This is a genomic window from Paenibacillus elgii NBRC 100335 (assembly GCF_004000865.1).
Classification (GTDB): Bacteria; Bacillota; Bacilli; order Paenibacillales; family NBRC-103111; genus Paenibacillus_G; species Paenibacillus_G elgii.
The window spans coordinates 1-57,671 of the sequence record NZ_BIMB01000014.1 but is presented as its reverse complement, the minus strand read 5'-3'; the positions used below and the strand labels follow the sequence as shown (position 1 = coordinate 57,671).

The 57,671-nt window shown below is 54.6% G+C and carries 48 protein-coding genes (1 of these 48 running past the window's edge); 37 read left to right on the top strand and 11 right to left on the bottom strand.

The features are described 5' to 3' along the window. The 5 genes from PEL01S_RS12950 to PEL01S_RS12930 all read left to right on the top strand — a co-directional run. Positions 1–428: the 3' portion of a MetQ/NlpA family ABC transporter substrate-binding protein gene (locus tag PEL01S_RS12950; protein WP_063185076.1), read on the top strand. It extends 424 nt beyond the left edge of the window; only the last 428 of its 852 coding nucleotides appear in the window; the start codon falls outside the window, past its left edge; the stop codon is at positions 426–428. A 141-nt stretch (positions 429–569) separates the two neighbouring features. Beyond that, positions 570–1,760, top strand: coding sequence for a GntR family transcriptional regulator (locus PEL01S_RS12945; protein ID WP_127460569.1), 1,191 nt, complete (start codon positions 570–572; stop codon positions 1,758–1,760). A 222-nt stretch (positions 1,761–1,982) separates the two neighbouring features. Then, a complete protein-coding gene (locus PEL01S_RS12940) occupies positions 1,983–5,186 on the top strand; it encodes an alpha-mannosidase (RefSeq protein ID WP_127460568.1) in 3,204 nt (1,067 codons plus the stop codon). Positions 5,187–5,304: 118 nt separating this feature from the next. After that, positions 5,305–5,529, top strand: coding sequence for a helix-turn-helix domain-containing protein (locus PEL01S_RS12935; protein ID WP_010493958.1), 225 nt, complete (start codon positions 5,305–5,307; stop codon positions 5,527–5,529). A 197-nt stretch (positions 5,530–5,726) separates the two neighbouring features. Further along, positions 5,727–7,148, top strand: a complete 1,422-nt coding sequence (locus PEL01S_RS12930; RefSeq protein ID WP_127460567.1) for a TolB family protein — start codon at positions 5,727–5,729, stop codon at positions 7,146–7,148. An 80-nt stretch (positions 7,149–7,228) separates the two neighbouring features. On the opposite strand, the gene PEL01S_RS12925 is transcribed toward PEL01S_RS12930, so the two are convergent. Then, complete coding sequence (locus PEL01S_RS12925) at positions 7,229–8,902, bottom strand: ribonuclease J (RefSeq protein WP_063185086.1); 1,674 nt, start codon at positions 8,900–8,902, stop codon at positions 7,229–7,231. A 318-nt stretch (positions 8,903–9,220) separates the two neighbouring features. Between PEL01S_RS12925 and PEL01S_RS12920 the strand changes: the two genes are divergently transcribed. Continuing rightward, positions 9,221–10,105 carry an alpha/beta hydrolase family protein gene (locus tag PEL01S_RS12920; RefSeq protein ID WP_127460566.1) on the top strand — a complete coding sequence of 295 codons (885 nt, stop codon included), beginning with the start codon at positions 9,221–9,223 and terminating at the stop codon, positions 10,103–10,105. Positions 10,106–10,143: 38 nt separating this feature from the next. Next, positions 10,144–10,704 (top strand): glycerol-3-phosphate responsive antiterminator, encoded by a 561-nt coding sequence (locus tag PEL01S_RS12915; protein WP_127460612.1) that lies wholly within the window; start codon positions 10,144–10,146, stop codon positions 10,702–10,704. Between the two features lie 21 nt (positions 10,705–10,725). Here PEL01S_RS12915 and PEL01S_RS12910 read toward each other — a convergent pair whose 3' ends face one another. After that, positions 10,726–12,399, bottom strand: coding sequence for a glycerol-3-phosphate dehydrogenase/oxidase (locus PEL01S_RS12910; protein WP_063185089.1), 1,674 nt, complete (start codon positions 12,397–12,399; stop codon positions 10,726–10,728). Positions 12,400–12,773: 374 nt separating this feature from the next. On the opposite strand from PEL01S_RS12910, the gene PEL01S_RS12905 reads away from it, so the two are divergent. The 3 genes from PEL01S_RS12905 (at position 12,774) to PEL01S_RS12895 (ending at position 16,113) form a co-directional block, all read left to right on the top strand. After that, positions 12,774–13,526 carry a YqjF family protein gene (locus tag PEL01S_RS12905; RefSeq protein WP_127460565.1) on the top strand — a complete coding sequence of 251 codons (753 nt, stop codon included), beginning with the start codon at positions 12,774–12,776 and terminating at the stop codon, positions 13,524–13,526. A gap of 239 nt (positions 13,527–13,765) precedes the next feature. Continuing rightward, complete coding sequence (locus tag PEL01S_RS12900) at positions 13,766–14,941, top strand: DNA sulfur modification protein DndB (RefSeq protein WP_127460564.1); 1,176 nt, start codon at positions 13,766–13,768, stop codon at positions 14,939–14,941. Continuing rightward, complete coding sequence (locus PEL01S_RS12895) at positions 14,941–16,113, top strand: DNA sulfur modification protein DndB (protein ID WP_108534335.1); 1,173 nt, start codon at positions 14,941–14,943, stop codon at positions 16,111–16,113. Before PEL01S_RS12900 ends, PEL01S_RS12895 begins: the two co-directional genes overlap by 1 nt. 643 nt (positions 16,114–16,756) lie before the next feature. On the opposite strand, the gene PEL01S_RS12890 is transcribed toward PEL01S_RS12895, so the two are convergent. Beyond that, positions 16,757–17,965, bottom strand: coding sequence for an ROK family transcriptional regulator (locus PEL01S_RS12890; protein ID WP_063185097.1), 1,209 nt, complete (start codon positions 17,963–17,965; stop codon positions 16,757–16,759). Between the two features lie 212 nt (positions 17,966–18,177). On the opposite strand from PEL01S_RS12890, the gene PEL01S_RS12885 reads away from it, so the two are divergent. The 5 genes from PEL01S_RS12885 to PEL01S_RS12865 all read left to right on the top strand — a co-directional run bounded on the left by PEL01S_RS12885 (position 18,178) and on the right by PEL01S_RS12865 (position 22,624). After that, positions 18,178–18,915: a class I SAM-dependent methyltransferase gene (locus PEL01S_RS12885; RefSeq protein ID WP_063185099.1), complete on the top strand. Its 738-nt coding sequence runs from the start codon at positions 18,178–18,180 to the stop codon at positions 18,913–18,915. A gap of 1 nt (position 18,916) precedes the next feature. Further along, positions 18,917–19,912: an MBL fold metallo-hydrolase gene (locus PEL01S_RS12880; protein ID WP_127460563.1), complete on the top strand. Its 996-nt coding sequence runs from the start codon at positions 18,917–18,919 to the stop codon at positions 19,910–19,912. Between the two features lie 211 nt (positions 19,913–20,123). Beyond that, positions 20,124–21,200, top strand: coding sequence for a Ger(x)C family spore germination C-terminal domain-containing protein (locus tag PEL01S_RS12875; protein ID WP_127460562.1), 1,077 nt, complete (start codon positions 20,124–20,126; stop codon positions 21,198–21,200). Between the two features lie 2 nt (positions 21,201–21,202). Next, entirely contained in the window at positions 21,203–21,847 is a 645-nt protein-coding gene (locus PEL01S_RS12870; protein ID WP_127460561.1) for a hypothetical protein, read from the top strand. Positions 21,848–21,988: 141 nt separating this feature from the next. Then, on the top strand, positions 21,989–22,624 hold the full coding sequence (locus PEL01S_RS12865) for a DUF1906 domain-containing protein (protein WP_063185106.1): 636 nt from the start codon (positions 21,989–21,991) through the stop codon (positions 22,622–22,624). A gap of 87 nt (positions 22,625–22,711) precedes the next feature. Here PEL01S_RS12865 and PEL01S_RS12860 read toward each other — a convergent pair whose 3' ends face one another. Beyond that, positions 22,712–23,227: a phosphatidylglycerophosphatase A family protein gene (locus PEL01S_RS12860; protein WP_010493976.1), complete on the bottom strand. Its 516-nt coding sequence runs from the start codon at positions 23,225–23,227 to the stop codon at positions 22,712–22,714. A gap of 10 nt (positions 23,228–23,237) precedes the next feature. Then, on the bottom strand, positions 23,238–24,110 hold the full coding sequence (locus PEL01S_RS12855) for a sensor domain-containing diguanylate cyclase (protein WP_127460560.1): 873 nt from the start codon (positions 24,108–24,110) through the stop codon (positions 23,238–23,240). Between the two features lie 197 nt (positions 24,111–24,307). On the opposite strand from PEL01S_RS12855, the gene PEL01S_RS12850 reads away from it, so the two are divergent. The 3 genes from PEL01S_RS12850 (at position 24,308) to PEL01S_RS12840 (ending at position 26,870) form a co-directional block, all read left to right on the top strand. Next, entirely contained in the window at positions 24,308–25,348 is a 1,041-nt protein-coding gene (locus PEL01S_RS12850; RefSeq protein ID WP_063185112.1) for a GerMN domain-containing protein, read from the top strand. Between the two features lie 150 nt (positions 25,349–25,498). After that, entirely contained in the window at positions 25,499–26,257 is a 759-nt protein-coding gene (rph, locus tag PEL01S_RS12845; RefSeq protein ID WP_127460559.1) for a ribonuclease PH, read from the top strand. Further along, complete coding sequence (locus PEL01S_RS12840) at positions 26,241–26,870, top strand: XTP/dITP diphosphatase (RefSeq protein ID WP_127460558.1); 630 nt, start codon at positions 26,241–26,243, stop codon at positions 26,868–26,870. The genes rph and PEL01S_RS12840 overlap by 17 nt, the downstream gene beginning before the upstream one ends. Positions 26,871–26,886: 16 nt before the next feature. Here the strand turns inward: PEL01S_RS12840 and asnB are convergent, their stop codons facing one another. Then, on the bottom strand, positions 26,887–28,731 hold the full coding sequence (gene asnB, locus PEL01S_RS12835) for an asparagine synthase (glutamine-hydrolyzing) (protein WP_127460557.1): 1,845 nt from the start codon (positions 28,729–28,731) through the stop codon (positions 26,887–26,889). A 312-nt stretch (positions 28,732–29,043) separates the two neighbouring features. Between asnB and PEL01S_RS12830 the strand changes: the two genes are divergently transcribed. The 6 genes from PEL01S_RS12830 (at position 29,044) to ispG (ending at position 35,424) form a co-directional block, all read left to right on the top strand. Then, a complete protein-coding gene (locus PEL01S_RS12830) occupies positions 29,044–29,385 on the top strand; it encodes a hypothetical protein (protein ID WP_036690680.1) in 342 nt (113 codons plus the stop codon). A gap of 238 nt (positions 29,386–29,623) precedes the next feature. Next, complete coding sequence (locus tag PEL01S_RS12825) at positions 29,624–30,532, top strand: hypothetical protein (protein ID WP_108534322.1); 909 nt, start codon at positions 29,624–29,626, stop codon at positions 30,530–30,532. A 171-nt stretch (positions 30,533–30,703) separates the two neighbouring features. Next, complete coding sequence (gene tig / locus PEL01S_RS12820) at positions 30,704–31,993, top strand: trigger factor (RefSeq protein ID WP_127460556.1); 1,290 nt, start codon at positions 30,704–30,706, stop codon at positions 31,991–31,993. 348 nt (positions 31,994–32,341) lie between these two features. Next, entirely contained in the window at positions 32,342–32,932 is a 591-nt protein-coding gene (gene clpP / locus PEL01S_RS12815; RefSeq protein WP_010493986.1) for an ATP-dependent Clp endopeptidase proteolytic subunit ClpP, read from the top strand. Positions 32,933–32,947: 15 nt separating this feature from the next. Then, positions 32,948–34,213, top strand: coding sequence for an ATP-dependent protease ATP-binding subunit ClpX (gene clpX / locus PEL01S_RS12810; RefSeq protein ID WP_010493987.1), 1,266 nt, complete (start codon positions 32,948–32,950; stop codon positions 34,211–34,213). Positions 34,214–34,314: 101 nt separating this feature from the next. Next, a complete protein-coding gene (gene ispG / locus PEL01S_RS12805) occupies positions 34,315–35,424 on the top strand; it encodes a flavodoxin-dependent (E)-4-hydroxy-3-methylbut-2-enyl-diphosphate synthase (RefSeq protein ID WP_127460555.1) in 1,110 nt (369 codons plus the stop codon). Between the two features lie 104 nt (positions 35,425–35,528). Here ispG and PEL01S_RS12800 read toward each other — a convergent pair whose 3' ends face one another. Then, complete coding sequence (locus PEL01S_RS12800; protein WP_163768443.1) at positions 35,529–36,176, bottom strand: hemerythrin domain-containing protein; 648 nt, start codon at positions 36,174–36,176, stop codon at positions 35,529–35,531. Between the two features lie 210 nt (positions 36,177–36,386). Between PEL01S_RS12800 and PEL01S_RS12795 the strand changes: the two genes are divergently transcribed. Both PEL01S_RS12795 and PEL01S_RS12790 read left to right on the top strand, forming a co-directional pair. After that, complete coding sequence (locus PEL01S_RS12795) at positions 36,387–36,590, top strand: hypothetical protein (RefSeq protein WP_063185123.1); 204 nt, start codon at positions 36,387–36,389, stop codon at positions 36,588–36,590. A 195-nt stretch (positions 36,591–36,785) separates the two neighbouring features. Further along, entirely contained in the window at positions 36,786–37,109 is a 324-nt protein-coding gene (locus PEL01S_RS12790) for a DUF2642 domain-containing protein (RefSeq protein WP_108534319.1), read from the top strand. A 119-nt stretch (positions 37,110–37,228) separates the two neighbouring features. On the opposite strand, the gene PEL01S_RS12785 is transcribed toward PEL01S_RS12790, so the two are convergent. Together PEL01S_RS12785 and PEL01S_RS12780 are read right to left on the bottom strand one after the other, a co-directional pair. Then, positions 37,229–38,440, bottom strand: coding sequence for a cytochrome P450 (locus tag PEL01S_RS12785; RefSeq protein WP_127460553.1), 1,212 nt, complete (start codon positions 38,438–38,440; stop codon positions 37,229–37,231). Positions 38,441–38,562: 122 nt separating this feature from the next. Next, positions 38,563–40,530, bottom strand: coding sequence for a ComEA family DNA-binding protein (locus PEL01S_RS12780; protein WP_127460552.1), 1,968 nt, complete (start codon positions 40,528–40,530; stop codon positions 38,563–38,565). 188 nt (positions 40,531–40,718) lie between these two features. Here PEL01S_RS12780 and PEL01S_RS12775 point away from each other — a divergent pair, with 188 nt between their 5' ends. Further along, the gene (locus tag PEL01S_RS12775) at positions 40,719–41,495 is read left to right on the top strand and encodes a divergent polysaccharide deacetylase family protein (RefSeq protein WP_127460551.1); all 777 of its coding nucleotides are present in this window, start codon (positions 40,719–40,721) and stop codon (positions 41,493–41,495) included. Positions 41,496–41,554: 59 nt separating this feature from the next. Here PEL01S_RS12775 and PEL01S_RS12770 read toward each other — a convergent pair whose 3' ends face one another. Continuing rightward, on the bottom strand, positions 41,555–42,295 hold the full coding sequence (locus tag PEL01S_RS12770; RefSeq protein WP_127460550.1) for an N-acetylmuramoyl-L-alanine amidase family protein: 741 nt from the start codon (positions 42,293–42,295) through the stop codon (positions 41,555–41,557). A gap of 179 nt (positions 42,296–42,474) precedes the next feature. Here PEL01S_RS12770 and lonB point away from each other — a divergent pair, with 179 nt between their 5' ends. From lonB to yihA, 3 genes are all read left to right on the top strand, one after another. Beyond that, the gene (gene lonB / locus PEL01S_RS12765; protein WP_174806938.1) at positions 42,475–44,181 is read left to right on the top strand and encodes an ATP-dependent protease LonB; all 1,707 of its coding nucleotides are present in this window, start codon (positions 42,475–42,477) and stop codon (positions 44,179–44,181) included. Between the two features lie 120 nt (positions 44,182–44,301). After that, the gene (gene lon / locus PEL01S_RS12760; RefSeq protein WP_108534313.1) at positions 44,302–46,632 is read left to right on the top strand and encodes an endopeptidase La; all 2,331 of its coding nucleotides are present in this window, start codon (positions 44,302–44,304) and stop codon (positions 46,630–46,632) included. A 239-nt stretch (positions 46,633–46,871) separates the two neighbouring features. Next, complete coding sequence (gene yihA / locus PEL01S_RS12755) at positions 46,872–47,522, top strand: ribosome biogenesis GTP-binding protein YihA/YsxC (RefSeq protein WP_127460548.1); 651 nt, start codon at positions 46,872–46,874, stop codon at positions 47,520–47,522. Between the two features lie 95 nt (positions 47,523–47,617). Here the strand turns inward: yihA and PEL01S_RS12750 are convergent, their stop codons facing one another. Then, a complete protein-coding gene (locus PEL01S_RS12750; protein WP_127460547.1) occupies positions 47,618–49,087 on the bottom strand; it encodes a stalk domain-containing protein in 1,470 nt (489 codons plus the stop codon). A gap of 61 nt (positions 49,088–49,148) precedes the next feature. Between PEL01S_RS12750 and PEL01S_RS12745 the strand changes: the two genes are divergently transcribed. The 7 genes from PEL01S_RS12745 to PEL01S_RS12715 all read left to right on the top strand — a co-directional run. Next, on the top strand, positions 49,149–52,229 hold the full coding sequence (locus tag PEL01S_RS12745; protein ID WP_255320108.1) for an efflux RND transporter permease subunit: 3,081 nt from the start codon (positions 49,149–49,151) through the stop codon (positions 52,227–52,229). A 180-nt stretch (positions 52,230–52,409) separates the two neighbouring features. Further along, positions 52,410–52,997: a hypothetical protein gene (locus PEL01S_RS12740; RefSeq protein WP_063185140.1), complete on the top strand. Its 588-nt coding sequence runs from the start codon at positions 52,410–52,412 to the stop codon at positions 52,995–52,997. A 431-nt stretch (positions 52,998–53,428) separates the two neighbouring features. Then, positions 53,429–53,830 carry an adenosylmethionine decarboxylase gene (speD, locus tag PEL01S_RS12735; RefSeq protein WP_010494003.1) on the top strand — a complete coding sequence of 134 codons (402 nt, stop codon included), beginning with the start codon at positions 53,429–53,431 and terminating at the stop codon, positions 53,828–53,830. Between the two features lie 129 nt (positions 53,831–53,959). Then, the gene (locus tag PEL01S_RS12730) at positions 53,960–54,490 is read left to right on the top strand and encodes a hypothetical protein (RefSeq protein ID WP_063185141.1); all 531 of its coding nucleotides are present in this window, start codon (positions 53,960–53,962) and stop codon (positions 54,488–54,490) included. A 682-nt stretch (positions 54,491–55,172) separates the two neighbouring features. Next, positions 55,173–56,576 carry a glutamyl-tRNA reductase gene (hemA, locus tag PEL01S_RS12725; RefSeq protein ID WP_127460610.1) on the top strand — a complete coding sequence of 468 codons (1,404 nt, stop codon included), beginning with the start codon at positions 55,173–55,175 and terminating at the stop codon, positions 56,574–56,576. A 15-nt stretch (positions 56,577–56,591) separates the two neighbouring features. Next, a complete protein-coding gene (gene ccsA, locus PEL01S_RS12720; RefSeq protein WP_010494006.1) occupies positions 56,592–57,416 on the top strand; it encodes a cytochrome c biogenesis protein CcsA in 825 nt (274 codons plus the stop codon). Between the two features lie 14 nt (positions 57,417–57,430). Then, positions 57,431–57,671, top strand: a 241-nt coding sequence (locus PEL01S_RS12715; protein ID WP_218032547.1) for a precorrin-2 dehydrogenase/sirohydrochlorin ferrochelatase family protein, incomplete at its 3' end; no start/stop codon positions are given.

Sequence of the window (57,671 nt, the reverse complement as noted above, 5' to 3'; positions counted from 1 at the left end):
ACGGCGCAACCGTTGCAATTCCGAGCGATCCGTCCAACGGCGGCCGCGCGCTCGCGCTGCTGGAGAAAAACAACCTGATCAAGCTCAAAGAAGGCGTTGGCGTCAAAGGGACGGTCAGAGACGTCGTCGAAAACAAGAAAAACCTGAAGTTCAAAGAGCTGGAAGCCGCCATGCTGCCGCGTACATTGGGTGAAGTCGATCTGGCGCTCATCAACACGAACTACGCGCTCGAAGCGAAGCTTGTACCGACGAAGGATGCGTTGTTCATCGAATCGAACGATTCCCCGTATGTGAACATTCTTGTATCCCGCCCGGACAACAAAGATTCCGACGCGATGCAGAAGCTGGCTAAAGCCCTCACGTCCGAAGACGTGAAGAAGTTTATCGAAGACAAGTACAAAGGCGCAGTCGTGCCTGCGTTTAAATAAGGGATAGCGGTAAGCTGAGCGGGGCCTTCGGGTCCCGCTTTTTGATTTGTCTGTCATAGGTGCCTCCTCTGATTTGTCACGCATTCGAGGGATTTGATATAATTGACATAATGATATTATCGATAGCAGAGGTCGTGACGCATGCAAAGCGAAAGACAGCCCTTGTACGTGCAAATTCAGGAGCACTTCAAACAGCTCATTTCCTCCGGCAAACTGGCTGACGGGGACCGGATTCCGTCCGAGAAAGAACTGATCGCGAAGTTCAACGTCAGCCGGATTACGGTAGCCAATGCGCTAGCCCAGCTTGCCAAGGACGGCTGGATTTACCGCATTCCCGGACGCGGCAGCTTCGTTGGCAGCGGAGAGGGCGCTTCGATCGGCCCTCAAGCGGGCAGTGTACAGGCCGGGAAGGGAGCACATGGCGCCGCGGCCGGTTCCCCTATCGATCGGCCCGCGGCCGGGGTGCGCAGAATGATCGGTCTTCTCATCCCGTCGATGGCCGATTATTTTGCGCTGCGTCTGGTGCAGGGAATCGTGAACGCACTGAATGATACCGGCTATTATCTGGCCACCGTCCTGACGCACAACTCCAAGGAAAGGGAGCGGGAAGCGATCGTCGAGCTGACCCGCATGGGGGCGGCCGGCTTGATTATTTTCCCGGTCGATGCGGAGACGTATAACGAAGAAATTTTGGCGCTCAAAATCAACAAATTTCCGTTCGTATTAATCGACCGCTACCTGCCCGGGGTGGAGACGAATTTCGTTTGCTCGGATAGCGCGCTTGGCGCCAAATTGGCCGTGTCGCATCTATGGGAGCTCGGGCACCGGAGAATTGCCATCTGCTCGGACTCGCCGCTGCCGACGGTATCCGTAGACGAGCGCATCGCCGGATATATGGAGGCACTGAAAGTGCAAGGAGCGATGATTGATCCTTCGTTAATCTTGACGGACTTTCGGATCAATGACGTCCGGCTGGACGAGCAGCACCCGCTGTACCGGCATTTGCAGAGCCAATCGGCCACGGCTTATATCGCGCTGAACGCGAAGCTCGGCATTCATTTGGCGATTCTGACCCGGCAGCTCGGGCTTCGTGTGCCTGAGGATCTGTCTATCTTGACGTTCGACGACCCTTCTCCGGGGCTGGAAGAGCCCGGGAGGTATACGCACGTTGCCCAATCGGAGGGGGAGATCGGAAGCAAGGCCGCGGAAATTTTGATCCGGCTGCTAGAGCACCCGCAGGGCAAAGACAAGGACAACGTGCAGTACACGAAAATCATCTTAAGACCGGAGCTTGTCGTAAGAGGGTCAACCGGACCCATAAGGCCTTCCTAGCTTTCAGTTAATCCCATGGCATATTGCGTTGTAGGAGCGGAATTTTCCTGGCGTTTGCTGTCTTCCCCATCATGCAGTGTTTGCAAGTCCCCGCCAAGATGCCTGACGGGGGCTTTTTGCCGTGTATGCAATTCAAATTTTATAGCAAATATGCATATTGATAATATATTTGATATATCGTACATTGAAGGTATATCTTAGCGATAGAAAAGGAGAACGGACATGAGATTCGTACAAGAAAAGCTAGAGCGCCGTATTAATGAATTGGCGCACGCCAGATACCGGGATCGGTTCCCGTTGACCAATATTTGCATTGTGGAGCAAGCCGCTTCCCCGCAGGAGGCTCGGCAGCAAGCCGGAACACCGGTATCGGTCGGCATCCGCTGGGGAGGACGCGACCAGACCGCTTGGTTTGTGGGCGCACTGACGTTCCCGGAGGCATGGAAGGATCGGGATGTCATAGGCCTGATTCGGCTTGGCAACACGGGCGGAGGCAATTGCAGCGGCTACGAGGCGCTCGCTTATTTGGATGGGGAGCCGGCGCAGGCGTTGGATCGGAACCATGGAGAGCTGTTTATCCCGGCTGAAGCCGTCAATAAGGGCGGCACGGAGCTGATCATCCAAGCCTGGAGCGGCTTGACGCCGCCGGATGCGGGACATCAGCCGTTCGATCACCGGATCGACGAGCTGGATCTCGCTTGGCTGGACCCGGCTACGGACGACTTGTACTATACTGCGCTGCATGTGCTGCAAGCAGTGCGCTGCCTGGAGGACCGCAGCAGCGAGAAGCACGGCATGCTGTCGGCGCTGGACGATGCGTTCCAATTGCTGGATTGGCGCGCGCCGGGCGCGGACGCTTTTTACGCTGCAACGGAACAGGCTTTGGCGCTGCTCAAGCAGCGGCTGGAAGAGCTGCCGCGCGGGACAAGGCCACAGGTGACGGCGGTCGGACACTGCCATATCGACGTCGCCTGGCTGTGGAGATTGAAGCATACGCGCGAGAAATCCGCCCGCTCTTGGTCGACCGTGCTGCAGCTGATGGACCGTTATCCGGAATATATCTTTTTCCAATCCCAGCCGCAGCTGTACGCTTATTTGAAGGAAGACTATCCGGCCATCTACGAGAAAATCAAACAGCGCGTGGCAGAGAACCGCTGGGAAGCGTCCGGAGCAATGTGGCTGGAGTCGGACTGCAACATTCCTTCCGGCGAATCGCTCGTCCGGCAGCTGCTGTACGGCAAGCGGTTTTTCCGCGAAGAGTTTGGTGTGGACAACCGGATTTTGTGGCTCCCCGACGTGTTCGGCTATAGCTGGGCGCTGCCGCAAATTTTGAAGAAGGCCGGCATCGATTACTTTATGACGACCAAAATCAGCTGGAGCCAGTATAACCGCTTCCCGCACGATACGTTCCATTGGCGGGGCATCGACGGTACGGAGCTGCTGACTCATTTTATTACGACGCCTAACAATGACGGCAGCTGGTACTACACCTACAACGGCAACGTGACCGCGTCCAGCGTGCAGGGGCTGTGGGACAATTACCGGCAAAAGGAACTGAACGACCAACTGCTGCTCGCTTACGGATGGGGCGACGGAGGCGGCGGACCGACGCGCGACATGCTGGAGGCGGTACGGCGCTTCGAGGATATGCCGGCGATGCCTCAGGTGCGTCAAGGCCGGGTGGAGGAGTTTTTCGAAGCGCTCGATGACCGGGTATCCGATCACCCTAGGCTGCCGTTATGGGACGGGGAGCTGTACCTGGAATACCACCGCGGCACGTATACGTCGCAAGCCTACAACAAACGGATGAACCGCCGGATGGAGGCGCTGCTGCACCAAGCGGAATTCGTCAACAGCCTTGCGATGCTGCTGAACGGCGGGCATACGTATCCGGTTGAAGCGCTGCGGAAGAGCTGGATCATTACGCTCCGCAACCAGTTCCACGACATTATCCCGGGCTCCTCGATCGGCGAAGTATACGAGGACAGCCGGGAAGAGTACGCGGAAGCGGAGCAATTGGCGGTCGCGGCGTTGGAGCAAGGCACCCGGGCGCTCGCAGGCGATCGCGGGCAAGACGAAGCCGCGGCGGAGGAGGCTGTTGGTTATCGGGTGATCAACCCGTTAGGCTGGGAACGGTCGGCGCTTGTGGAAATTCCTTCGGACGCCCTCCCTGCGTCTGCCGAGCAGTTCGCATGGTTCTCGCCAAGCGGCGAAGCGCTGGAAAGCCAGCTTGTTCGCGGCGCCGACGGACAGCCCGTCTCGATGCTTGTTCATACGCCGAACGTTCCGGCATTAGGCTATACGACCATCGTCGGCAAAAGCACGGACAGCGCTGCGGCGGCAAACAGCGACGTATGGAGCATCGGCGACCGGCTGCTGGAGACGCCTTTTTACCGGATTGAGCTGAACGGCAGCGGCCAGATCGTATCTCTGTACGATAAGCGGAACGCGCGGGAAGTGCTCAAGCCGGGCGAAGCGGCCAACGTGCTGCAGGTGTTCGAGGATAAGCCGATGGCGCACGATGCTTGGGATATCGACATCTACTATCAAGAGAAGAGCTGGACTGTCGATGAGCTGACCGAAGCGGTTGTGGAGGAGCAGGGACCGCTGCGTGCCGTGCTTAAGCTCGTATGGCACTATCACCGCTCCGTCATCGAGCAGAAAATGACGCTGTACCGCGACCATCCGCGCATCGATTTTTGCACCCGGGTCGACTGGCGCGAGAAGCAGCACCTGCTCAAGGCGGCGTTCCCGGTCGATGTACGGTCGACGAAGGCGACGTACGAGATCCAATTCGGCAACGTCGAACGGCCGACGCACTGGAACACGAGCTGGGATTGGGCGCGGTTCGAATCGGTGGCGCAGCGCTGGGTCGATCTGTCTGAAGGGGGCTACGGCGTCAGCCTGCTGAACGATTGCAAGTACGGCCACGATATCCGCAATCATGTGCTGCGTCTCAGTCTCATTAAGTCGGCGGTATCGCCCGATCCGGAAGCCGATCAGGGGCTGCACGAATTTACTTATTCGCTTTATCCGCATAAAAACGGTTGGCTGGAGGCGGACACGCATCGTCAGGCATGCGAGCTCAACCTACCGCTGCTTCCGGTGCAGTTGGCCGGAACGGCTCATGCGGACGGCCTTCCTGAGCAGTTGGGACTGTTCCGCGTCGATGGCTCCCATGTCATGATCGATACCGTCAAAAAAGCCGAAGACGACGAGACATTCATCGTCCGTTTGTACGAGTATGGCGGTATTCGGGGAGACGTCCGGTTTTGCGCGGATGCGCGGATCGGGGAGTTCGTCTCCGTGGAAGAGACGAACCTGATGGAGGAGCAGCCGCAAGCGGTGGAGCACGGTCCGTATGAGGTCAGGCTGTTCATGAAACCGTACGAAATCAAGACGCTCCGGGTCGCTCTGAAAGCTTAGCGCGAAGCCCATTTTTAAGTGCGAACGCACCAGCAAGTGCTGCCTTTCATAAACTGAATTTGACTGTATCCCTTGACCTTGTAATGAAACCAAAACCCGGGCAAGGAGGGGTGACACTTTGAAAGGCAGCGATCACAAAAGTAAATTTTTGCTCACCAATCGCGAACGTGAGGTCTTTGAACTGCTGGTGCAGGACAAAACGACAAAAGATATCGCACAGCAGCTGTTTATTAGTGAAAAGACAGTGCGGAACCATATTTCCAACGTCATGCAAAAGTTAAATGTCAAAGGCCGTTCGCAAGCCGTTGTCGAGCTGATCAAGCTTGGGGAACTGCAGATTTGAAGCCTTCGCGAAGCAACCACACCAGCCTTCTTTTTCCGCTTTCCTTCCGGGGAAGCGCGGGAAGAGGGCTATTTGGTTTTCGGTAGATCTAACGCCATAAAAACGTGCCAAAATTTACATGAACTTGGAGAGGCATATGGCCGATATATACAGAGGTATTTGAATCAAGCCCACGTGAAATCGAAAGGAAGCAACTTATGCAAAGCAGATTTTTCAGCCATACAACGAAATGGTTCATGATCATGGCATTCTTGGCCGCAGCCATAGGCTGCGAGAAGTCAACGGAGGATAAGCCGGAGGCGCCGCAGAATAACGCAAGCCATCAGCAGGAAGATCGTAAACCAAATGCGGAAGCATTGCAGGCCCAAGCGCAAACCCAAGCTCCATCTCCATCCCAACTGACGTCCGACACGCAATCCAAGCCTCAGCCTGAGCCGCAGCAGACTGGGTCGGCGCAAGATATCCGTAACCTTTCTTCTCTCATTCCGGTCGGCAAATCACTCTCGCTTCTGAGTAACGGTCAGAAAGCCATCGCCCGTGGAGATCTCAACAAAGACGGAATGGACGATCTGGCCATCATCGTAGAAGATCCCAAGGATTCCATGACGGAAAGGGATTTGATTTTATTCTTTGGAAACGCTGCGGGAGCTTACGAACAGTCGATCTACGCCAAAGAAGCCATTACGTGTAAAGACTGTGGGGGTGTCTTCGGAGAGCCGTTAGAGGAGCTTTTCATCAAAAATAATACGCTCCTCTTTACCTTTCATGGAGGGTCAAGCGATCGGTGGTATTCGAAGTATCGCTTTCAATACCGGGATCGGGACTGGGTTCTGATAGGCTATACGGGCGGAAGCTATCATACAATGGACGTTTATCAGGGAGAGGAAGAAGACATCAATCTGCTGACAGGAGATTTTATCCTCAAAAAGAGCGACAAAAACGATCCGGCCGGCAAGCTGATTGAAACGGAAAAGGGGAAGCGGCCCAAGCGCAAGCTGGTCAAGCTAAGCGAGTTCAAAGGGAAGATCTACGATGAGGCGGTCATCGAACGTGTGGAGGCAGATAAAGGCAATCGCGATATAACCCCGTCACCCGACAGGCAATTTGTCTTTTTTACCAAGGAGAAGAACGAAACGAATTTTATCTGGAATATCGATGAGGCGCAGCCCAAGGAAATCAGAGGGATTGCTTCCAGAGTCGGTGATGCCATTTGGTCGCCGAACAGTAAATGGTTGATGGTCGATTCGGGTACTTCACCAATCCGTACGGGGCAGCTCGTTGATCCGGCAAGCGGTCAAATTATTTTGGAAGTAAGTTACTTAGGCTCAGGGCAAATCTCTTTTTCACCCGATAATTCCAGGCTGCTGTATGCTCGTGGTTTGGAGGGACTTCCCTCGATTAAGGACCGCCATGTTGACGGAGGCCGCATAAGCATTATGGTGCTGGATCTCGGCACAGGTAAGGAGAAGATCGTAAAGCAGGGTACGGAAACCGTCGATTATGATTTTCCGAAGTGGGAGGACGATCATCAAATCTCCTATACGAAGACAACGAACAGTGAAGCCCAGGGAAAGCTTGTCCAGACGAGTACTAAAGAAACGATGAAGCTTGAAGAATAATCCCCGACAAAAAATACCCTCATCCCGCAAAGGATAGAGGGTATTTGCTCGTTGTAAGTGGACTGGTTGGTTTGGTTCGATCAAACTTCCATAATAATCGGAAGAATCATCGGCTTTCTTCTGGTTCGCTCATATAAGAATCGTCCAAGCGCATCTTTTACATTTGATTTTATCGTAGACCATTGGTTCTCATTCTCGTGAGTTAATTTGTTGATCGTATTGGACACTATGCGGCTTGCATCGTCGAGCAAGCCTTCCGATTCGCGGACGTATACGAAGCCGCGGGAGATGATGTCGGGTCCGGAGAGGATCTTGCCTTCCTGTTTGCTGATCGAAACGACAACAATCAGGATGCCGTCTTGAGACAAGTGCTTACGGTCTCGCAGGACGATATTTCCGACGTCACCGATGCCTAAGCCGTCGATGAGGGTGTTGCCTGCAGGAACTTTGCCGCGTTTGCGGGCTGCGCCGTTCTGGATTTCAACGACTTCGCCGTTGTCGACGATGAAGATGTTGGCCGGGTCGACGCCGACCGCTTGCGCCAGCGTGCTGTGCTGACGGAGCATCCGGTATTCCCCGTGAATCGGGATGAAAAATTTCGGACGCATCAGATTGATCATCAGCTTCAATTCTTCCTGGCTGGCATGTCCGGAAACGTGCATGCCCGTCAGCGTGCCGGAGCCGTAGATAACGTGGGCGCCGAGACGGAACAGCTCGTCGACCGTCCGTCCGATATTTCTTTCGTTCCCCGGAATTGGCGTGGCCGAGATGATGACCGTGTCTCCGGGGAGAATTTCCACCTGCTTGTGGTTCGAGCGGGCCATCCGGGTCAGCGCCGACATCGGCTCGCCCTGGCTGCCCGTACATAGAATAACGATGCGGTCAGCCGCATATTTATTCACTTCGTTTGGCTCAATCAGCATGCCGTCCGGAATGTTCAGATAGCCGAGCTCGGAGGCGATGGTAATCATATTGACCATGCTGCGTCCGATGACGACCAGCTTTCGGTTCGAAGCGATGCCCGCTTCGATGACCTGCTGAAGCCTGTGCACATTGGAGGCAAAGGTGGACACGATCACCCGCTGGCGAGCGGTCCGGAATACGTCCTCCAGATTGACGCCGACGCTTTTCTCCGAAGGAGTGAACCCTGGACGCTCCGCATTCGTGCTCTCGGAGAGCAGAGCGAGGACGCCTTTTTTGCCGATATCCGACATGCGGTGAAGGTCGGCATATTGGCCGTTAACGGGCGTTTGGTCGAATTTAAAATCGCCGGTGTGAACGACTGCGCCTTCGGGGGTATCAAGCACGACCCCAAGGCTGTCCGGGATACTGTGATTCGTTTTGAAGAACGAAGCGACAATTGTTCCGAACTTTAATACGGAATCCGCGTGAATTAACACCCGTTCCGTCGAGCCCAGCAGCCCGTGTTCTTTTAATTTCCCTTCAATAAGTCCCATCGTCAGCTTGCTCGCATAGACGGGCATATTGAGCTGCTTGAGGATATAAGGCAACCCGCCAATATGATCCTCATGACCATGCGTAATGACGAGCGCCTTGACTTTATTCCGGTTCTCGATCAGATAGGAGATATCCGGTACGATAATATCGATGCCGGGCAGCTCCACATCCGGGAATTTCGAACCGCAATCAATGACAATAATGTCGTCTGCGTACTGTACCACATACATGTTTTTGCCAATTTCGCCTACGCCGCCCAAGGCAAAAATGGACAACTTTTTTTCTGAACTAGCCAAGTTAGACCTCCTCGATGGAATTGACGACGAACATACAAATCAAACTCAAAAGATCCGAACCAGTCACTTGCTTTTATTATAACACAACTCTCGAAAAAAAAGTAAATGTTGGTCGAACCGTTTGAAAAAGGCGCGTTATTTTGCCACGGTCCGATGGTTCGGGGAGGATTCGCGCGGCGGGACAAAGGGAGCATGGCAAATGCCGGCGCTTTTGGTACAATGGAAAGGAAATGCAGCCAGGCACGGCACAAAAGACGGAAGGGCTGTACGGTAGCCGTTATTCCATAAATAATTCAATGTATTCAAGGAGGAATTCTTATGAGCGAGCAAGCATCCGGATTGCGGAAGCAGCGTTTCGAGCAGCCGATTGACGCCGGGCTTACCCTTCGGGGCGAGGTAACGGTACAGGAGACGACCGACAGAGGACCGGTGCCCGTCGTGATCATGGCTCACGGCTTTAAAAGCTTCATGGACTGGGGCTTCCAGCCTTATGCAGCCGCCGAGCTGGCCCGCCGCGGATATTACGTCGTCCGGTTCAATTTTTCCTGCAACGGGGTGAACGAGCGGGATTTCGACGAGCTGGACAAATTCGCCGTAAACACGTACTCCCGTGAGCAGGCGGATCTGGCGTTTGTATGGGAGCTGCTGCAGGAGAAGCGGCTGCCCTTTGCGGAGCAGGCGGATACCGGACGGGTTGCCTTGCTCGGCCACAGCCGCGGGGGTGGAAACAGCATCGTGTTTGCCGCGGAGCACCCGGACGTGCAGGCCGTCGTCACGTGGAACGGCATCGCTTCGGCCGACTTGTTCGACGACGCGTTCAAGGAAGAACTCGCCCGCAGCGGCGTCGCTTACGTGGCGAACGCGCGGACAGGGCAGAACATGCCGATTCGGCAAACGTTCTACGATGACTTGAAGAAAAACGCGGAGCGCTTCGATATTGGCGCACGGCTCGCCGGGCTGCAGACTCCGGTGCTGTCCGTACAGGGCGACGCGGACTCCGACCGGCTGAAGGAGGGCTTCCGCAGGCTGCGCGAAGCCGCTCCAGACCAATCGTTCGTGACGATTGCAGAGGGGACGCATACGTTCGGCGCGGTACATCCGTTTGCCGGAACGACCCCGCATTTGGAGGAAGCGCTCGAAGCGACTGTGCGTTTCCTGGACGACCGGATGCGCGGTGCCGGCGAAAGGGGCAGGCAGGGTTGAACGCAGAACGAAAAGCCGGGACATCAGTCCCGGCTCCATTGGATTTTTACGGACAGCGGATTCTTCCCGCCGTACGCAAGCTGAAGGATTTGGAGCATTTGCTCGCATCGTCCTATGTTTGGATCGTCCTGCTGGACAGCCATGTGTCGCAGTTGATGAGCGTCGCACAGCTTGTCCGGCAGCACAAGAAGCAGCTGCTGGTGCACGTGGATTTGATTCACGGCCTGAAAAACGACGATTATGCGATCGAGTTTTTATGCCAATCCATGCGGCCGGCGGGCATCATCTCCACCCGAAGCAGCGCCGTAGCGACGGCGAAAAAGCATAAAGTGCTCGGCATTCAGCGGCACTTCCTGCTCGACTCGATTGCGCTCGACACGACTTACCGGCAGTCGGAGAAAGTGACGCCCGACTACATTGAAGTGATGCCGGGCGTGATGCCTCATATTATCGCCGAGATGCACAGCAAGCTCGACATTCCGATTCTGGCCGGCGGATTGATCCGGACGAACGAAGATGTCGAGCTTGCGCTCGGCTCCGGCGCGGTAGCCGTCACCACATCCCGCAGGGAGCTGTGGGACGTCTATGCGCCGGTATAACGGCTTGCCGGGACCGGGCGATTACTCGGAAGCGGCAGGCGTCGCCGCATCGTGCAGCAGCACGTCCAGCCGGCGCAGATGCTCCTCCGCGACCTCTGGCGTCCAGCCGAAGCGCTTCGCCATGTAAGCCGTCGCCGGCTGCTTCCAGCGCTGCGCCCAGGCGATGTCGAAGTACACCGCGCCGGTACGGCGGACGAAAAAGTCCTGCGGCGTCGCGACCATTTCCTCCTCAATGCCATAGGCGAGCGAGGCCAGCACGTCCACCGGCAGGCCGGTTTGTTCCGCTTCTTCGCGCATCTGCGTGCAGCGCTGGAAGATGCGGTCCGCGTTGGAGCCGTAGCGCTGCACGATCGACTCGGCTTGACGCTTCGTCAGACCGAGCGCTTCGCCAGCGCGTACTTTCGCTTCCGAGAACGCCTTGAATTGCGCCGAACCGCCGACGTCGCCGCCGGACAGCTTGATCCGGTCTGTCGTACAGCCCGGATACGATGCGCCGCCTTGCTCTTGGAGCTGGCTCGTGACGAGGTTGACGATGCGCTCCGCCATTTTGCGGTAGCCGGTCAGCTTGCCTCCGGCAATGGTAATAAGACCCGAAGGAGCGATGAAAATTTCATCCTTCCGCGACAGCTCCGACGGCGATTTGCCGTCTTCGTGAATGAGCGGGCGCAGCCCGGACCAGCTGGACTCGACATCGGCCGCCGTCAGCTTAAGGCTCGGGAACATGAAGTTCGCCGCCGTCAAAATATAATCGCGGTCGGCCGTCGTCATCCGCGGATGAACGATATCGCCGCTGTAGTTCGTGTCTGTGGTGCCGACATACGTTTTGCCGTCCCGTGGAATGGCGAACACCATGCGCCCGTCCGGCGTATCGAAGTAGATCGCCTGCTTGAGCGGGAAACGTCCGCCGTCGATGACAAGGTGCACGCCTTTGGTCAGGTGCAGCCGCTTGCCCTGCTTCGAGCCGTCCTTTTCCCGGATCGTGTCGACCCAAGGTCCGGCCGCATTGACGATTTTGCGGGCAAAGATGTCGTACGTTTCGCCGCTCAGCATGTCGACGACGCGTACGCCCTTCAGCTTCCCGCCCTCATAGAGCAGCTCTTCCACCTTCGCATAGTTGACCGTCAAAGCGCCCCGGTCCGCAGCGGCTTTCATCGTTTCAATTGTCAGCCGGGCGTCGTCCGTCCGGTACTCGACGTAGTAGCCGCCGCCCTTCAGCTTGTCTTCGCGAAGCAGGGGCTCGCGCCGCAGCGTCTCGGCTTTGGACAGCATGATCCGGCGCTCGTTCCGCTTGACACCCGCCAGCGAATCGTACATCATCAGCCCGACGGAGGTTGCCAGCTTGCCGTAGGTGCCGCCTTCGATAATCGGCAGCAGCATCCACTCCGGTGTCGTCACGTGCGGCGCGTTCTCGTAGACGATGGCCCGCTCTTTGCCGACCTCGGCCACCAGCTTGAATTCGAACTGCTTCAAGTAACGCAAGCCGCCGTGAATCAGCTTCGTGGAACGGCTCGACGTGCCCGCGCCGAAGTCCTGCATTTCGACCAGTCCGGTTTTCAGACCCCGGGTTTGCGCATCGAGCGCGATTCCTGCTCCGGTAATACCTCCGCCGATAACCAGCAGATCGAGCGGGGCTCCGGCCATCTCCCGAAGCTGTGCTTGTCGGTGTTCCCCTGAAAATTGCGCCTGTTTTGTCATGTGTATCGATCCCCTTTCGAAATATGCGGCCGCCCGGTTCCGGGTAAAAGCAAAAAAGAGAAGACGTGAAACAACTCTACGTCGGCACGTCGCTTGTCGCATACGCGCTCCTGAAGAGCTTGCTCACGGTCTTCTCTTGATCTCTGACCTGATTAACTTGTTAACTTTATCATAGCACGAGACCGGTTTTGGATCAACCTTGACAGCAAAATCGGGCTTATGATAGATTCCCTTTGCAACCTTTTTCCTATATATATTGCTCGGTTAAATAGTTAAACGAGGCCCGCGGCAAGCGAGGGGTCGTCTCAGCCGGCCCGATCAGCGATTCGCGGGACTGTACTCGTTCATGACATGGAGTCAAGGGGGACCCCGACATGGAGCCTGACCGTTTCAATACCGCGCACCGCCCGTGGCCGCTGCCTGATCTGCCGTGGGTCATGAAGCAGACTTGGCGCAATCTGTTGTTTGCCCATTGGTCCGTTCCGGCGGATGAGCTTCGCGCTTATGTGCCGAAGGAGCTGCCGCTGGATACCTTCGAGGGCAGCGCATGGCTGGCTGTCGTCCCTTTCCGGATGACGGACATCCGGCTTCGCGGCTTGCCGCCGATTCCGGGAACGAGCCGGTTTCCAGAGCTTAACGTCAGGACGTACGTCACGCTCCATGACAAGCCCGGCGTCTATTTTTTCAGCCTCGATGCGGCGCATACGCTTGCCGTCAAGCTGGCCAGATGGCTGTACCATCTTCCGTACTACCGGGCCGATATGGGCGTAACCGTGCAAAACGAAACCGTGTTTTACCGGAGCGAGCGCCGGCAGGCGGGTCCCGACTTTGCCGCGCGTTACCGGCCCGTGTCGGCGCCGTATACGGCCGAGCCGGGATCGCTGGAGCATTGGCTGACCGAACGCTACTGCTTGTATACCTTGAACGGGCGACGGGACGTCATGCGCTGCGACATCCATCATCGGCCCTGGCCGCTGCAGAAGGCGGAAGCCGAGCTTTACGAGAATACGATGCTGACGGGCAACGGCCTTCCGTTCGCGCCGGCTGTACCTCCGCTGCTTCATTATGCGGAAGCTCTCGAAGTGCGCATATGGCCGCTCCTGAAGGCCGCTGACCGAATGATTTAGCGGGACGAATCCATCATAGCTCTGTAACCTGCCGATACGTTTCATTCTGAACTGTCGGCTTTTCCTTATTTTGCTCTTTTTCAAAAAAGCAAGTTCGGAAAACGAAAAAAAAGACGCATATTTTGCCAATATCCTGAATGTTTCGTGTCTTTTCGGTGTATAATGGAATTATATGAACCTATTATAGTAAACTATATGCATATAGCTTTACGCGAGGTAAGCCAAGGAGGAAAACGGATATGGATCAAATTTCATCTCTGTCGGAGCTGCTGGCGGAGCAGAAAGCGTCATCGTATATCGAAATTCCCGGGGCGATGTCCCGGACGTTCGGACAGACTACGCTTTCGACCACGCTTCCGATGAGCAAGCTGTTCGCCATTTATGAAGTGGATTTGGAGGTTCAGCGCTCCATCGTTCCGCAAAACTTGTCCAAGATGATGGACTATATCATGCTCTATCTGGATCACGGACAAGGCATTTATTTTCCGGGGATCATCCTCTCGGCCCGCGGCGCGGGAGAGTATGACGCGCAGGCGCAGGTCTACCGTTTGCAGGCGATTGAGAAGCTGTACGTCGTGGACGGCCAGCACCGGCTTGCCGCCTTCCGCCGCCTGATGGAAACGCTGCAGGGCGCAATGGCCAGGGCAAAAGACCGCCGGGAGTACGACCGCATGGAGGAAATCAGCGCGAAGCTGAGCAAGCTGTACGCTTTCCCGATGTCCACCATGATCTACCTGGACATCAATGCGCGTCAGGAGCGGCAGCTGTTCTCCGACATCAACAAGCTTCCGCGCAAAATCGGCGGAAATCTGGCCGTTCTCCGCGAGCAGCGCCGGTTCTACCATGTGCTGGCCTCGAGGCTTGTGGAAGATGCGCCTGTGATGAAGAATCTGCCTGTCGACATGTTCACGGAGCGGGGGAAAGGGCCGGAGTATTTGTTCTCCTACCACCTGCTGATCGAAATTTTGATCGGCTTGTTCGAGGGACGGCTCAAGTCGGCGGCGCGCAACAACGGGTACTATTTTGAGGAAAAAGAGATCGAAGAGCATTTGAAGCTGGCGGCGCTCTATTTCGAAAGCCTGCTCAAGTACTTGCCGGAGCCGGAAAAGGGCGAGCTCTGCTGGACGGAAAACCTGCAGATTGCGCTGGCGATGTTCTTCCACGACGAAGTGACGAAAACCGGCACGTTCAACAAATACGCGCTCGATTACGCGCTCAAAATTTTGCCGCATATCGACTGGAGCGCCATTTACAGCGGGGACGAGAAAGACCGTTTGCCACGACGCTCGCGCATCGTAAAAGCGTATCAGTTCGTCAAAGATTTTTACGTGGAGCACCACATGTTCCTGATCCGCGACGATTCGATGGGGCAGCAGGCTTTTCCGGGAGATAGCTCTAAGGAGGACGTCGGTTAATGGACGGTTTAAATTTGCAAATGACCATACATCCGTTTTGCGATCGGTTCGGACTCGCAACGGTTGCGATACAAGTGCAGGATCTGCTGAACTACACCACCATTGATCCGATGGTGCAGCGGAAGCTGAGCGGAGGACAACGCCGCAAAATTTCCAACTACTTGCAGGAGCGCGAGCTTGACCGCGTCTTTTTCGGTCCGGTCACCTTAAGCTTGCGCGACGTAAGCAGCTTGGCTAAGGTGCAGAACGGCCTGTACCTGCGTCCCGGTTCGAAGCTGAGCATTCTGGACGGCCAGCACCGCATTCTCGCCCTCGGCTACGTGAACGAGCAAATGCTCAAAGAAGCGCGCAGCCTGGACAAGAAAGTCGCCGCTATGAAAATCAAGCACCGGAAAGCGCCGGACAATGCGGAGATCGCAAGCGAGCTGGAGCAGTTGGAAGGTCAGGTCGAGCAGTTGGAACGCCGCCGTCTGGAGCTGATGGAAAGCGAGCTGGCGGTACAAATCTACATCGGGCTTAGTGAGGAAGAAGAGAAGCAACTGTTCGGGGATATCAACTCCAAGGTGCAGCTCGTCAGCAAAGAGCTCGGCCATTCGTTCGACTCGATCGATCCGCTCAATGTCGTCATTCAGCAGGTCGTGGACCACAACGTCTTCTTGAAGTCCGCGGGCGTAGAGCGTCGGGCCAACCTGACCGCTTACAACAAAAACTTTACGTCGTTCAGCTGGATGTACTCGACCGCGACGATGCTGTTTACGGGCAAAATGCAGCCGTCCTACGAGCTGGCGCGCCGGATCAAGCAGGACCCGTCCACGTACATCGAGATTTTGCACCAATTCTATAGCACGCTGGTTCCTCTCATGCCGGAGCAGCCGGGGCTGCCGCAGTACACTTCGGCGTCCCGCGCCATGCAGGAAAGCGTCGCGTTGTATGCGCACCGTCATTTGTTCACGGACGGCAAGTATACGAAGAACTGGACCAATTGTCTGAACATCTTCGAAGGCTTCGATTGGACGCATGAGAACGAGCAGTTGATCGAACGCTTCGGAGTGCTGGACAACGGCAAGCTGAACCTGATTCACGAAAAATCGCTGCGCAAGCACGGCAAGCTCGTTCAGCTGTTCCAAGAGCTGCACGGCGATCCGGTCGAGGAAGGCGAAGCGTCGGCTTAAGGCAGATTGAAGCGGAAATATAAAATTAGGCGTCCCTGCATTGCATTGCGGGGGCGCCTTTTTGACATGTCCGTTGAGGGCAAGAGGCGATAGGCCGGGGGGGAGCTGAGTAAAGACGAGGCGAGTGAGGGCAGTACGGGAGAGTGGACAGAGGGACAGGGGCGTATGAGCATTCCAAGACGATAAAACGGGAAGTTGTCTGTAGGAGAAACTATTTTGCGCCGGTGCGTTATTATGAGTCATCATTCGTGTCGGAGTCACTTGGCAGGGTGGGTTAAGCGGGGCTTTTAAACGATGTATCGGGGATAGCGGAACCGAGGTGCTCTAATCGTGTCGAAAAATGTTCATATCCCCTAAAAGAGGGCTGTTAGGGCACCACAGATTCGCTATTTTGAAATGCCGGGCCAATTTTGATGGCATAGGGTACGTGCAGTTCCGCTAATTTTGGTGAAACTTTCGGGTATTCGCGCAGGAGCCTTGCCATCCGCTTTTGAATTGGTACCCGGCACGGCATCTGGTCGCCAGCACTTGGTCGTTGGTACCACGTCAGCGTCCCACGGCGATCCCCTCGGTACCTGCTCCCCAGCTCATAGCACCTCGCCATCGGCACCCGTCCCCGGCTCCTGTACCCGTCCCCGCCCGATTATACCGCGCTCAGCTTATTCACGACCAGCAGCGCCGCCCCGGTGGCGAGCGCTTCTTCGCCGAGCGTGCCTTGGCTGAACACAACCTGATATTTGGGATAATAGTATGTTCTTTGAATCGCGACGCGCGTCGCGGTATGGAAGAAGCCGGCATGGCCGCCGATCAAGGCGCCGCCCAGAATGACCTTCTCCGGATGCAAAATGTTCAGCAGGTTGGATAGCCCGATGCCGAAATAGGTGGCCGCCTGCGTAAACAGTTCGACTGTCAGCGGGTCGCCGGCCTGCAGCGCCTGCTGGAGATGGGCGAAGCCGATCTTCTCCGGATCGGGTTCCAGCCGGAGCAGCAGGCTATCGCGGCCTTGCTTGAGCCGGGCTTGCGCTTGCTGCTCCAGCGCATGAATGGAAGCATACGATTCGAGCGCGCCGAAGTTGCCATGATTCCACAGCCGGGGGCCGTCCGTTTGAATGATCATTTGGCCGATCGATCCTTCCATATCTACCGCCCCGTAGACGACCTGCCCGTTCGTCATCATGGCCGAACGTAAGCCGACGCCGACGTGAACGTACAGCAAATGGCGGTAATCGCGCTCCCGGTCCGACCACGATTCGCCGATGAGCGCCGTATTTGCTCCGTTATCGAGCAGAACTGTGAAGCCGAGACGGCTTTCCAGAAAGCCGGTGACGCTGACATTTTTCCAGCCGGAGGCGGCGAAATGAAGCGGCTCCAGCAGCATGCCGGAAGCCCGGTCCAGCGGCCCGACAGCCCCGATGCCCATCCCGAGCACCTTGTCAGCCGAAAGAGAGCGGCGCTCCAGCATGGCGCGGCACTCGGCCACGATCTCTTCGAGCAGTACCTCGGGAGTGACGTCCTCCGTCATGACCCAGCGCTTGCTGTCCAGCTTGTTCAGCTGCAGGTCGAACAGAATGAGCTTGGAATACATTCGCGATATATCCAATCCGAACACATAGGCATAATCGGGATTTACCGTATATAGAATCGGCCTGCGCCCCCCGGTCGATTCGCCGAAGCCGGCTTCCGCAATAACCCCCTGGGCCGTTAATTCCTCCAGCGTTCGGGTTAAGGTACTGCCTGTCAGCCCGCTTTTCTCCAGCAGGTCGATCTTGGAGACGGTCCCCTGCTTGCGGATTTGCTCAAAAATTTCTTTATGCTTACGCCCGGCAATGCGCTGTTGAATGGCAGTTGTCATCTTTTTCCTCCGTTGCCAGAAGGGTCTCTTTCGTTTTCAACCGTTAATTATACTACAGTCCTTGTCGGCCTGCTATCCTTCCTGAAGAAAAACGAAGTTCGGCTTCGGCTCGGACGGCGGATTCGAACAAAAGCGTGCGTTCAGGCGGGACCTTCTGGTAAAATAGGGCTTAGTTTGTCCAGGAAAGCTGGGATAGAAGGGACGAAAGTGAAATGACCGAATGGTTCGAAAAAAGCTTCGGACGGGATTATCTGCTCGTCTACAAGCATCGCGATATGCAGGGCGCTTATGAGGAAGTGCGCCGGATGATGGAATGGCTGGAGCTGCCCGAGGGAGCGGAGGTGCTTGACCTGTGCTGTGGTATGGGACGGCATTCGATGGCGCTGAACGGATTCGGGTTTCGGGTTACCGGGATGGACTTATCGGAGGTGCTGCTGGCGGAAGCGAGAAAGCTGGATACCGCAGGCGAAGTACGCTGGGTCCATGGGGATATGCGCAACGTGCCGATCACCGATCAGTTCGATGCGATCGTCAACTTGTTTACGTCGTTCGGTTATTTTTCCGGCGATCGGGACAACGAGCAGGTGCTGCGGGAAATGTACCGTCTGCTCGCCCCGGGCGGGCGGTTCATTATCGATTATTTGAATCCGGCCTATGTGGCGGCGCATTTGGTACCGCACTCGGTCAGAACCGTCGAAGAAATCCATATCGATGAGAAACGCAGGATCGAGGACGGATTCGTGCGCAAAACGATCGTGCTGCAGGACGGAAGCGGATCGGGCGAGCGGGTCTACGAGGAACAGGTAAAGCTGATCGGGCGGGAGCGTTTCCTGGAAATGCTAGAGCTAGCCGGGCTGAAAATCGACGCTATTTACGGCGATTACGACGCTTCGGCTTACGAGCCCGACCGATCGAAACGAATGATCTTTGTCGGCAGGAGGGACGCGTAATATGGACGGATCGCCATCAAGCCGCCAAGGGAGCGTGACGAAGCACGGCGACGTGCTCCAGATAAAGGTGCCGCTACCGTTTCCGCTGCGCTGGGTAAACAGCTATTTGCTGCCGGGGGAGAGCGGCTGGACGCTGATCGACCCGGGGCTGCGGACGGAGGCCGCCGAAGCTGTCTGGACGTCGGCGCTTGCGGAGCTTGGGCTCGGCTACTCCGACATCGACCGCATCGTGCTGACGCACCATCACCCGGACCACTACGGGCTGGCCGGATGGTTTCAAGAGCGTACCGGCGCGCCCGTCCTGATGTCGCGGAGCGGGCTTGAACAGACGCGCTTGCTCTGGGGAGACGGGCAGCCGATGACCCAGCGGATGCTTGCGCTATTCCGGCGGGAAGGAATGCCGGAGGAGCTGGCGCAGCAGATGGAAGAGCATATGCAAGGCTTTGTTGCGTCCGTTTCGCCGCAGCCGGAAGTCACCGTCGTGGAAGCCGGGGAGCGCGTAAGGCTCGGCCGCGAGGAATACGAAGCGATCGAAACGCCGGGGCATGCCGCAGGGCATTTGTGCTTTTACCATGCGGAGACGGCCGTCATGTTTTGCGGGGATCATGTGCTTCCGCAAATTTCCCCGAACGTCAGCTACTTGCCTGGAGGGATCGACGAGAATCCGCTTGCCAGCTACTTGGCTAGTCTGGAAACGATTCGCCGCTACGAGGTGCGGCTCGCGTTTCCGGGTCACCGGGAGCCTTTCGGCCATCTGCAGCAGCGGGCCGACGAGCTGATCGCCCATCATGCGGAGCGTCTGGAGGCGATGCGGTCGAAGCTTGCGGAGCCGGCAACGGCGTATCACGTATGCCGGGCGACCTTCGGGGAGCGGCTCAGCCTGCACCAGCTGCGCTTTGCGCTGTCGGAGACGATCGCGCACCTGATCTGGCTGTGCGAAGCCGGCAAACTGACCGAAAGCGTACGCGAGGGGCTTGTGTATTACCGGCAAGCGTAGTGCTATTCCAATCCGCCGGTTTCGACCGACCGGCTGCGTGCGGCATGCATCCGTTCATCAAACGGAGCTTGCCGCTTTTTGACATGGACCGGGTGCGATGAAGTAAGTTCTGGAATAAAAAGGGAGTCATTGGGGAATAGTAGATGATCTGTAACGTGTTTTTCGTAACGTAACGGTTATCGGACTATTTTTCAATTGGAGGCGGCTTCCTTTGAACATAAAGCGAATCTTGATGAACCGGGCGGTATCGATGCTGCTCGCCACGGCTTGCCTGCTGCAAGTTACGGGGTGCGCCCGCTTGACGGATGCGGATCCTCGCGCATTGCAAGTGGAGGAAGCGCGGTTCGTAGCCGCAGGCATTGATGAAGGCCCCGGCGGCCTTCGCGTAACGACTGGCTACGGACCGCCCGCGTCCGGCCGCCCGCTGCGCGCTTATTCAAATTCCGGACTGCGGACGCAATCGTTCGTTTCGTTCCAGGCCGCAGCTTACCCATGGGAGCGGCACAGACCGCCGGAGCTTGTGGCGATCGGCGAAGCCTGGGCGCGTTCGCACGGCTTCCCCGCATCATGGACGAGACAGATCCGGATGCTCGGCGTAAAGCAGGGCCGCAGACCGCTTGTGGCGGTGGTGGAAGGGACGGCCGAACGGTTCGTCAGCAGCCCGGAAACGATGAACGGCGGCATTGCACGGCTCCGGGAAGGAGGCTGGACCGCGGACCCGCTCCGCTTCGCGGGGAGCGCGTACGAGGACGATGTGGTTCTGCCCTACTTGTCCGCAGTCCCGGCCGTAATGGACAATATTCCCAGCGGGTCGGGTGTTTCAACCCGGGCGCTTTTGTTTAAGAAGCAGGAGCTTGTGGCCGAGTTGAGCTCGTCCCAAAGCAATCTGCTCGCTTGCATGATGGGGGGGTACGGTCTGTCGAAGCTCGAATGGTCTTCGGAAGAGTCGCCTTTTGCTACCGATTCCCCGCTGCTGCGTAATATAACTTGCCGGGCTGAAATTGCGAGCAACGGCGATTTGAAGCAGCCCCGGCTGAACATCGTGATGCGGGTGGCGGCTTCGCCCGGCGGACCATCCGTTACCGCCGATAGCTGGGCATCGAACCTGCAGCGGCAAGGAACGGAATTGATCCGGTTGCTTCAAGGCCTGCGCTCCGATCCGCTGCGCTTGGGGGAGTCCGTGCGGCAGCAATATCCTGGCGTGTGGAACCAGGACCGCTGGCGTGATGCTCTCACCCGCGCCCGAATCGATCTGCAGGTTAGGGTTACATTCGACGGAGGTGCTTGACGATGAAAACAAAAAAACACGCACATTGGATGAGAACGGCGGCTCTGTTGTCCGCATTGATTCTTACTGTGACGCTGACAGCTTGCAAGAAAGAGGCGGCTCAGCCGCCGAAAACCCCGGATCCCGCTCCGACGGAGCAGACAACGCCGGGACAGACGACCCCACCGGGGCAAACGACTCCGCCGGGCCAAGCCGGGCAGACGACGCCGGGACAGACCGGTCAAGGCGGAGAGGCGGCCAAACCGCCGGCAGAAGCTCCGATCAAGATGGGGCAGCTTCAATACAGCGAATTGGAGCGGACGACCGTCGCCACGACGGCCAAAACCGCCAGCGTTCCGACGTATTATTTGCCGGAGCGGGGAGCCTCGGACGATAAGATCGATCAGATGGGAACCAGCGCCAAGCTGTTGACGCTGAAATATTACAAGATGACGATCATGGAATCGCCGGAGGAGATCAAGCCGAGCGGCAAGGTGGAATCGAAGCAGGAAGTAAAGCTCAATAACGGAACGGGCCAATGGATCACGGCCGATGGCAAAGCGACCTTGCATTTGAAGCTGGACAAGACTTATATTGCTCTTAGCTCGGACAAGCTGTCCCAAGCAGACCTGCAAACCGTAGCCGAATCGCTTGCGAACTTGAAATAAGCGAAGCGGTCTGTCGGCGGGATGAGCGAAACGGCAAACGATAGCCTTTTTTAGAGAACCGGGCGGCATGCATCCGGTTCTCTTTTCCTGTAGCGGCATAACCTGTACAAGAACGATGCGATTTTTGCAGGAGGTGTGGCGATGGGGGAAGGGATTGACCGGGCGGCTCCTTTTACGACGGCAGAGCCGCTTGATTGTTTGCTGCAGAACGGAATTACGTTTATAGGCCGATATTACAGCAGCTCCGAATGGAAAAATTTAACCCGCACAGAGGCCGAGCTGATATCGTCCCGCGGGCTGTATATCGTGGCGGTCTTTCAGGATGCCGCCAATTATGCGGATTATTTTACGTATGAGCGGGGGATCAACGATTGCTCCGCCGCGATAGCCCGCGCTTTGAACGTCGGCCAGCCCTACGGCACCCCGATCTATTTTGCCGTCGACTTCGAAGCGCATACGGGAGACCCATCGCTCGGACAAGTGGAAGCCTATTTCGAAGGGGTACAGAAGACCATGCGCCAGCATGCGGCCGCAAATGGCGGCGACAAGTGGGAGCTTGGCGTATACGGCACGTACGATGTCGTCACCTACATCGCGAACTGGATCATGGATATAACCTATGTCTGGCAGACGTACGCATGGAGCAGCGGACAGGAGTTTGGGGGCTGGAATTTGTACCAGTACGAGGATGACCGGTCGTTGGCGGCATGCGGCGCCGCGGGCGTAATCGACCGCGTTCGTTCCAACGGTAACGGAGGCGGCTTTCAAGTAAGCTGAGACGATCATCGTGTAAATTTTTCCGAAGCGATGATCTTGTGAAAAAACGAACACGGCGCTCTCTCCCCGGAGAAGCGCCGTTTCCTTTTACGTCTGCGTACTTTCCTTTTCCTTCTGCTTGCGGTGGGCGATGCGACTGCTGGCGGACGCCGCGATAGCGCCGACGATATCGTCGAGGAACGTATGCTTGTGCTCACCGCTCTTATCGTTCAGCCGCCCGACCAGCCCCGGCTTGATTTTGTCAATATATCCAAAGTTGGTGAGCCCGATGCTGCCGTATACATTGACGATCGACAGAGCCAGAATTTCATCGCAGCCGTACAGCCCCTCGTCGTTCTCGATCATCTCCTGAAGAGGAGACAGCAGCTTGCCCTCCTCGGCCAGCACGTCGAGCTGAATCCCCGTCAAAATGGCATTCTGCACTTCACGTTTGCTGAGGACCTGCTCCACGCTTTCCCGGCACTCGTCCATCGTCAGGTTGGAGTAATAGTCTTTTTGCAGAAAATAAGTAAGCTCCGCCATATCTTCCATGGTGACGCCGCGCTTCGATAGCCACAAGGCCGAAGCTTCGGCAACCTGCTTGCTGTTCAAGCTGTAGCTCATAGAGACCTCCTTAGGGATTCGAGAAAAACCGGAAGTGGTTTTTGCCTTGCTGCTTCGATGCGTACATCGCCGTATCGGCGCACTGGAGCAGTGCGTCGATATCATGCCCGTCCTCGGGATAGCAGGAAACGCCGATGCTGCTCGTAATGCTCATGGTTTGGCCGTTCAGCTCGAAAGGCTGGTTTAGCGTCTGTGCGATTCTGCCGACAATCTTGGCAACATCCTCGCGGTGCTCAAACTGCTGCACGAGCACGACGAACTCGTCGCCGCCCATCCGGCAGACCGTATCCGGTTCCCGGATGGAATGCGAGAGACGGGAAGCGGCCATGGTCAGCAGCTCGTCGCCGGTCGCATGGCCGTATGTATCGTTTATGCGTTTAAAATCATCGAGGTCCAAATAAATAACGGCCAGCTTATGGTGGTAGCGCTTCGCCATATGCAGCGATTGTATAAAACGATCTTGAAACAGCCTGCGGTTCGGCAGTTGGGTCAACGGATCGTAGTAAGCCAGACGGGTCAGCCGTTCCTCCTGCTTCTTGAACGCCGTGATGTCTTTGGCTGTCAAGGCGGCCTGCCATCCCGAAGACTTGCCTGCTAACGGATATCCTTGGCCTTCAAGCCATACGAGAGCTCCGTCCGGCAGCACGGCCCGAAACGTCATCGCGAACGGTTCGCGCTCTTGAAGCAGCCGGCGGCATGCCTGCTGCAGCGGAAGGAGATCGGATTCGTATACCCAGCGGAACAATGCCGAGCCGTAGTTGGGCTCCGGGGACAAGCCGACCGGTGAACCGGTTTCGTCGAATACCCACAGCCAATCCGGAGATTGAAGCACAACGGCCCGGTATAGGTCGTCAGGCACGAAATCATGAAGACGGTTTTCCATGGGAAATCACCTCTTTTTGGAAAAACACATCTATATTATAGGCTTTTAGTACCGTGTAAATCAAGGATACATCCGTCCAAAGTACCATAAATCCAATCTTCCTCCGAATCGGACAAAATGGTGTCATAAACTTGTCTGCCGCCCGTATACATAAAAGTAAAAACGGACAACACCCCAATACCAAGGAGGAACACGCAATGAAACAATACAAAGGGATACGATGGGCCGCCGTTGTCGGAATGGTCGTTCTGCTTGCCTCCGGCTGCTCGCTTCCGGGAAAGAAGGAGCAGTCTCAGCAAATCGATCCTCCGCCGGCCGGGGCGGACGCCATGGCCACAAGCGGCAAAGTGTCCCAGACGATTGCCAATCCGATGCAGGTGACGGTTTACGCCAAGGATGAAAAAGGGTTCGTCGCTCCGATTGCCGTTCAAGTCGAGAAGTCCCAAGGCGCCGCCCGCAAGGCGCTGGAATACATGGTGGACGGCGGTCCGGTACAAGGACGTCTGCCGGCCGGATTTACAAGCCTCCTTCCCAAAGGTACCGAAATTAAAGGCATTAACATCGTGGAAGATCAAAAGCTGGCTATCGTTGATTTTTCCAAAATGTTTGCGGATTATAACCTGCAGGACGAAAGAAAAATTATGGAAGCCGTCACCTGGACGTTGACGGGCTTTCCTTCGGTGGAGAAGGTGCAGCTACGCGTCGAGGGCAAGCCTTTGAAAGAAATGCCGGTCGGCGGCACGCCGCTGGACGAATCGCTGACCCGGGCGATTGGAATCAACGTGGAGAAGCCGGAAAGCGTAGAGTACGGACAATCGACGCCGGTTACGCTGTATTTTTTAAATCAGAATCAGGAAAATTACAGCTATTACGTCCCCGTCACCCGGCTCGTCCCCAGGACGAACAACGTCGCGGAAGCAGTCATCCGGCAGCTTATTGCAGGACCGGATCAGAAGAAAGGCTTAGTTGCCGTCATGGCTCCGGGAGCCGAGCTGCTGAAAGTGGACAAAACGGACGACTTGATTACCGTCAATTTCTCGGACAAAATGCTCGGCCCGGATAAAAAAGCGCCTGCCGAAGCGTTGAAAGCGGTCGTCTTGTCGCTTACGGAAAATACGAACGCGGCCGCCAAGGTGCAAATTCTCGTGAACGGCGACGCCAAAGTAAGCGCAACCGACAATCAGAGCTACGCGAAGCCCGTATCCCGGCCTCAAACCGTGAATCAGCTGAAGCTGTAGCTTTGGCAAGCTGCCAATAAACGAACGCTCCTTCCTGTGCGGCCCGCTTCCGGAAGGAGCGCTTTTTCGTTTCCGCAGGCTCGTTTGGTTTTCCTGGGGCGCTCTGGTACAATGGGAACGTGAAAGCCAAAAGGAGGAAATGAGACTTAAATGAGAAGCGACGGGAGAAAAGTCGATCAGGCGCGTCCTGTGAAAATTACAACCAATTACAATAAACACGCCGAGGGCTCGGTGCTGATCGAAGTGGGAGATACGAGGGTCATCTGCACGGCGACGGTGGAGGAACGGGTTCCGCCGTTTATGAAAGGGCAGGGCAAAGGATGGGTAACCGCCGAATACTCGATGCTGCCTCGGGCGACTTCGGTCCGCAATCAGCGCGAAGCGGCCAAAGGGAAACTCGGCGGACGCACGATGGAAATTCAGCGGTTGATCGGACGGGCGCTGCGCTCCGTCGTCGATCTGGAAGCGCTGGGCGAGCGTTCGATTACGCTGGACTGCGACGTGATCCAGGCGGACGGCGGCACCCGGACGACGTCGATCACCGGCGCATTCGTTGCCATGACGATCGCGATGGATAAAATCGCGCGGGAACGGAATTTGAACCGGTTCCCGATCACCGATTTTCTCGGTTCCATAAGCGTGGGCATCATTCAGGAGCGGCCATGCCTGGACCTGAACTACGAAGAGGACTCCAAAGCGAAGGTCGATATGAACGTAGTGATGACCGGCCAGGGCAAATTCGTCGAGGTGCAAGGAACCGGCGAAGAAGCTCCGTTCTCCCGGGAAGAGCTTGACGCGCTGCTGGCACTGGCCGAAACGGGCATCCAGGGCATGATTCGGGAGCAAGCGATGGCGCTTGGGCCGATTGCCGAACGCATTAAGGGGGCGTCCCATGCGGCTCGGAGCTGAGGTCGTCATCGCGACGACAAACGCCGGTAAACTTAAGGAATTCGAGAAGATGTTCCGGGAGAAGGGCATCGCGGTCAAAAGTCTGCTCGATTATCCGGAGATCCCGGATATCGTCGAGGACGGGGATACCTTTGCGGCGAACGCCTTGATCAAAGCCAGAGCGGTGGCCCGGCGGCTCGGCGTTCCTGCGGTGGCGGACGATTCCGGCTTATGCGTGGACCGTCTGAACGGTGCGCCGGGGGTATACTCGGCCCGCTACGCGGGCGAGCCGAAGGACGACGCGGCGAATAACCGCAAGCTCGTCGGCGAGCTGGACAAGCTGGAGCCGCTGCCCCGGCCGGATGATGCGGCTCATCCCGAAGCGCTCAGCCCCGCCCGTTTCGTCAGCGCCATTGCGCTCGTGGATGCGGACGGAACGCCGCTTGCCGAAGTCGAAGGGACGTGCGAGGGCGTCATCATTCGCGAGCCGCGGGGCAGCGGGGGCTTCGGCTATGATCCGCTGTTTTACGTCCCGCAGCTCGGCCGGACGCTGGCGGAGCTGACACTCGAAGAGAAAAATGCGCTCAGCCATCGCGGTCAGGCGATCCGTAAATTATGGGACTTTTTGGCCTGAGTAGGCCATATTGCCATTATCGAATCGACACTTTGTAGTGGCGCAGCCACGTATCGATTTGGGCCAAATAAGCGAACAGCTGCGGCCCGGTCATCAGCTGGCCGAACCAAGGCAACTGGAAACGGCCTTCGGCGTCCTCGGCAAGGGTGCGGATTTTGGCCGTATCGATGAACGGAAGCAGAGGCGAGGAAGGGTCGTTTAAGATGTCCAATACCCAGGAGCGGACGGCGGTCAAATAGTTCGGATTGTGCGTTTTCGGATACGGGCTTTTTTTGCGGGTCAGCACGTCTTCGGGAAGAATGCCGCGGAGCGCCTTGCGCAAAATGCCTTTTTCCCGCTCGCCGGCCGTTTTGACCTCCCACGGAATGTTCCATACGTATTCGACCAGCCGGTGATCGCAGAAAGGCACGCGCACTTCGAGACCGACTGCCATGCTCATCCGGTCTTTGCGGTCGAGCAGCGTCGGCATAAAGCGGGTAATGTTCAAATAGGACATTTCCCGCATCCGGTTTTGCTGTCCGTTCTCGCCGGCCAGACGGGGCACTTCGGAGAGCGCTTGGCGGTAACGGTCCTGCACGTATTGAGCGGGCTTCACCCAATCGACGAATTCGGATGAGAGCAAGGCGATGCGTTCGGGGGTTGCCAGCGACCAGGGGAACGTTCCGGCATTCAGCGCTTCCTCCCGGTGAAACCAGGGGTACCCGCCGAAAATTTCGTCGGCCGCTTCGCCGGATATCGCCACCGTGGCGCCTTTTTTAATTTCACGGCAAAATAAATAAAGCGAACCGTCCACATCGGCCATTCCGGGCAAGTCCCTGGCCAGCACGACGGTTCGGAGCGCCTCGACCAGTTCCGGCGTATCGAATTCGACCGCATGATGCACGGTTCCGAGGTGCTCTGTCATCCGCTTGATCCAAGGCGCATCCGCATTCGGCTGAAAGGCGCTTGCTTGGAAATGCTTATCGTTATCGACATAATCGACCGAATAGGTGTGCAGGGCGTCGAGCCCCTGCTGCGCATAGTAATGTGCGGCAAATGTCGTGAGAGCGCTGGAGTCGAGCCCGCCGGACAGCAGCGTGCAGATCGGCACATCCGAAGCGAGCTGGCGGATCACCGTGTCCCGCAGCAGCTCGCGCACTTTGGCGGCCGTCGTCTCCACGTCGTCCTCGTGCGGCTTGCTTTCCAGCTTCCAATAGGCGCGTACGCTTAGGCCGCGCGCATCCATGACCATGCAGTGACCCGGCTTCAGCTCCTGCATATTTTTATAGACGCCGTGGCCCGGCGTGCGCGCCGGCCCGATGGCGAAAATTTCGGCCAGTCCTTCGCCGCTGATTTGAACCGTAAAGTCCGGATGCGCCAGGATGGCCTTCGGCTCCGAACCGAACAGCAGCCGGCCTTCCGCGTAGGAATAGAAAAGAGGCTTGACGCCCAGCCGGTCGCGGACGAGGAATAGCGACTGCTCTTCATTATCCCAGATGGCAAAGGCGAAGATGCCGTTGAGCCGGTCGACGCAGGCTCGGCCCCATTCGACGAACGAAACGAGCAGCACCTCGGTGTCGCAGGTCGTGGTGAACCGGTGGCCCCGCTGCTCCAGCTCTTTTTTTAATTCGGGCGCATTGTATAGCTCGCCGTTATAGACGATCGTTATTGTATTATCCCCGACTTTCCGGGTCATGGGCTGGGCTCCGCCTGCCGGGTCCATGACGCTCAGACGGCGGTGCCCGAGCGCGCAGCGGGGCGTGATCCAGCTGCCGGAGGCATCCGGACCGCGCGAGGCGAGCGTATCCGTCATCGTTTCGAGAACGGACGGATACTGGGTCAAATCTTTGTTCCAATCAATCCATCCCGTGATTCCACACATAGCTTTCATCCTCTCCGGTCTTCCAGAATCTGTCGCTCTCTTGAGGGGCCCAAAGATGACAGCAAGATGTTAAAGGTTATGCGTGGCAGGGGCGGATGATGTCTGTCCGGGCGAGGCCCACCGCGGAAAACTTGATGAAAAAATGGACAAACGGCCGAAGAAAAGTTACACTTAGCGTATAGGTGTATTTTTATAACGGCCTGCGTTTTGGAAACCGATGTATAGAAAGCGCCGGTTTTGTCTCACGCTATAAGCTGAAGGAACGATAGGCAGGAAGACAATTGATCAACAGGTAAAGGTGGTTCATCATTAATGAAAAGAACGTTCTCAGAACAGCAGAAAGAATACAAGGAAGCTAAAGAAAACTTTGAGAAGGCGAATAAAGAATTTGAGCAAAAGCTCGCTACGACGAAAAAACTCGGTAACGTAACTCCGGAAGTGATGGAGCAGCTTGTCGGCGATACGGGACTTCATATTGCATTGAACCGGCTTGGCGCCGCGGAAGCCGCGCTTCTGAAATGGTCGCACGAGATGATTCAGAACGAACGCGACTATTTGCAAAATAAAGAGCAGGTCGACCGCATGTACAGCTTCATCGAACAAAATCCGCACATTAAAGCGCAGCTCATCCAAGCCGCGATGAAAATGGAATAGATTTCGGAAAATGGAACGCTGAACAGCGCCTGCATAACAGGCAGCCCGGATGCCGTATTTATTGCGCATCCGCGGCTGCTTTTTCACGTCCGCATAACGCGCGTCCGAATCCGGCATCTTATTTAAGGGAACGATGGAACGGACAGGCAAGCGGCTAACAGCAGGAGATTTTGCTTTCGCTTCTTTTTTGGGGTACACTGGCATTCATAAAGAAGCTCAGCAAGAAAGGCGGTGTTTCATGAGCGGGCAGATCAATGACAATGTAATTCTTTTTCCGAAAACCGTCGAATTTTACCAGTTCGAACTGACCCGGCTCCTTGAAGCGGAACGCTACGGAGAAGCGATCAAGCTCCTCCGCTTTTTGCTTGCCTGCCAATCGGACGACGACCGGGCGCGGGAAGAATGGCAGTCCTTGCTCGACTGGCTGCAAGTCATGTTCCCGGATCTGGCGCTGGGGCAGGAGGACGAAAGCGAAGAGCTCAGCGAAGCGGACCTACTGCGGCAGCATTTGCACGCCAAAGGCGAGGAAAAAGGCGACTATGCGAAGCGGCTGCTGGCCAGCCTGCGGGAGCAGCGCGCCGTGGACAAGCAACTGCTGGCCTTGGATCAGCTTGCGTTTCTGGAAGACGAAGGGATCGACGAAGAGCTGATCAAGTGGTTGAAGGAGGATGCGGGGCGGCATCCGCTGATCCAGTTCAAGACGCTGCAAACACTCAAGAAGCGGGGTGCGACCGGCAGCGTAACGCTGCACAAGAACGGCGAAGCGACGGTCGTCGAGATCGAGGATACGCCGGCGGCGTTCGATCAGTTTCCTTCGCAGATTCAAGAGATTATTAACCGCGTGCAGGAAATCAGCGAGACGCAGCATCCGGCGCTCTCGTATTTTGCGGCGGAAACGTGGAACGAATTTTTGGCGTTTATTTACGGAACTTCCGCTTACCGGCAAATGCTGCGGCAGGACTCGGCCTGCGTGGACGTATGGGCGGCGGCGCTGCATTTGACGTTGCTCGAGCAAGTATTTGAAGGCGGGGACAAAGCGGAGCTGTTCGAATTGTACGGGATTACGTCGGATCTGGCGTTCCAGTGGGAACAGGCTTACCGGATGATGCAGCAATTTGCCGCAAACGTATTCACCCGGAGATTATAAAATGGCGCCGCGGGACGATTTCCCGACGTTTCCGCGTTAGAAGCCTTGAAAACCGCATTTATTACGGTTATAATATAATGGTTATATCGGCGGGCTTGTCCGGACTGTACCGCGACTCCGCCAGAACGTGACAAAATTGCGATGGATAATTTTTGGAGGGGAAAGCATAAAATGAAAGCAAGCTGGGAAAAGATAGAGAAGAACGTAGCCGTTCTTGATATTGAAGTGGACGCGGACCAAGTAGCCGCCTCTCTGGACAAGGCATTCAAAAAAGTCGTGAACAAAGTTAACGTTCCGGGCTTCCGCAAGGGCAAAGTGCCCCGCGCTATTTTCGAATCGAAGTTCGGCGTGGAAAGCTTGTATCAAGACGCTCTCGATATCATCGTGCCTGAAGCTTACATTGCAGCCGTTCAAGAGACGGGCATCCAGCCGGTAGATCGTCCGGAAGTGGACGTCGAGCAATTCGGCAAAGGCCAAGTTCTGAAATTCAAAGCGAAAGTTACCGTGAAGCCTGAAGTTGAGCTTGGCGAGTACAAAGGCATCGCTCTAGAAGCTCCTTCCGTCGACGTAACGGCCGAAGAAGTGAACGAAGAGCTGGAAAAACTGCAAAAGCGCCATGCGGAACTCGTTCCGGTAGAAGAAGGCGCAGCTCAGAACGGCGACATCGTCTCGATCGACTTCGAAGGCTTCGTCGACGGCGTTCCTTTCGAGGGCGGCAAAGCGGAGCGTTATTCGCTTGAGCTTGGTTCCGGCAGCTTTATCCCGGGCTTCGAAGAGCAAGTGATCGGCTTGGAAAAAGACGGCGAGAAGGACATCACTGTAACTTTCCCGGAAAACTACCATGCAGAAGAGCTGAAAGGCAAAGAAGCCATTTTCAAAATCAAGCTGCATGACATCAAGCGCAAAAACTTGCCTGCACTCGACGACGAGTTCGCTAAAGACGTGAGCGAGTTCGATACGCTGGACGAGTACAAAGCGGATCTGGAGAGCAAGCTGAAAGAGCGCAAGCAAAGCGAAGCCGACCGCAAGAAAGAAAACGATCTGGTAGAAAAAGCTTCCGAAACTGCGCAAGTGGAAATTCCGGAAGTCATGATTAACGACGAAGCGGAGCAAATGGTGAAAGAATTCGAAAACCGTCTGCGCACGCAAGGCATGAACATCGACATGTACTACCAGTTCACCGGTCAAAGCGCCGAAGACCTCAAAGGTCAAATGCGTTCCGACGCCGAGAAGCGCGTACGCAACAACCTCGTGCTTGAGGCGATCGCGAAAGCGGAAAACCTTGAAGCGACGGAAGAGGAAATCAACGCCGAGCTGGAGAACCTGGCCCAAATGTACGGCCGTTCCGTTGACGAAATCCGCACCATCTTTGCATCCAACGGCAACTTGGGATCGCTGCTGCAAGATATCGTCAACCGCAAAACCGTGAAATTCCTGGTTGACAACAGCAAAACGGCTTAATTCGGAAATCGTATAAACGCGAACATACATGCAAAGGCACGTGTACATCCATGCGTGCCTTTGTTTTACCTTAAACCGCGTGTGACGGTTCCAAGAAACATGCACATAAGAAGTACATAAGCATAACATAATAAGCGTTACATATGAAGTAAACGAATCAATACATATGCGGTACATAATGAAATACAATAGGCGGCAGCAAGGCTGTCCTGCCCGGCAAAACTTGCGTTAGCGGCCGCAACGTTTGTTCGTATCGGGCAGGAAATGACTTTAGTCTTTAAACGTGCTACAATGTTTTGAGTAAGGCTGAAAATGTTTTGCATTTTATGAAGTAAAGGGGTTGGGACGATGACTCTGGTACCTATGGTTGTGGAACAGGAAGGCCGAGGCGAACGCTCTTACGATATTTACTCGCGTTTGCTGAAGGATCGTATTATTTTTTTGGGCAGTGCGATCGACGACGACGTCGCCAACCTGGTAATTGCCCAGTTGCTTTTCTTGTCGGCGGTAGATCCCGAGAAGGATATTCATTTGTACATTAACTCCCCCGGCGGTTCGGTGACGGCCGGTATGGGTATATATGATACAATGCAATTCATCAAGCCGGACGTTTCGACGATTTGCGTCGGCATGGCCGCCAGTATGGGTTCCCTGCTGCTCACGGCAGGCGCCAAGGGCAAACGCTACGCGCTTCCGAACAGCGAAGTGATGATCCATCAGCCGCTAGGCGGCGTCCGCGGGCAGGCATCGGATATAAAAATTCATGCCGACTGGATTATCAAGACGAAGCAGAAGCTAAACCAAATCTATGTGGAGCGTACGGGGCAGCCTTACGAAAGAATCGAACGCGACACGGACCGTGACAATTTCATGAGCGCCGAAGACGCGAAGGCGTACGGTCTCATTGATGCGGTTATCACTCGCAGTGACCTGACTTAGAAAAGGAGTGATCCCATGTTTAAATTTAACGATGAAAAAGGCCAGCTTAAGTGCTCGTTCTGCGGCAAGTCCCAGGAGCAGGTGCGCAAGCTGGTTGCCGGGCCCGGCGTTTATATATGCGACGAGTGCATTGAGCTTTGCACGGAAATCGTTGAGGAAGAATTGGGTCACGAGGAAGAGCTCGACCTGAAAGACGTACCGAAGCCGAAGGAAATCCGCGCGATTCTGGATTCCTACGTCATCGGGCAGGAACAGGCCAAAAAATCGCTGTCGGTTGCCGTATATAACCATTACAAACGGATCAATTCGCAGCAAAGCAAGCTCGAAGATGTCGAACTGCAAAAGTCGAACATCGTCCTTGTCGGTCCGACAGGCAGCGGTAAAACGCTGCTGGCCCAAACGCTGGCCAAAATTTTGAACGTTCCGTTTGCGATCGCCGATGCAACGTCTTTGACGGAAGCCGGTTACGTAGGGGAAGACGTCGAAAATATTTTGCTGAAGCTCATTCAAGCGGCCGATTACGATGTGGAAAAAGCCGAGCGCGGCATTATTTATATCGATGAAATCGATAAAGTAGCCCGTAAATCGGAGAATCCGTCCATCACCCGCGACGTTTCGGGCGAAGGCGTACAGCAAGCTCTTCTGAAAATTTTGGAAGGCACGGTTGCATCGGTACCGCCTCAAGGCGGACGCAAGCATCCGCATCAGGAATTTATCCAAATCGATACGACGAACATCCTGTTTATTTGCGGCGGGGCGTTCGACGGGCTTGAGCAGATCATTAAGCGCCGGATCGGCAAAAAAGTGATCGGCTTCGGCACCGACGGTCATAAAGCCGACCTGAAGCCGGGCGAATACTTGTCTCTTGTCCTTCCGGAAGACCTGCTGAAATTCGGTTTGATTCCGGAATTCGTAGGCCGTCTGCCGGTCATCTCGACGCTGGAGCCGCTGGACGAAGCAGCACTCGTTCGCATTTTGACCGAGCCTAAAAACGCTCTTGTCAAGCAGTATCAGAAGATGCTGGAGATGGATAACGTATCCCTTGAATTCGAACCGGAGGCGCTGGAGGAAATTGCGAAAGAAGCGATTAAGCGCAATACCGGAGCGCGGGGACTTCGCGCCATTATCGAAGGCATTATGCTGGAAGTGATGTACGAGGCGCCATCCCGTACGGAGAGCTCCAAGTGCATCGTGACCAAGGAAGCCGTACAAGCGAAGATCATACCTCAGATCACCGCAGCGGACGGCCAGTCCATTAAGAAAAAAGAAGAAAGCGCGTAAGCGCCGGATATACAAAAAAACTAAACGCCTCCAATTCGCAGGACCGATGATTCGTCCTGCGGAGCGGAGGATGTTTGGCATCATGGGAGAGAAGAAAACACATGTTCCATAGAACGGAAACGGTTCCGGTTAAAGTCGGCAATCTAACCATCGGCGGCAGCAATGACGTGATCATCCAGAGCATGTGTACGACCAAGACGGCGGATGTAAAGGCTACGGTGGCTGAGATTCATCGGCTGGAAGAAGCGGGATGCCAGATCGTCCGCGTTACGGTCAACAATAAGGAAGCGGCGGAAGCGATCAAAGAGATCAAGAAGCAGATCTCCATCCCGCTTGTAGCTGATATTCACTTTGACCACCGGCTCGCCTTGCAGGCCATTGAGAACGGGATTGACAAAGTAAGAATCAATCCGGGGAACATCGGCCGCCGCGAGAAGGTGGAAGCCGTCGTTAAAGCCTGCAAGGAGCGGGGGATTCCGATTCGGATCGGCGTCAACGCAGGTTCGCTTGAGAACCATTTGCTGGAAAAGTACGGCTACCCAACGCCGGAAGCGATGGTCGAAAGCGCCTTGTATCATATCGGCATTCTTGAAGAGCTCGATTTTCGCGATATCATCGTCTCGCTGAAGGCATCCGACGTCCCGATGGCGATTGCCGCTTATACGAAAGCGGCCGCAGCCTTCCGCTACCCGTTGCATCTTGGCATTACGGAAGCCGGAACGTTGTTCTCCGGCACCGTGAAGAGCGCGGCAGGCTTGGGCGCGCTGCTTAGCATGGGGCTCGGTTCGACGATCCGGATTTCGCTCAGCGCCGACCCGGTTGAGGAAGTCAAAGTATGCCGCGAGCTGCTGAAATCGTTCGGGTTGATCACGAATGCCGCCACCTTGGTATCTTGCCCGACCTGCGGCCGATTGGATATCGATCTGTTTTCTATCGCGAATGAGGTGGAAGAGTATATCTCCAAGCTGAAGGTGCCGATTAAAGTATCCGTTCTGGGCTGCGCGGTAAACGGCCCGGGCGAAGCGAGGGAAGCCGATATCGGCATTGCCGGTGCCCGCGGCGAAGGCATGTTGTTCCGTTACGGCGAGATGATCCGCAAAGTTCCGGAAGCCGAGCTGCTGTCCGAGCTAAAGAAGGAAATCGACATCATCGTCGAGCATTTCGAGCGTACGGGCGAAATTCCCGGCCGCAAGCAACACGCAGCGATGTAACTGAAAAAACACCCTTGTGCCCTAAAGTCAACGGAGGCGGGCAAGCCTCCGTTGCTTTTGCGGCAGGGGTGTTTTTTTTGTTGCCGTCATAGCGAGCCTTTATATCAACCTCTCCCCTCATAAAGTTCGGATGGTTGGGGCGTAAATTGAGACAAGTCGTAAATGCCCAAAGTCTGTTCAATTCGAGAAATGAATTGTACGATCCGTTGAAAACCATTCTTTCCAAAGCGTTTTTCTTCGATCTCCTCAAATAGCTCACCTAAATTTTTGAATTCTTTGGGAGTTACAATACTGCGCAGCGCAGGGAAAAGATCGGTATCTTCTCTTGCTTCGTGAGGTTCATACATGCGGATATACAGTGACAAAACACGGACCAAATGATAACGCTCCGGAAAACTATAATGATGGGGTACACGGGAGTAATGAAGAATAATATTCGTCATCTGACGGGCAGCAAGATGTTGAGTCGATAGCACATGGACTAACGAAGTTTGCTGCTGGGCTTGTAGAAACTTCGGGAAAACGTATTTTTCTTCAAGATGTTGATGATGATCCTCGATAAACTGCCGCACAATAGAAGCTGTATGGTACAAAGTGGATGTAATCATTTGTGGATCATAATGCTTTTCCCCAATCAGACGTCTTATAACCTCTTTATAAATAAGAAGGATACGTTTTAAAACACCGTGTTCACGCATTAAGTCTTCAGTAGGTGGAATACCTTCCGATTTCGTTGTGTCTTCTTCAGACAAGGACATCACTTCCTTATCAAGGTATCTTTACAGGTCTATAGGCATCTATACAGTATATTCGAGAGGCAACCAAAACAGAATCGTTACAGATGCGCTGAGGTTCTCCCGATGTTCATTATCCAACCTGGATTAGGCTAATGTCATAGGGCATTTTCGGGCTACTGTCATATATTGTTATTGCCTAGAAAATCTAAAAAGGAGTGTGTTATTTTGACCGGAACGGTTTATTTACAAGATAGGTCTTACAATCCCGAGCAAATGGCCGGGTATCATTTTGTGAAAGCTGAACATTTTGAGCGAATGAAGATGGCCTGTGCGGGCAATCCTCCGTTGTTTTACCAGTATGCCGAGCAGGAATATTTTCACAAAGCTCTCGCACACCGTTATAAAGGTATGGGCGGCTGGATGCAATAATAGAAGTTGACACACTGTCGGGATTTCCATTAATAAAAATACGGACAGCGCGACGTGGTTCGGATATATACTCGAAAAATAATCCGAAAGCATCGGTCAAGCAGCTTCTGGCAGCATGTCAAAAGCTGCTTTGTTTTGTCAATCTTCACTATTTACTGGTGTTTTTCAATTTATGACAAAAGGAGTATGCAACACATGAATAGATTTGTGTACTATGGCTATCCGCAAGCCTCATTCCCAGTTCCGCAATATTATCGGAATGAAGACGTACAGCGCAAGGAAACTTTGGTATTGCCCAAAAATGTTACGTACACGACAGCTGTGGAGCCCAAATTCACCGAGCATTTGATCCAACACAAAGGGTTAACGATTGTCATCACGACGACTGTCGGCAAATTGGTAGGTACTCTGGATGATGTTTTCATTGATCACGTAGCTCTTGTAGTTCGTGGAAAAAAGCATCACATTCGATTATGTGAAATCGTTTATTTTGAAAAAGCAGATGAGAAGAGCGGGTAAAGCCCCCGGTCTAGCTTTTTCAACGAAAAAAAGCAGTCAGGGAATCGATTCCTGACCGCTTTTTATGAAATTACCTCTATTTCGTTTCCCGCACTTTTCGATGGGAAGACATCGCATTTTTATTCCCTGCGCTCAAAAACAATGGGCAGTTCTTCCACGCCATAAACGAACGGGCTGCGAATCGGTTTGAATTCAAAATGATCCGCAAAGCGAATATTCGTTATCCGATTCGAGAGGATGCGAAGCGCTATTTTAGCTTCCAACCGCGCCAAAGGAGCCCCCAAACAAAAATGATTGCCGAAGCCGAAGGCCATATGAGGATTGGGCGACCGGTCCGTGATAAACCGATCGGCGTCCGCAAATTTCTCTTCGTCACGATTGGCCGAGCCGATCCAGGGAATAATGAGTTCACCTTTCCGGATTTCGGTGTTACCGATTTGAACGTCTTTGGTCGCATAACGGCTTAGAGATAGAACCGGTGAATAGTACCTTAGAACTTCTTCGATAAAGCTCTCGATCAAAGCCGGTTGATCGTAGAGTATTGCCTGCAGCGCCGGGTCTTCAGCCAGTTTCCGTACCGAATTCGTAATCAGATTGGTCGTCGTCTCGTTACCGGCTGCAAGCAGCAAAATGCAAAACTCCACAATTTCCATATCATTTAGGCACTCGCCGTTCACTTCGGCTTCAACCAACTTTGTGACCAAATCATCCTCCGGACGATTGCGGCGCTCCGCAATGATTTTCAGAAAATAGTCGTCCAATTCGTGCCGGGTTTTCTCTCGTTCCAGATACAGCCGGTGCATATCTTCTTTGCTGCCGGAATCCGGCCCTTTGACAATCGAATCCGACCATTCTTTGAAAAGCCGGCGGTCTTGCGCCGGAATCCCCAGCAGCTCGGCAATGACGATCACGGGCAGGGGAACGGCCAGATCGTGAACCAAATTCGTCGCCCCTTCATTTACAACCGCGTTCAATAATTCTTCGGTAATAGAGGCGATGCGCGGACCTAGTTCCTCGATCGATTTCGGAGTAAACGCTTTGCTGACGATGCCGCGCATCTGCATATGCTTGGGCGGGTCCATCCCAATGATGCTTCCGAGCAGGACAGGGCCTTTAATCGGTCTTACCGAAGAGAAGGTAGCAGGATCTTTGAGCACGTTGTACACATCTTCATAACGAAAAATATCCCAGCATTCCCTCTGGGTATCGTAACGTACGGGAGTGGACTCGCGGCACTGACGAAAAAACGGAAACGGATCGATTTGCGCTTCTTTTGCAGACAATTCCTTCACCGGCGCTATGGCTTTAGGTAACTCTTTGGCAGACTCCATCCGTGTCATCCTTCCTAGATAATAGACTCGTATAACAATAATTTGGTCGATATTACTATTATAGTAGATAAATAATCAAAATAGAATAATTTTCTAAATGATTTTCTGAAGTGGATATCTATTTAAGATAAGGAGTACAGGAGTACCGCCGAAAAAAACAGGCTGGAGCAAAAAGCTTCTTTTTTCTTACCCTGTGGTCTATTTCTCAAAACCAAAAAACGTTCAATGACTAGAAACAAAACACCAAGTACGGCAAAAATCAACAGCGGCTGGCCTGCCAGTACGGAAGCCAGAGCGAATAGCACCAGGACGCTCATTTTCACCGCATTCGTCACGATAATCCTTAAAGTACGCCTCAGCTCAAACCGTTTCCTAAGAACCAGCAAATAATAAACCAAGAGAAAGACCCCAAACCAAGCAAGAGCAAATTTCGCAAGCATCCACAGTGATCCCGTAAGCAGCCTTTGCAGCAATCCGTTCTCCCCCAAGCGTTGTTCCGTTTGGGCTCTCGATTCCCGGGCAAAATTCGGGTCGTAAGCCCCGTCCAAGAGCGCTTGAATGGCCTCCGCAGACAAATCGGGGATTTTTCTTACCTCGTCTAGACCTTGGAAAAACGATTGATTGTCCCGGTACCGAATGATAGCTTTCGCCTCAGCCTCTCGGATGCCTGGAAAAGTCATGAGATCGCTGACATCCGCCGCATTCAGATCGAACGCATAAAACGGCATTCGAATCGAGCCTGCCTCATCGATCGCCAAATAGCTGTGCGCATGGCTCTTGTTCAACAGCCAGATTTCCGCCGGACTTGCTTCAAGCTCCTTTGTACTTAGCCCCGTAGCTTCGCCTAGGAGTCGGTACAATGTTTCTTTCTCGTCCGGATACTCGGCGGCGTAGCCCTGAACGAAATCCGCCAGCGGAGAATCAGTTCGATTCACATACTTATGGAGAACGTGAAATATTTTCATGTACTCGTTTTGCAGTGGGGTAAATACGGCTTTGGCATCCACGGTACGCGAAGCGTCCGCCAAAAAAGCCGAATAGAACGTATCCTCCCTATACCGGTGCTTCAAGTCGCTGGAAAGCAGCTTCGTAAAAAAAGCGGAAACGATCCCTTCGGTAGCCAAGGCTTCCGATACGTTTCTTGGTTTGTTTTCATCATAACGAACGCCCATATTGCGGTATTTGATGCTCTGTTCGGGGGACCCTACAGTTGGCTGCGTCGTCGAGAAACGAATCGTTCCTTCCATCACCCAATCGTGCCGCTTCAACATTTCAAATCTCTGATACCAGAACGGAACTGCGGCCCGATAAAGCTGCAATCGCATCGGCCAGGCATAATCCCTTTCGTATCCGGTAACCATGGTTGCTGTGGTTAACTGAGCCTGCCGGACGCTGGATTCAAGGCCGGCTTTTCTTGATTCGTCCGGTTCATGATCCAAAGACACATTTTCGAAGTGCTCGGCAAAGCCTTCGTCAAACGCGACCCGCCGGTCCGTGGTCAAGGACACGTAATGTATATCGACCGAACGGCTTTCGGTCCGGTCCCAGTCCGGCGAAAGCAAATGGTACATGACATGGCCGAGCTCATGCGGATAAATTTGGCTCATGGAGCCCAAGTAGTCGGACGCGGCCGTGCTTTTCATAAGGTCGACATACGGCGTGCCCGTATGGTCGAGCAGCTCCCCATTCTGCTTCAAATAAAAGCCCGTCCCGGGGAAGCCGCCTTCCCGTTCGGATAATAACAAGTAGGCAGGGTGGCTTGCCTGACGAAGTTCCGTTTGCGCCTGCGTTTCCTTAGGGCGGTTAACCAAGTTTTGAGCGAGGAAAAACAAACGTACGGACTCAGCCATAAACGAATCGCGGAATAAATGCTCCGTCTTCGGATCGTCCGTATATTCGAAAATCGGGTATTCGCCTTTCTTCTCCCCGGTATCCCGAACGATTCGGAACGGCGGGGATGGGTCCGGTCTGACATAAGATAGAAAAGAATCGGATTCCTTAACCGAAGACGCAGCGGCTTGGGCGGTATCGCAAGCACACATCCCCATCCATAAAAGCCCTGTGAAGCAAAGTAACTTCCATCGTTTCATTTGAGCTCCCACTTTCTTGTCTCTATGCAAATAATTCCAATAACTATAGACGAACAAGACTGCATTTTTCCTTCAAATAGGGATAAAAATTTCTGGACCTAAAATCCAAAATTAGCAATCCTTCGTATAGGTTTTTGGCGTAATGCAAACAATGAGGTTAGGACATTACGGATAAGGAGGTGCGGTCCATGAGAAGGAAATGGTGGGCGTCCGTCACAGGATGGCTTTGTCTATGTCTCATCATTCCGGTCACCGCAGCCGGTCATTACATAGCCGTTGACCCGGCGGCAGGAACGAAGCAAATCGCCGTCGTCATCGACGATTTCGGCAACGGTCAAGCAGGCACCGAGCAAATGATGGAGCTGCCGATTCCGTTTGTCGCGGCGGTCATGCCTTTTTTGCCGACAACGAAGCGTGATGCGGAATGGGCGCATAAGCTTGGCAAGGAAGTCATCGTACACCTGCCGATGGAGCCGCGGAACGGAAAGCCGGAATGGCTCGGTCCGGGTGCGATAACCACGAGACTTCCCGACGATGAAATCCGGCGAAGAGTCATTGCCGCCATTGAGGATGTGCCGCATGCGGTAGGCATCAATAATCACATGGGATCGAAGGCGACATCCGACGAACGGGTCATGCGCATCGTGCTGACCGTATGCAAAGAGCGCAACTTGTATTTTTTGGACAGCAGGACGACCGACAAAAGCGTCATCGGTAAGCTGGCGAAAGAAATCGGTGTGCGCACAGCGGAAAATAATTTGTTCATGGATGATACTTACACCCGGAGCCATATACTCAAGCAGGCGGTAAAGCTGCAGAAGCTCGTTCGCGAGAATGACAGCACGATTGTCATCGGTCATGTCGGTCCGCCGGGGAAGCATACCTCCGAAATTTTAAAACAATCGATTCCGACCCTGCAGCAGCTTGGCGGACAGTTCGTACCGGCATCGCAAATGATGAAATAATGGTCCCAATGCAAAAAAAGACCGCGCGCCACGTGAAATTGGCTTGTCGACGCGGTCTTTTACTTTTTTTGCTGCTGCAAGTACTGCTCGACGCCCGCAGCGATTGCTTCCGCAATACGCAGCTGGGACTGGGCCTCGGTAAGCATCCGGCGGTCTTCGGCATTCGTAATAAAACCCATTTCAACGATAACCGTTGGCGCCTTCGAATATTTTAACAAATAAAACGTGCGGCTAGGCACAGGCTCGTCGCTCGTACCATATAACGCGTTCAGCGCTGCTTGCACGGATTTTGCGAGCTGCTCGCTTTGCGGTTTTATTTGATGAATGACGATTGCGCCCCGTTTCGAAGAATGGCGGGCAGAGTTGACGTGCAGGCTGATCATAATTTTGGGCTTGATCTCATTGCACAGATGGCTGCGCTGGGCCAAGTCCTTGATATGTCTCGAACGGCTTTTCAACCATAAATTTTCTCCGCTTAGCGCGTAATCGTCCATCCGGTTCATTAAGACGACGTACCCTTTTCTGCGCAAAGTCTCGTACGTTTTTTTGGCGATCGTCAAATTGATGTCTTTTTCCAGCAAGTCACCATACGAGGTGCCCCCGTCGATTCCGCCGTGTCCTACATCGATTAAGACGTCGACGCTCGTTATGGCGGGATTGGCAGATTTCAGCTCCGGCAAATACAAGGATTCAGGCACCGCTGCTCCTGCACGTCCGGCTTGGAAAGTCAGAACGGTCAGCGCCAGCATTGCGGCAATGACAAGTTTCATCGCCTGATTCCATAAATTCGGCCACGACATCCGCCGCCCCTCCTTTCGCATAAAATCGTCCGCAGCTTATTTCGTATACATGGCTTTAGCATTCCCCAAAAAGTTTCTTAAAGTGCAGCGATTAATGCTACCATGACAGGGCAATACTACCAATTATATGAATGCCGTAGCGGCCGTTCTGGCGGCCGTGAGTAACAGGAGGGATTAGATTGAATATCAGCGTGGTTTTGATGGTTATCCAGTTGTTTTTTGCCATCGTTATCGGTATGTATTTTTGGAATTTGCTGCGCAACCAGCAAACGAACCGTTCCGCCGTCGACAAGGAGTCGAAGAAAGAGCTGGAGAAGCTGCGCAGGCTGCGATCCGTCTCTTTAAATAAACCGTTAGCCGAAAAAACAAGACCGACTGCCATGGAGGACATCGTCGGACAAAAGGAAGGGGTGCGCGCTCTGAAAGCGGCGCTGTGCGGCGCCAATCCGCAGCACGTGATCATCTACGGTCCGCCCGGCGTAGGCAAAACGGCCGCCGCTCGCGTCGTGTTGGAGGAAGCGAAGAAAAATCCGGAATCGCCGTTTCGTCCGGACGCCAAATTTACCGAGATCGATGCGACGACGGCGCGGTTTGATGAGCGGGGTATTGCCGATCCGTTAATCGGCTCGGTTCACGACCCGATTTATCAAGGAGCGGGAGCCATGGGAGTTGCCGGCATTCCGCAGCCGAAACCCGGGGCAGTGACGAAGGCGCACGGCGGGATTTTGTTCATTGACGAGATCGGTGAATTGCATCCGCATCAGATGAATAAATTATTAAAGGTGCTTGAAGATCGCAAAGTATTTTTGGAAAGCGCGTATTACAATTCCGAAGACACGAATGTGCCGAGTTATATTCACGATGTGTTCCAGAATGGCCTGCCTGCGGATTTCCGGCTCGTAGGCGCAACGACGCGCAACCCGCAGGAGCTGCCTCCGGCGATCCGCTCGCGTTGTATGGAAATTTATTTCCGTCCGCTGCTGCCGGAAGAAATCGGCTCGATTGCCGCCAAAGCGCTGAAAAAAATCGGATTTCCCGACTGTCCTTCCGCTATTGAGGTTGTCAAGAAATATGCGACCAACGGGCGTGAAGCAGTAAACATTATTCAGCTGGCGGCGGGGATGGCGCTGACCGATCAGCGGAGAGAGCTGTCTGCCGCCGACATCGAATGGGTTGTCAACAGCTCGCAAATTCCGCCGAGGCCGGAGAAAAAAGTTCCCCAGCGTCCGGAAATCGGGCTGGTTAACGGATTAGCCGTATACGGACCGAATCTCGGAATGCTGCTTGACATTGAAGTGAGCACCATTCCAGCGGTGCAGCCGGGTACGGGCCAGTTTACGATTACCGGCGTCGTGGATGAGGAAGAGATGGGCGGCGGGTCGCGGACGCTGCGTCGCAAAAGCATGGCGCGCGGCTCCGTCGAGAACGTGCTTACCGTCCTGCGTCGGCTCGGCATGCAGCCTTACGATTACGACATGCATATCAATTTTCCGGGCGGCATTCCGATCGACGGGCCGTCGGCCGGTGTATCGATGGCCGTGGCGATTGCTTCCGCCATCAAACGAATTCCGGTCGACAACCATCTGGCGATGACCGGCGAAATCAGCATTCACGGCAAGGTGAAGCCGGTAGGAGGCGTTATCGCCAAGGTTGAAGCTGCTTTTCAGGCCGGAGCGACCAAAGTCATCATTCCGAAGGAAAACTGGCAGGAGGTTTTTGCGGGGCTTAATGGATTGGAGGTCATTCCGGTCGATTCCGTGGAGGAACTTCTCCATCATGCCCTGGGCATTGAAAGCGCCCATCTGGCTGCCGAGCCTCCTGTCACGCCTCAGGAGACGGTCAGCAGCGCCTCCGTTACGATTCTGCACGCCGATGCGCTCGAATAGAGCGGTTGGCGTCTCTTTGTTCGTAAGAGCGGAAACTGCCGCCCCCGATTGGTGTTTTAAAATCAATTTTGATAAAATGTAAATCACATGCATGTAAGTATAGTCTGGAGGTGCTCGCGGATGGGAACGAGCAAACAGAAATTGCGACGCTTGCCGCTGCTTCCGCTCCGGGGGCTGCTCGTGTATCCGAGCATGGTTCTGCATTTGGACGTAGGCAGGGAGAAGTCGGTACGGGCCCTGGAGAAGGCTATGGTCGAAGACAGCATGATCCTGCTGTGCTCGCAATCCGAGGTTAACATCGAGGAGCCGAAGACCGAGGATATTTACCGGATCGGCACAATATCGAAAGTGCGGCAAATGCTCAAGCTGCCGAACGGAACGATCCGCGTGCTTGTGGAAGGCGTCGTTCGCGCCGAAATTGCGGAATTTCTGGTTAACGACGAATACTACGAGGTTCATGTCAGGGAGCTTCCCGAGCAGGAAACGTCCGATCCCGAAATCGACGCGCTGATGCGCACGGTGCTGAACCAATTCGAACATTATATCAATCTTTCGAAAAAAGTGACCCCGGAGACGTTGGCTGCCGTATCCGATATTGACGAACCGGGGCGGCTCGCGGACGTGATTTGCAGTCATTTATCGTTAAAAATTAAAGATAAGCAGGAAATTTTGGAAACCGTCGATGTCCGGATGCGGCTTGAGAAGCTTCTTGCCATCCTGAACAACGAGCGCGAGGTGCTTGAGCTCGAACGCAAGATCAGCCAGCGCGTCAAGAAGCAGATGGAGAAGACGCAGAAGGAATATTATTTGCGCGAGCAAATGAAGGCGATTCAGAAAGAGCTCGGGGATAAAGAGGGACGGGCCGGCGAAGTCGAGGAGCTGCGCAACCAGCTTGCACAAAGCGACGTGCCTGAGAAGGTGAGGGAAAAGATCGAGAAGGAAATCGACCGGTTGGAGAAGATGCCGGCGACTTCCGCCGAAGGCTCGGTCATCCGCAACTACATCGATTGGCTGCTTGGCTTGCCTTGGTCCCAATCGACCGAAGACGACCTCGATATCCGTAAGGCCGAGGAGATTCTGAACCAGGATCATTACGGCTTGGAGAAGCCGAAAGAGCGCGTCCTTGAATATTTGGCCGTGCAAAAGCTGGTCAAGAAGCTCAAAGGACCGATTCTGTGTCTCGTCGGCCCTCCGGGGGTCGGGAAGACGTCGATCGCCCGTTCGATCGCCAGGTCGCTCGACCGGCAGTTCGTGCGCATTTCTTTGGGCGGCGTGCGCGACGAAGCGGAAATCCGCGGACACCGCCGTACGTATGTGGGCGCGATGCCAGGCCGGATTATTCAAGGGATGAAAAACGCGGGAACGAACAATCCCGTCTTCCTGCTGGATGAAATCGATAAAATGGCGATGGATTTTCGCGGCGACCCGGCTTCCGCTCTGCTGGAAGTATTGGACCCGGAACAAAACAGCACGTTCAGCGACCACTTCGTCGAAGTGCCGTTCGACCTGTCCAACGTCATGTTCGTGACGACGGCCAACGCCGTGCACAACATCCCGCGGCCGCTGCTTGACCGGATGGAAGTGCTGTACATTCCGGGATATACGGAAATCGAAAAGCTGCATATTGCGCGCAATTATTTGCTGCCGAAGCAGCAGGAAAATCACGGGCTGCAGGACGGTCAGCTCGTCATAGACGAAGACGCCCTCATGAGCACGGTGCGCGAATATACGCGCGAGGCCGGCGTCCGCAACCTGGAGCAGCAAATTTCGTCCATCTGTCGGAAGGCCGCCAAGGAAATTGTCGGCGGGGCCTCTACCGTGCATCTGAAAGCCGACAACCTGAAGGAGTATCTCGGCCAGCCGAAATTCCGCTACGGCATGGTGGAGGAGCGCGATCAGGTTGGCGCGGTGACCGGGCTTGCCTGGACGGAGGTCGGCGGGGTCACGCTCGTTATCGAAGTGACGGTGATGCCAGGCAGCGGCAAGCTGACGCTTACCGGAAAGCTTGGAGATGTCATGAAGGAATCCGCTCAGGCGGCTTTCAGCTACACCCGTTCGCGGGTCGAGCAATTCGGAATTCAGCCGGATTTCCATGAAAAATACGATGTCCACGTCCACATGCCGGAAGGCGCCATCCCGAAGGATGGACCATCCGCCGGCATTGCGATGGGCACGGCGCTCATCTCGGCCTTGACCAATATCCCGGTCTCGCGTCACGTCGCGATGACGGGCGAGATCACGCTTCGCGGCCGGGTGCTCCCGATCGGCGGCTTGAAGGAAAAAGCTATGGCCGCTCACCGCGCCGGCATCCGTACGGTTCTGCTGCCGAAGGATAATGCCAAAGACATCGAAGAAATTCCCGAGAGCGTGCGCTCCGAGCTGACGTTCATCCCGGTCGCGCATATGGATGAGGTGCTCGAGCACGCTCTGGTCAAGCCTGTAGGCGTATAATAACAGGCGTTGGGTCAGATGGTTTGGGTTATTATTGGTTCTTTTCGAAAGGAAGGGAAGAAATGGATACGGAAAGTTTACGGCCGTCTTTGAAATCAAGTTGTATCCGCTAAGGATCATAATAGACAACTTGAATTTCAAGAGCGGTGGAGTAGCCATTTTTTTCCGGTTCGGCAGAAAGGAAGAAATAATATCCTTTCCATCCAGCCCAACGCTCCACCAAGAAATGAGTGAAATCCATGAAAGTCAATCAAGCTGAATTCATCATCAGCGCGGTTGGTCCGAGCCAGTACCCTATGGATGCCTTGCCGGAGATTGCTCTGGCAGGGCGTTCCAATGTAGGGAAGTCTTCGCTGATCAACCGGATGATCAACCGCAAAAACTTGGCTCGTACCAGCTCCAAGCCCGGCAAGACACAGCAGTTGAACTATTACAAAATTAATTCCGATTTGTTTTTCGTCGATTTGCCGGGGTATGGGTATGCGCAGGTATCCAAAACGGAACGTGAAAAATGGGGCAAATTTATCGAAAATTATTTGCTTCACCGGGAATTTTTGAAGCTGGTGCTGCTCGTGATCGATCTTCGCCATCCGCCGTCCAAGGACGACCAAGCGATGTATTCGTGGCTGAAGCATCACGGCACGCCGCTTTGCATCGTAACGACGAAAGCGGATAAAATTCCGCGCAGCAAATGGCAGCAGCATGTCAAGATCGTCAAGGAAACGCTGGGAACGGACAAGTCGGACCCGGTCGTCCTATTTTCGTCCGAATTGGGACTCGGGAAAGACGAGCTGTGGCAGATCATCGAGCAGAAGATCGGCTATGGCGCCGATACGACTGTGGAGGACCAGCCCGAGACGCAGACCAAATCCGCCGAGCAAGAACATTAAATACGCCCCTCGAAGGGCGGAAAACCAAAAAAGGCTATTCCCCGATCTCCGGCTTCTTGTGCCGATCAACGGGAATAGCCTTTTTAAGCTTGATGTTACGGTTTAAGCTCATAATCCCACCACGTCCGGCTCTGACCGGACGTCAGGTCGGAGATACGGTTCACCTGACGGTCTACGACGTAAATATGCCCCTTGCTGTCCACGTAGCCTCTGCCTGCTCCTTTGTACAGAAACAACCGCGTTCCATTCCCCTGCAGGTCCAGAAGATAGTACGTCTCCCGTTCTTCCGCGTCAAGCGGAATGAAGCTGTTATGGTAAGCTTTAAAACGGTTGTTGTAGGCTTTGACCGTCAAGCCGTCGGCGGTAGCAGCCAGCAGATCGATGTCTTTTTCCCCAAGCTTCGTGTTCATGCCGTGAAGCTGTCCTGAGGTGTCCAGCAGCGCGAGTTGACCGTTTACGTTCGGCGTCCGGCTTGTCATCCGGTCTGCCGCTTCGCTGACGATCCAGAACGAACCGTCCGGGTTGCGGACGACGCGGGTCGGCACTTGGGTCAAATCCGGCACGGATGAAGCTTTCCCGTCCCGAATGACGAAAGCCTCGTGCGTATAGGGCGTGTAAGGAGCCGGGATATGCAGAAAGCTGGAGATCGAGATGACGGCGAGCACCGTCCGGTCGTCGAGCTTCATAATTTTGGATTGTACGTCCAGTCCTTTATTTACATATTCCGTTTGCGATTCGTAGAAGGCGGCGGCTTTTTCCAAAATGGGCTTGAGCGACATCAGTTCGATGTTGTCGTAATAGACCGAATCCCCCAGGCGTACGGCGGCTTGCTTCGGGTCTCCGGCAAAAGGCACGCCGGGCTTCCGCTTTTCCGCTAACTGACTCACGTTAGCTTTCGCTTTGTCGTCTACCGGAGACGGATCGCCTTTCAAATCTTTGTTTACCTTCAGCATCCGGTTCGACTCGGCTTCCACGTAAAGCGCTTCCGTATCCTCGGCAATAATGCGGTGAAGCACCTTTTGCTGCTCCGTTGTAAGCTGAAATCCTTCCTTCGCACTCCAATCCGTCCGCCAACCGAACTCGTTACGGGTAAAACGCCAGGTCATCGGAAAATAGGAAACGTTATCCACCAGCAGCAGGGGATACGGCTCGGCGGCATTGTTAATCGATTTTCCGTTCACTTCGATAGGGAACCCGGGCAGTACGGCATCATAACGCCGGCTTACGGATGCTTTGTCCTTCGATTCAACAGTCGGCCTTATCGCCGAAGGGCGCTCGCGGCGGGTAATTTTAAGCCCGCGGGCGGCGTCCCAAACCACTTCAAGCCCGAGGGTGTCCGCGAATGGCTTTACCGGAAGATAGACCATATTGTTATACGTCAATACGGGATAAGGGCTTCGCTCGTTGTCGATCTTGAGGCCGTTCACTTGAACAGGGAACGAAGGAAGCTGCATCGGGACAGGCGTTTCTTCGGCTTGGGCGGGGGCGCCGGAGGCAAGTGTGAGCAAAATCCCGGCGACCAGCCCGCCGACCGTATGGCGTAAACGAATGCGATGATTTTTCATCCAGCGGATTCCTCCTTCGTATAATCTGCCGCCTTTTACACCAAACTTGGAGCAAGAGACTTTGCTTTCCATCCTGAGCGAGGAGCGTCAGAGCGAATTGAACCTACTAACCCGTTTCAGCTTGAAAAATGCGGCCGCCATCATATTAGGCTCTATCCTGCTTATGCTCGGCGGAATATATGCTTTCACGTCCCTGAAAGTGGACCTGCTGCCGGACGTGGAACTGCCCACGCTAACGGTGCAGGCCGTGTATCCCGGGGCAGCTCCCGCCGATGTGGAGGAGCGGGTGACGCGCGAGCTGGAACGAAGCTTGAAAGCGCTCAGCGGCCTGGAATCGTTAACGAGCCAATCGATGGAAAGCTTCGCTGTGGTGCAGATGAAATACCCGATCGGGACGGATATGGAGCTGGCCTCCCGTCAGGCAGAAGACGCGTTCAAGGGACTGAAGCTTCCCGAAGGCGTAACGCCCAAAGTGACGCGATTGAATTTCAGCGCGCTGCCTATCCTGAACTTGGCCGTATTCTCGAAGCAGAGCGATTCCATTGAAGAGCTTATCGTTCAGGACATTCAGCCGGAACTGGAAAAAATACCCGGTGTCAGCAGCGTCGCGGCAGGCGGATTAAAGGAAAGCTATATCCGAATTGCCGTCGATCCCGCCAAAGCCAAAGCGTATAATTTAACCTTAACCCAAATTCAGCAAAAAGTGCAGGGGCTATTTTTATCCTTCCCGGCTGGCTCCGTTGTCCAGAACGATCTGGTCATACCGGTCCGGGTCGAGCAGCGCGCGGCGGGCATTCAGGAATTGAAGCGGCTTGCGCTTGATCTCCAGACTGGTTTCCCGCCTATCCCCGCAGAGATCGTTCTGGAAGATATCGCCGCGGTGCAGCCGATAGAGGAAGCGTCCGAGCTGGTACGCTACAACGACAAAAGCGCCCTGGCCCTATCCATTTCCAAAAAGCAGGATGCCAATACGGTCGAAATCGCCGATCAGGCATTCGCCGTGCTGAATAAGCACCGGGACCGGATCGATTACACGCTCGCTTTCGATCAGTCGGAAGGAATCAAAAAGTCCGTCGAAAGCCTGCAGAGAGAAGGGCTATACGGAGCGCTGTTCGCCTCTTTGGCGGTGCTTCTGTTTCTGAGGAATCTAAGAGCGACGCTCATCGCCGTCTTATCCATCCCTTTGTCTTTATTGATCGCATCGATCGTCTTGAATCGCATGGATATCACCCTGAACATTATGACGCTGGGCGGCATGGCCGTTGCGGTAGGGCGGGTGGTCGACGACAGCATCGTGGTGATCGAAAATATTTACAGGCGCATGAGCCAACGAAAGCCCGGCGAAGACCGGACGCAAATTACGCTGGATGCGACCAAAGAGATTATGGGCGCGATCACATCGTCCACCTTGACGACCGTCGTCGTGTTTTTGCCGCTCGGCTTCGTAGGGGGAATTACCGGAACGTTTTTTAAGCCGTTTGCGCTGACCGTCGTCTTTGCGCTCATTGCTTCGCTGCTTGTCGCCGTTACCCTCGTTCCAATTTTGGCCAAAGCTTCGTTCGGCCGCATCCGGGAGACGGAGGAGCGGGAAAGCGCGCTGCAGCGGGGGTATGCGGCCATGCTTACCTCGGCGCTGCGGCACAAATGGTCCGTCATCGCCGTTTCGCTGGCGGTGCTTGCCGGGTCGCTTCTGCTGGTACCGAAGCTCGGATTTATTTTTTTGCCGAACGAAAAACAGCGGATCGTTGCCGCCGGAGTACAGCTGCCGCCCGCTTCTCAGCTTCAGAAAACGAATGAAATATCCAAAGACATTGAAAAAATGCTCCGCGAACAGCCGGACGTTTTCGAATACGTATTTACAACCATCGGCGGCCTTGATTACCGTTCCGGTCTCAAGCAGGAGAATCGGGCGCAATACATGATGAGCGTGAATCGCTCGGCCGATATCGAAGCCGTCGTTAAGACGCTCGCGGTCAAGATGGATGCCATCGTTAAAAAGAGCTCGCCGGAGGGAACCGTAACAGTGCAGGAAATGAGCTCCGGCGGCCCTATGACCGGAACAAGCGTCGAAGTTCGGCTGTTCGGCAGCCAACCGGACCTACTGGGGGAAGCCGCCAAGCGGATGGAGGACCGTCTGAAGCAGATTCCTTATCTGCGCTCGGTCCAAAACAATTTCCGCGAAAAGCAGCGGCAGTGGACCGTCCGCATCGATCCCGGGAAAGCCGCCGCGGCGGGAGTCGATCCCCAGCTGGTGCTCGGACTCGTCGTGGACCGGACCAAGCCGGTCGAGATCGGCACGTACAAGCTGGACGGCAAAGCGCAAAAGCTGCAGGCCAGCTATACGGCGGGTCCTGCCAATGCCGCCGAACTGGAGCAAATGCCGCTATTCGGTAAAAAAGGCCCGGTGCTGCTTCGCGATGTCGCAGCCGTCGAAGCATCCGATTCCGTATCCGCGATTCAGAAGCTGGACGGCAAGCCCTATGCCGCGGTCAGCGCGGAGCTGACCGGAAACAACATCAGCCAAGCGACGCAGGAGGTGAAGGACGCGGCTTCCGCTGTCCCGCTGCCGGAAGGTGTGACGCTTGGTTTAGGGGGCGGCAGCGATGAGACGGAGAAGACGTTTAAGGATCTGGGCGTGGCGATTGCCGCGGCCATCGGGTTAGTTTATTTGGTTATGCTCGTTACCTTCGGCCAAGCGCGCGTTCCGTTCGTCATCTTGTCTTCGCTGTTGTTCGTACCGGTCGGCGCAGCCTTCGGCCTGTATTTGACCGGAGAGCCGCTATCGGTCAGCGCCATGATCGGGCTGTTGATGCTGGTCGGCATCGTCGTGACGAATGCGATTGTGCTGATCGACCGGGTGCGTCAAAACCGCGACAGCGGGTTAAACATACGCGAGGCGCTTATCGAAGCGGGCAAAACGCGGCTGCGTCCTATTCTGATGACCGCATTTGCTACCGTCTGCGCGTTGATTCCTTTGGCGCTGACCGAATCGGAGGGCAGTTTGATTTCCAAAGGGCTTGCCGTCGTCGTGATCGGGGGCTTGGTTACGTCGACGCTTCTCACGTTGGTCATCGTGCCGGTGATGTATGAATTGTTTTTTCATCGTCAGCGCCGCAGGGAACTGCGGAACAAAAGGAGGTAAAACGAGTTTTTAAGCTTTTATGCCGTCCTTCTGCGAGGAAAACGCGGAATTTTCTGATTTCCGGCGAAAATCAATGGCTGCCTGGCAGGAATATTAAATAATTATGTAGTATAATGTATATAGACAATAGAATCAGGCTCACAGACACATGGTTTGAAAAAAATGAATCGAGGGATTTTTATGGCAATTAGGTTAGCGACCGAATACGTCAAAACCTGCCTGCAGCTTACGGAAGCCGAGATGGCCAAGTTCATTCGGATGTTTGTCGATCACGGAGCCTCTCTGCAAGTCAAAGTACTCGAAAACGGAAATCAAGAGGTGGTATTGCCGGACGACGCCGGCGAAGAAATCGTGCTGTCGTTCGAACGTGAAATGAACTTGTATGTATGCCGGGGAACATGCCGCATCCGCAACAAAAATTTGGTCAACCTGATGCGCAAAGCCGTAGCCGAATTTAAAGGCGACGCGGTGGTGCATCGCATTTATGCAGCATACACGATGGTCTATACGTACAAGCAAGGCGCAGTTATCCGGATTACCGAGAAAAAGGGCGCCGCGGAAAAAGTGATTTACGAATACCGGGACACCGCCGGACAATTGGAGCAGCTGTTCCATAAGAATGAGGTGGAGCAGGAAATCCAAATGCTCAAAGCCCAGGTGAATCATCTGCTCGACATGAGAAACGAGATGCAAGAAGCCGCCATCCGCGAGCATATCGACGGGCGTTTGCACAAACTTACCCATCGCTTGTTCGTACTCGAAGCTTAACATATATTATTTAGACTTCTCGATCATAGCGGAAAAAACTCTTCCTGATCGCCCGTAAAAAGGGCAGGGAAGAGTTTTTTTTGTATTTTTATGCATCGGAGGGTATATTTACCTTAGGAAAGAAGCGACAAGAAAAAAACGGAAAAGTTGGGCTTATCCGGGGCTTCGCGGCTTACACCCCGGGCGGGCCTCAGGCATAATTTATTGTTGTGTGCCACCCTCCCACAGGTAAATATGGCCTGTGCAAAAAAAAGGGTTGCATTTCTGTTCAATAGATGTTATTTTTATCTTCGTTGAAAACAAAATAGGAACCAGGATTCACTCAGGACATGTAATGTTGCGAGAGATTATTCCCTCGGGAAGTGAATGACGTAGGTCCTAGCGGATGAAATTTTCAAAACATTTTATTCCTAGGAAGGGGGAACCGGAAGATGGAATATTCAACTTTCGGAAGACACGTAGCTGTAGACACTTGGGGAGTAGATTTTGAGCTTCTCAACAATGCTGAATGGTTACAAGCGCAAATGGTAGAAGCTGCTGAGGTATGTGGAGCAACCGTTTTGTCGGTACAATCCAAACAATTTGAGCCCCAAGGGGCAACCGTTCTGGTCATGTTGTCGGAAAGTCATCTCTCCATTCATACGTATCCTGAGAGAGGATTTGCTGCCCTTGACTGCTATACTTGCGGCGAGACGGTAGACCCTCAACTCGCGATCGAGCACATGCTGTCCGTGCTGAAGCCGGAAGTATCTCACGCGAAAAAACTGGTTCGCGGTATGGGTGAACTGCAAGTCGAAACACCGGCATTGAAGCAAGCTGAATTGGTAAAATAATTACAAGCGCATATACGATAACCACGGACGATTCCGTGGTTATTTCTTTTGCCCCGGGCCCATACACTCTCAAAGAGAGCTTGGTTCCTGCGGCGTCCGTCCGCCGCAGGCAGAGGAGGGGGACCCGGGTTGAAAAGATTCAGAAAAAAGCTGTTCATGTACCTGATCGTAGCCGTGCTGATCATCTGGCCCGTTCTGCAAATCGCAGAGCTGATCGGCCATAAGGCACCGCCCGAAAAAGCGGAGAAGCTGCTGTATCAAGTATCCCTCTTTCAAATGGAGCTGCTTGGCAGCTACTTGCAGGAAACCGGAAAGCTCAAGGATACCGACTCGCTCAGCGCGCTTCGTCAAGCCGTTTACTCCGCTTCATTCGCACACGATCATCTGGCGCTTGCCTACGGCGACAGCAGTTTGGCGAAGCTCGATTCGCTCGCCCAGCTCATGCAATATTTGCTGCGTCTCCAGGTCGGCGGCTCCCGCCCTCTGCGCGCGGAGGAGGCCCAAACCCTCGGAGACGTTTCGAAGCTATACACCGACCTGTACGAGGCTTACGCCAAACTGATGTCGAGCGGTGCCGATATTGTCGGTTCGCAGAACGACCGTTTGATGAAATCCGACAAAGCGATCGCCGACCTCCTGCGCAAAAAGCTGCTGCAATAATCGCCGGAGTCGTATAGGCCCGCCCGTTTCGGAGGAAACTAAAACTGGCAGCCTTAGGCAGGTCAGGGCGGTATGGTAGAAGGTAGGGGAAGGAATCAGGAGAGGGTAAAAGGTTGGTAGACGCATAGGTAAGGTGAGCGTGATTTCAATCACAGCCTGCTTTAATCGTGCGTGATAGGATGTTGGGGGAAAGTTAGGGAATGATCTGTGGAAGGGTGCGGGCATGGCTCGCTCCCATCGGGGAGTGTGGGAGTCGAGCCGATCGCAGTGAAGCGTGTTCAGGAGACGGCCGCTTCCCAAGGGAAGCCGGCCTCTCCTGAACAGACGCGATCCCGGCGCCACAGTCAGCTCTCATGCGCGTCTCTACGCCTCCCACGTTCTTTACCCGTTCCCGCACGCCGTTAAGCGTATCCTTGCGTTAACCGGCCCTCCTCTCCATAAGAGGGAGGGGCCGGTTAACACAAGGAGGAAAAGCGATCACTCCACCAACTGTGCATCGAAGCTCGGGGGTCCAGGGGGCAAGCCCCCTGGGGTCCCCCTTACGAAGGGGGATTTAGGGGGATGGAGCCCCCCCCTCTTCCCTGTAATAAAACTTTCAAAATTATTGTCGCAAAAACTCGGACTTGTTCCACATGGTGTGATATAATAAATTGACTTTACGAGGAGGAGGCAGGTGAACCAGATGCATATCGTCGTGGCGGGTTTAAATTATCGCACAGCACCGGTGTCCATCAGAGAAAAATTTACATTCGCCGAAGGGGATTTGCCGCTGGCGCTCAAGGAGCTCAAGGAAACGAAGAGCGTCATGGAGTGCGTCGTCGTGGGAACCTGCAACCGGACGGAATTGTACGTAGCGGTCGACCGCCAGCCCTGTGCCCATTATTTGCGGGCATTTATCGAGAAATGGTTCGGCGTGCCGCGCGGAGAGTTTCAGGAACATTTGTACGTTTACGAGAACGAGAAGGCGATCGAGCATTTATTCCGCGTAACGAGCGGTCTCGACTCCATGGTCATCGGCGAGACGCAAATTTTGGGGCAGGTTCGGGACGCGTTCCTGCTGGCTCAGCGCGAGAAGACGACCGGCGTTTTGTTCAACACGTTGTTCAAGCAAGCCGTAACGATGGCCAAACGGGCCCATTTTGAGACCGGCATCGGTGAAAATCCGGTGTCTGTCAGCTATGCGGCCGTCGAGCTGGGCAAACGTATTTTTGGCAGCTACGCACACAAGAAAGTGCTGATTATCGGCGCGGGCAAAATGAGCGAGCTGACCGTTAAGCACCTGTACGCAAACGGAGCCGACAAAGTAATCGTCGTGAACCGGACGCTCAGCCGGGCGCAAGAGCTGGCGGACAAGTTCCGGGGCGTGGCGAGCACGATGGACCGGCTGATGGCGCACCTGGAAGAAGCCGACATCGTGATCAGCTCTACCGGAGCCGCCGGTTACGTACTGACGGCTGAGCAGGTATCCTGTATTTTGCAGCGGCGCCGTTCGCGACCGCTGTTCATGATTGATATCGCGGTTCCGAGGGATCTCGATCCGCGGCTTGGCGAGATGCCGAACGTCTTTTTATACGATATCGACAATCTTCACTCGCTCGTGAACTCTCATTTGGAAGAGAGGCGTAAAGCTGCGGTGCAGATTGAGAAAATGATCCGCGAGGAAATGGCGGCCTTCGAGCAGTGGACGAAAACGCTGGGTGTCAGCCCGGTCATTCAAGCGCTGCAGACCAAAGCGGCCACGATTCACGAGGAAACGATGGACAGCTTGATGAAGAAGTTGCCGGATTTGGACGAACACGAATTGAAGGTCATTCGCAAATTAACGAAAAGCATCGTCAATCAGATGCTGCGCGATCCCATTGTCCGCATTAAAGAAATGGCTGCCGAGCGTCACGGGGATGACGCGCTGGACATGTTCACGAAAATTTTTGCTTTGGAAGAGCCTTTGGCTGAGCAAAAACGGGTGGAGCAGGCGGTACGGAAGCAGGAGGCGGAGGCGGCGCAGGATCGGATCAAGGAAGAACTGCTATCCAAAGTGCGGGCTGCGGCACCTGCCGAAGCGCTTGACGTTCTGGCCAAAGCTTGACCGGAAAGGAACAGCATGGTCACTCAAACCTGGTTGTACGATGTCATTTTATATATTTATGCCCTGAGCCTCCTGTTTTACTTCTCGGACTTTGTCGGTCCGAACCGAAGTGCAAAGCGGATGGGGACAGGGTTGCTTTCTTTTGTATGGGCACTGCAAACCGCCTACTTAATCTACAGCTTGGTCACGCACGGCAAGTTGTCGGCGTTTTCCATGTTCGAAACGCTTTTTATTTTATCTTGGCTGCTTGTGACCGTCTCGCTGATCGTGAACCGGTTTTTCCGGATCGAGCTGTTTGTGTTTTTGGTAAACGTGTTCGGATTCGCGACATTTGCGCTTAACGTTTTCAGCCGGCCGGGGCTGGCGCCAACCTTGGCGCATTGGAACATTAACGATGAGCTGCTGTTCATTCATATTACGTTCGCGATTTCCGGCTATGTCGCATTCGTCGTATCCGCCATTTTTTCCGGCATGTACTTGTTCCTGCACCGCAAGCTGAAGGAGAAGCAGTGGTCGCAGCAAATGCTGCGGCTGCCGAGCTTGGAGAATACGGACCGTTACGCGTTTGTTTCCGTAGTTATCGGAGCTCCGCTTCTGCTGCTTACGCTGTCGCTTGGAATCGTCTGGATCGCGCTTGAGGGCGATTTGATGCTGTTTTTCGATCCGAAGGTGCTGAATTCCTGGTTCGTGCTGTTGGCTTATATTTTTTATTTGTTTCAACGGTTGGTGATGAAAGCGGCAGGCAACCGACTGGCGTTGTGGAATTTGGCCGCGTTTATCATTACGCTGCTTAACTTTTTGTTGGCTAATCAATATTCGAACTTTCACCAATGGTCCTAAAGGGGGCGTAGGAAATGACGAAAGCTGGCGAAGGAAGGCTCCCGGGGCCGTCCCCCGGCGTCAAATCCTACTATCCCGCTATGCTCGATCTTGAAGGGCGGCCATGCGCCATTATCGGCGGCGGCCGGGTAGCGGAGCGCAAGGCACGCGCGCTCCTCGAGGCGGGGGCTCACGTCACCGTCGTGAGCCCCGTTTTTACGCCGCAGCTGGAAGCGTGGGCGGCCTCGGGCGCGGTGCGCGCGCTGCGCGAGCGGT

What these genes read in the sequence shown, in the direction of transcription:
- PEL01S_RS12945 (WP_127460569.1), top strand. Translation starts at nt 570, where the DNA reads ATGCAAAGCGAAAGACAGCCCTTGTACGTGCAAATTCAGGAGCACTTC.
- PEL01S_RS12940 (WP_127460568.1), top strand. Translation starts at nt 1,983, where the DNA reads ATGAGATTCGTACAAGAAAAGCTAGAGCGCCGTATTAATGAATTGGCG.
- PEL01S_RS12930 (WP_127460567.1), top strand. Translation starts at nt 5,727, where the DNA reads ATGCAAAGCAGATTTTTCAGCCATACAACGAAATGGTTCATGATCATG.
- PEL01S_RS12920 (WP_127460566.1), top strand. Translation starts at nt 9,221, where the DNA reads ATGAGCGAGCAAGCATCCGGATTGCGGAAGCAGCGTTTCGAGCAGCCG.
- PEL01S_RS12910 (WP_063185089.1), bottom strand. Translation starts at nt 12,399, where the DNA reads ATGACAAAACAGGCGCAATTTTCAGGGGAACACCGACAAGCACAGCTT.
- PEL01S_RS12905 (WP_127460565.1), top strand. Translation starts at nt 12,774, where the DNA reads ATGGAGCCTGACCGTTTCAATACCGCGCACCGCCCGTGGCCGCTGCCT.
- PEL01S_RS12900 (WP_127460564.1), top strand. Translation starts at nt 13,766, where the DNA reads ATGGATCAAATTTCATCTCTGTCGGAGCTGCTGGCGGAGCAGAAAGCG.
- PEL01S_RS12895 (WP_108534335.1), top strand. Translation starts at nt 14,941, where the DNA reads ATGGACGGTTTAAATTTGCAAATGACCATACATCCGTTTTGCGATCGG.
- PEL01S_RS12890 (WP_063185097.1), bottom strand. Translation starts at nt 17,965, where the DNA reads ATGACAACTGCCATTCAACAGCGCATTGCCGGGCGTAAGCATAAAGAA.
- PEL01S_RS12885 (WP_063185099.1), top strand. Translation starts at nt 18,178, where the DNA reads ATGACCGAATGGTTCGAAAAAAGCTTCGGACGGGATTATCTGCTCGTC.
- PEL01S_RS12880 (WP_127460563.1), top strand. Translation starts at nt 18,917, where the DNA reads ATGGACGGATCGCCATCAAGCCGCCAAGGGAGCGTGACGAAGCACGGC.
- PEL01S_RS12870 (WP_127460561.1), top strand. Translation starts at nt 21,203, where the DNA reads ATGAAAACAAAAAAACACGCACATTGGATGAGAACGGCGGCTCTGTTG.
- PEL01S_RS12865 (WP_063185106.1), top strand. Translation starts at nt 21,989, where the DNA reads ATGGGGGAAGGGATTGACCGGGCGGCTCCTTTTACGACGGCAGAGCCG.
- PEL01S_RS12860 (WP_010493976.1), bottom strand. Translation starts at nt 23,227, where the DNA reads ATGAGCTACAGCTTGAACAGCAAGCAGGTTGCCGAAGCTTCGGCCTTG.
- PEL01S_RS12855 (WP_127460560.1), bottom strand. Translation starts at nt 24,110, where the DNA reads ATGGAAAACCGTCTTCATGATTTCGTGCCTGACGACCTATACCGGGCC.
- PEL01S_RS12850 (WP_063185112.1), top strand. Translation starts at nt 24,308, where the DNA reads ATGAAACAATACAAAGGGATACGATGGGCCGCCGTTGTCGGAATGGTC.
- rph (WP_127460559.1), top strand. Translation starts at nt 25,499, where the DNA reads ATGAGAAGCGACGGGAGAAAAGTCGATCAGGCGCGTCCTGTGAAAATT.
- PEL01S_RS12840 (WP_127460558.1), top strand. Translation starts at nt 26,241, where the DNA reads ATGCGGCTCGGAGCTGAGGTCGTCATCGCGACGACAAACGCCGGTAAA.
- asnB (WP_127460557.1), bottom strand. Translation starts at nt 28,731, where the DNA reads ATGTGTGGAATCACGGGATGGATTGATTGGAACAAAGATTTGACCCAG.
- PEL01S_RS12830 (WP_036690680.1), top strand. Translation starts at nt 29,044, where the DNA reads ATGAAAAGAACGTTCTCAGAACAGCAGAAAGAATACAAGGAAGCTAAA.
- PEL01S_RS12825 (WP_108534322.1), top strand. Translation starts at nt 29,624, where the DNA reads ATGAGCGGGCAGATCAATGACAATGTAATTCTTTTTCCGAAAACCGTC.
- tig (WP_127460556.1), top strand. Translation starts at nt 30,704, where the DNA reads ATGAAAGCAAGCTGGGAAAAGATAGAGAAGAACGTAGCCGTTCTTGAT.
- clpP (WP_010493986.1), top strand. Translation starts at nt 32,342, where the DNA reads ATGACTCTGGTACCTATGGTTGTGGAACAGGAAGGCCGAGGCGAACGC.
- clpX (WP_010493987.1), top strand. Translation starts at nt 32,948, where the DNA reads ATGTTTAAATTTAACGATGAAAAAGGCCAGCTTAAGTGCTCGTTCTGC.
- ispG (WP_127460555.1), top strand. Translation starts at nt 34,315, where the DNA reads ATGTTCCATAGAACGGAAACGGTTCCGGTTAAAGTCGGCAATCTAACC.
- PEL01S_RS12790 (WP_108534319.1), top strand. Translation starts at nt 36,786, where the DNA reads ATGAATAGATTTGTGTACTATGGCTATCCGCAAGCCTCATTCCCAGTT.
- PEL01S_RS12785 (WP_127460553.1), bottom strand. Translation starts at nt 38,440, where the DNA reads ATGGAGTCTGCCAAAGAGTTACCTAAAGCCATAGCGCCGGTGAAGGAA.
- PEL01S_RS12780 (WP_127460552.1), bottom strand. Translation starts at nt 40,530, where the DNA reads ATGAAACGATGGAAGTTACTTTGCTTCACAGGGCTTTTATGGATGGGG.
- PEL01S_RS12775 (WP_127460551.1), top strand. Translation starts at nt 40,719, where the DNA reads ATGAGAAGGAAATGGTGGGCGTCCGTCACAGGATGGCTTTGTCTATGT.
- PEL01S_RS12770 (WP_127460550.1), bottom strand. Translation starts at nt 42,295, where the DNA reads ATGTCGTGGCCGAATTTATGGAATCAGGCGATGAAACTTGTCATTGCC.
- lon (WP_108534313.1), top strand. Translation starts at nt 44,302, where the DNA reads ATGGGAACGAGCAAACAGAAATTGCGACGCTTGCCGCTGCTTCCGCTC.
- yihA (WP_127460548.1), top strand. Translation starts at nt 46,872, where the DNA reads ATGAAAGTCAATCAAGCTGAATTCATCATCAGCGCGGTTGGTCCGAGC.
- PEL01S_RS12750 (WP_127460547.1), bottom strand. Translation starts at nt 49,087, where the DNA reads ATGAAAAATCATCGCATTCGTTTACGCCATACGGTCGGCGGGCTGGTC.
- PEL01S_RS12740 (WP_063185140.1), top strand. Translation starts at nt 52,410, where the DNA reads ATGGCAATTAGGTTAGCGACCGAATACGTCAAAACCTGCCTGCAGCTT.
- speD (WP_010494003.1), top strand. Translation starts at nt 53,429, where the DNA reads ATGGAATATTCAACTTTCGGAAGACACGTAGCTGTAGACACTTGGGGA.
- hemA (WP_127460610.1), top strand. Translation starts at nt 55,173, where the DNA reads ATGCATATCGTCGTGGCGGGTTTAAATTATCGCACAGCACCGGTGTCC.
- ccsA (WP_010494006.1), top strand. Translation starts at nt 56,592, where the DNA reads ATGGTCACTCAAACCTGGTTGTACGATGTCATTTTATATATTTATGCC.